General features: G+C 68.8%; 45 protein-coding genes and 1 tRNA gene. 24 read left to right on the top strand and 22 right to left on the bottom strand.

What is annotated here, in order from left to right; genetic code table 11:
* Nucleotides 1-2: 2 nt before the first annotated feature.
* Both BKH28_RS07510 and BKH28_RS07505 read left to right on the top strand, forming a co-directional pair.
* Entirely contained in the window at nt 3-1,652 is a 1,650-nt protein-coding gene (locus BKH28_RS07510; protein WP_256695531.1) for an alpha/beta hydrolase, read from the top strand.
* 87 nt (nt 1,653-1,739) lie between these two features.
* Nucleotides 1,740-3,347 (top strand): alpha/beta hydrolase, encoded by a 1,608-nt coding sequence (locus BKH28_RS07505; protein WP_075418209.1) that lies wholly within the window; start codon nt 1,740-1,742, stop codon nt 3,345-3,347.
* 137 nt (nt 3,348-3,484) lie between these two features.
* Here BKH28_RS07505 and BKH28_RS07500 read toward each other — a convergent pair whose 3' ends face one another.
* Together BKH28_RS07500 and BKH28_RS07495 are read right to left on the bottom strand one after the other, a co-directional pair.
* Complete coding sequence (locus tag BKH28_RS07500) at nt 3,485-4,483, bottom strand: asparaginase (protein WP_075418208.1); 999 nt, start codon at nt 4,481-4,483, stop codon at nt 3,485-3,487.
* A gap of 19 nt (nt 4,484-4,502) precedes the next feature.
* Complete coding sequence (locus BKH28_RS07495; RefSeq protein WP_075418207.1) at nt 4,503-6,050, bottom strand: amino acid permease; 1,548 nt, start codon at nt 6,048-6,050, stop codon at nt 4,503-4,505.
* A gap of 319 nt (nt 6,051-6,369) precedes the next feature.
* Here BKH28_RS07495 and BKH28_RS07490 point away from each other — a divergent pair.
* The 3 genes from BKH28_RS07490 to BKH28_RS07480 all read left to right on the top strand — a co-directional run bounded on the left by BKH28_RS07490 (nt 6,370) and on the right by BKH28_RS07480 (nt 8,466).
* Nucleotides 6,370-6,442 (top strand) — tRNA-Thr (locus BKH28_RS07490).
* 618 nt (nt 6,443-7,060) lie between these two features.
* On the top strand, nt 7,061-7,390 hold the full coding sequence (locus BKH28_RS07485; protein ID WP_009395062.1) for a histone-like nucleoid-structuring protein Lsr2: 330 nt from the start codon (nt 7,061-7,063) through the stop codon (nt 7,388-7,390).
* 338 nt (nt 7,391-7,728) lie between these two features.
* Nucleotides 7,729-8,466: a phosphoglyceromutase gene (locus BKH28_RS07480; protein ID WP_009746805.1), complete on the top strand. Its 738-nt coding sequence runs from the start codon at nt 7,729-7,731 to the stop codon at nt 8,464-8,466.
* 90 nt (nt 8,467-8,556) lie between these two features.
* Here the strand turns inward: BKH28_RS07480 and phoU are convergent, their stop codons facing one another.
* On the bottom strand, nt 8,557-9,237 hold the full coding sequence (gene phoU, locus BKH28_RS07475; protein WP_003787867.1) for a phosphate signaling complex protein PhoU: 681 nt from the start codon (nt 9,235-9,237) through the stop codon (nt 8,557-8,559).
* Between the two features lie 202 nt (nt 9,238-9,439).
* On the opposite strand from phoU, the gene BKH28_RS07470 reads away from it, so the two are divergent.
* The 5 genes from BKH28_RS07470 to BKH28_RS07450 all read left to right on the top strand — a co-directional run bounded on the left by BKH28_RS07470 (nt 9,440) and on the right by BKH28_RS07450 (nt 14,475).
* Entirely contained in the window at nt 9,440-10,630 is a 1,191-nt protein-coding gene (locus tag BKH28_RS07470; RefSeq protein WP_075418206.1) for a sensor histidine kinase, read from the top strand.
* A gap of 83 nt (nt 10,631-10,713) precedes the next feature.
* Entirely contained in the window at nt 10,714-11,445 is a 732-nt protein-coding gene (locus tag BKH28_RS07465; RefSeq protein WP_075418205.1) for a response regulator transcription factor, read from the top strand.
* 143 nt (nt 11,446-11,588) lie between these two features.
* Nucleotides 11,589-12,071 carry a CarD family transcriptional regulator gene (locus BKH28_RS07460; protein ID WP_003779424.1) on the top strand — a complete coding sequence of 161 codons (483 nt, stop codon included), beginning with the start codon at nt 11,589-11,591 and terminating at the stop codon, nt 12,069-12,071.
* A 51-nt stretch (nt 12,072-12,122) separates the two neighbouring features.
* Entirely contained in the window at nt 12,123-12,968 is an 846-nt protein-coding gene (locus tag BKH28_RS07455) for an IspD/TarI family cytidylyltransferase (protein ID WP_075418204.1), read from the top strand.
* Nucleotides 12,969-13,029: 61 nt separating this feature from the next.
* Nucleotides 13,030-14,475: an MFS transporter gene (locus BKH28_RS07450; RefSeq protein WP_075418203.1), complete on the top strand. Its 1,446-nt coding sequence runs from the start codon at nt 13,030-13,032 to the stop codon at nt 14,473-14,475.
* Nucleotides 14,476-14,566: 91 nt separating this feature from the next.
* Here the strand turns inward: BKH28_RS07450 and BKH28_RS07445 are convergent, their stop codons facing one another.
* The 6 genes from BKH28_RS07445 to BKH28_RS07420 form a co-directional block, all read right to left on the bottom strand.
* Nucleotides 14,567-14,986 (bottom strand): DUF2218 domain-containing protein, encoded by a 420-nt coding sequence (locus BKH28_RS07445; protein WP_075418202.1) that lies wholly within the window; start codon nt 14,984-14,986, stop codon nt 14,567-14,569.
* A 485-nt stretch (nt 14,987-15,471) separates the two neighbouring features.
* Complete coding sequence (locus BKH28_RS07440) at nt 15,472-16,311, bottom strand: class II aldolase/adducin family protein (RefSeq protein WP_075418201.1); 840 nt, start codon at nt 16,309-16,311, stop codon at nt 15,472-15,474.
* A gap of 59 nt (nt 16,312-16,370) precedes the next feature.
* On the bottom strand, nt 16,371-17,897 hold the full coding sequence (locus BKH28_RS07435; protein ID WP_075418200.1) for a rhamnulokinase: 1,527 nt from the start codon (nt 17,895-17,897) through the stop codon (nt 16,371-16,373).
* A 105-nt stretch (nt 17,898-18,002) separates the two neighbouring features.
* Nucleotides 18,003-19,187, bottom strand: a complete 1,185-nt coding sequence (gene rhaI / locus BKH28_RS07430) for an L-rhamnose isomerase (RefSeq protein WP_075418199.1) — start codon at nt 19,185-19,187, stop codon at nt 18,003-18,005.
* Between the two features lie 148 nt (nt 19,188-19,335).
* Nucleotides 19,336-20,619, bottom strand: a complete 1,284-nt coding sequence (locus BKH28_RS07425) for an MFS transporter (RefSeq protein WP_075418198.1) — start codon at nt 20,617-20,619, stop codon at nt 19,336-19,338.
* 42 nt (nt 20,620-20,661) lie between these two features.
* The gene (locus BKH28_RS07420; RefSeq protein WP_075418197.1) at nt 20,662-21,054 is read right to left on the bottom strand and encodes an L-rhamnose mutarotase; all 393 of its coding nucleotides are present in this window, start codon (nt 21,052-21,054) and stop codon (nt 20,662-20,664) included.
* A 249-nt stretch (nt 21,055-21,303) separates the two neighbouring features.
* Between BKH28_RS07420 and BKH28_RS07415 the strand changes: the two genes are divergently transcribed.
* Nucleotides 21,304-22,362, top strand: coding sequence for a LacI family DNA-binding transcriptional regulator (locus BKH28_RS07415; RefSeq protein WP_343283756.1), 1,059 nt, complete (start codon nt 21,304-21,306; stop codon nt 22,360-22,362).
* Nucleotides 22,363-22,433: 71 nt separating this feature from the next.
* On the opposite strand, the gene BKH28_RS07410 is transcribed toward BKH28_RS07415, so the two are convergent.
* Together BKH28_RS07410 and BKH28_RS07405 are read right to left on the bottom strand one after the other, a co-directional pair.
* The gene (locus BKH28_RS07410) at nt 22,434-22,763 is read right to left on the bottom strand and encodes a heavy metal-binding domain-containing protein (protein ID WP_075418196.1); all 330 of its coding nucleotides are present in this window, start codon (nt 22,761-22,763) and stop codon (nt 22,434-22,436) included.
* A 3-nt stretch (nt 22,764-22,766) separates the two neighbouring features.
* The gene (locus tag BKH28_RS07405) at nt 22,767-23,357 is read right to left on the bottom strand and encodes a SprT-like domain-containing protein (protein WP_075418195.1); all 591 of its coding nucleotides are present in this window, start codon (nt 23,355-23,357) and stop codon (nt 22,767-22,769) included.
* 253 nt (nt 23,358-23,610) lie between these two features.
* Here BKH28_RS07405 and BKH28_RS07400 point away from each other — a divergent pair, with 253 nt between their 5' ends.
* Together BKH28_RS07400 and BKH28_RS07390 are read left to right on the top strand one after the other, a co-directional pair.
* Nucleotides 23,611-24,627 carry a hemagglutinin gene (locus tag BKH28_RS07400; protein ID WP_256695530.1) on the top strand — a complete coding sequence of 339 codons (1,017 nt, stop codon included), beginning with the start codon at nt 23,611-23,613 and terminating at the stop codon, nt 24,625-24,627.
* A 424-nt stretch (nt 24,628-25,051) separates the two neighbouring features.
* Entirely contained in the window at nt 25,052-26,578 is a 1,527-nt protein-coding gene (locus BKH28_RS07390; RefSeq protein WP_075418194.1) for a phospholipase D-like domain-containing protein, read from the top strand.
* A gap of 194 nt (nt 26,579-26,772) precedes the next feature.
* Here BKH28_RS07390 and BKH28_RS07385 read toward each other — a convergent pair whose 3' ends face one another.
* The 5 genes from BKH28_RS07385 to BKH28_RS07365 all read right to left on the bottom strand — a co-directional run bounded on the left by BKH28_RS07385 (nt 26,773) and on the right by BKH28_RS07365 (nt 35,693).
* On the bottom strand, nt 26,773-27,711 hold the full coding sequence (locus BKH28_RS07385) for an ABC transporter permease subunit (RefSeq protein ID WP_081380083.1): 939 nt from the start codon (nt 27,709-27,711) through the stop codon (nt 26,773-26,775).
* 207 nt (nt 27,712-27,918) lie between these two features.
* Complete coding sequence (locus BKH28_RS07380) at nt 27,919-32,586, bottom strand: DUF3418 domain-containing protein (protein WP_075418193.1); 4,668 nt, start codon at nt 32,584-32,586, stop codon at nt 27,919-27,921.
* 87 nt (nt 32,587-32,673) lie between these two features.
* A complete protein-coding gene (locus tag BKH28_RS07375) occupies nt 32,674-33,495 on the bottom strand; it encodes an alpha/beta hydrolase family protein (protein ID WP_075418192.1) in 822 nt (273 codons plus the stop codon).
* 305 nt (nt 33,496-33,800) lie between these two features.
* Nucleotides 33,801-34,712: a copper homeostasis protein CutC gene (locus BKH28_RS07370; RefSeq protein WP_178388847.1), complete on the bottom strand. Its 912-nt coding sequence runs from the start codon at nt 34,710-34,712 to the stop codon at nt 33,801-33,803.
* A gap of 66 nt (nt 34,713-34,778) precedes the next feature.
* A complete protein-coding gene (locus BKH28_RS07365) occupies nt 34,779-35,693 on the bottom strand; it encodes a cation diffusion facilitator family transporter (RefSeq protein WP_075418191.1) in 915 nt (304 codons plus the stop codon).
* Between the two features lie 227 nt (nt 35,694-35,920).
* Here BKH28_RS07365 and BKH28_RS07360 point away from each other — a divergent pair, with 227 nt between their 5' ends.
* On the top strand, nt 35,921-36,700 hold the full coding sequence (locus BKH28_RS07360; RefSeq protein WP_075418212.1) for a trimeric intracellular cation channel family protein: 780 nt from the start codon (nt 35,921-35,923) through the stop codon (nt 36,698-36,700).
* Nucleotides 36,701-36,725: 25 nt separating this feature from the next.
* Here the strand turns inward: BKH28_RS07360 and BKH28_RS07355 are convergent, their stop codons facing one another.
* The 6 genes from BKH28_RS07355 to BKH28_RS07330 form a co-directional block, all read right to left on the bottom strand.
* The gene (locus tag BKH28_RS07355) at nt 36,726-37,043 is read right to left on the bottom strand and encodes a protoporphyrinogen oxidase (RefSeq protein ID WP_075418190.1); all 318 of its coding nucleotides are present in this window, start codon (nt 37,041-37,043) and stop codon (nt 36,726-36,728) included.
* A 157-nt stretch (nt 37,044-37,200) separates the two neighbouring features.
* The gene (locus tag BKH28_RS07350; RefSeq protein WP_075418189.1) at nt 37,201-37,536 is read right to left on the bottom strand and encodes a hypothetical protein; all 336 of its coding nucleotides are present in this window, start codon (nt 37,534-37,536) and stop codon (nt 37,201-37,203) included.
* 244 nt (nt 37,537-37,780) lie between these two features.
* Nucleotides 37,781-39,025: an App1 family protein gene (locus tag BKH28_RS07345; RefSeq protein WP_075418188.1), complete on the bottom strand. Its 1,245-nt coding sequence runs from the start codon at nt 39,023-39,025 to the stop codon at nt 37,781-37,783.
* A gap of 189 nt (nt 39,026-39,214) precedes the next feature.
* On the bottom strand, nt 39,215-40,573 hold the full coding sequence (locus BKH28_RS07340) for a glycosyltransferase 87 family protein (protein WP_081380081.1): 1,359 nt from the start codon (nt 40,571-40,573) through the stop codon (nt 39,215-39,217).
* 60 nt (nt 40,574-40,633) lie between these two features.
* On the bottom strand, nt 40,634-41,887 hold the full coding sequence (locus BKH28_RS07335) for an MFS transporter (protein WP_075418187.1): 1,254 nt from the start codon (nt 41,885-41,887) through the stop codon (nt 40,634-40,636).
* Nucleotides 41,888-41,974: 87 nt separating this feature from the next.
* A complete protein-coding gene (locus BKH28_RS07330) occupies nt 41,975-43,267 on the bottom strand; it encodes a hypothetical protein (RefSeq protein WP_075418186.1) in 1,293 nt (430 codons plus the stop codon).
* A gap of 412 nt (nt 43,268-43,679) precedes the next feature.
* On the opposite strand from BKH28_RS07330, the gene BKH28_RS07325 reads away from it, so the two are divergent.
* From BKH28_RS07325 to BKH28_RS07280, 10 genes are all read left to right on the top strand, one after another.
* The gene (locus tag BKH28_RS07325) at nt 43,680-44,546 is read left to right on the top strand and encodes a PP2C family protein-serine/threonine phosphatase (RefSeq protein ID WP_075418185.1); all 867 of its coding nucleotides are present in this window, start codon (nt 43,680-43,682) and stop codon (nt 44,544-44,546) included.
* Complete coding sequence (locus BKH28_RS07320) at nt 44,543-45,832, top strand: FHA domain-containing protein (protein WP_075418184.1); 1,290 nt, start codon at nt 44,543-44,545, stop codon at nt 45,830-45,832. Before BKH28_RS07325 ends, BKH28_RS07320 begins: the two co-directional genes overlap by 4 nt.
* A gap of 102 nt (nt 45,833-45,934) precedes the next feature.
* A complete protein-coding gene (locus tag BKH28_RS07315; RefSeq protein WP_075418183.1) occupies nt 45,935-46,768 on the top strand; it encodes a hypothetical protein in 834 nt (277 codons plus the stop codon).
* Between the two features lie 16 nt (nt 46,769-46,784).
* Nucleotides 46,785-47,714, top strand: coding sequence for an LmeA family phospholipid-binding protein (locus BKH28_RS07310; RefSeq protein WP_075418182.1), 930 nt, complete (start codon nt 46,785-46,787; stop codon nt 47,712-47,714).
* Between the two features lie 212 nt (nt 47,715-47,926).
* Nucleotides 47,927-49,249, top strand: coding sequence for an AAA family ATPase (locus BKH28_RS07305; protein ID WP_075418181.1), 1,323 nt, complete (start codon nt 47,927-47,929; stop codon nt 49,247-49,249).
* 23 nt (nt 49,250-49,272) lie between these two features.
* Nucleotides 49,273-50,277 carry a DUF58 domain-containing protein gene (locus BKH28_RS07300; protein WP_075418180.1) on the top strand — a complete coding sequence of 335 codons (1,005 nt, stop codon included), beginning with the start codon at nt 49,273-49,275 and terminating at the stop codon, nt 50,275-50,277.
* A gap of 3 nt (nt 50,278-50,280) precedes the next feature.
* Nucleotides 50,281-50,802 carry an alpha-amylase gene (locus tag BKH28_RS07295; protein ID WP_075418179.1) on the top strand — a complete coding sequence of 174 codons (522 nt, stop codon included), beginning with the start codon at nt 50,281-50,283 and terminating at the stop codon, nt 50,800-50,802.
* On the top strand, nt 50,796-51,893 hold the full coding sequence (locus BKH28_RS07290) for a vWA domain-containing protein (RefSeq protein ID WP_075418178.1): 1,098 nt from the start codon (nt 50,796-50,798) through the stop codon (nt 51,891-51,893). The genes BKH28_RS07295 and BKH28_RS07290 overlap by 7 nt, the downstream gene beginning before the upstream one ends.
* A complete protein-coding gene (locus BKH28_RS07285) occupies nt 51,890-52,993 on the top strand; it encodes a vWA domain-containing protein (RefSeq protein WP_075418177.1) in 1,104 nt (367 codons plus the stop codon). The genes BKH28_RS07290 and BKH28_RS07285 overlap by 4 nt, the downstream gene beginning before the upstream one ends.
* Nucleotides 52,993-53,790, top strand: a 798-nt coding sequence (locus BKH28_RS07280) for a hypothetical protein (protein ID WP_256695528.1), incomplete at its 3' end; no start/stop codon positions are given. The genes BKH28_RS07285 and BKH28_RS07280, both read left to right, overlap by 1 nt.

Below are 53,790 nucleotides of genomic sequence, written 5' to 3'. Positions count from 1 at the left end.
CTGTGGCGGGTGTGTGCCTGGGGGCGGGGGCCGTGGTTCCTGCCGCGGCGGTGCCTGCTGCGGGGCCGGCTCCGGTTGCCAAGGCGGCGGTTCCCCAGGGGCTGGAGTCCTTCTACGGTCAGAAGGTCGAGTGGTATGACTGCGCAGCCACCGGTGGGATGGAGAAGTCGGCTGACAAGACCGGTTTTCAGTGCGCCAAGGTCACAGTGCCGTTGGACTACTCCCAGCCGGATGGGCAGACCATTGAGATCGCGATGAAGAAGCACCTGGCCACCGGCTCGACGCGCCAGGGCACCCTCTTCGCCAATCCCGGCGGTCCCGGCTACTCCGGGGTGGACATGGTGGAGAACAACGAGACCCAGTTCTCGCCCACCGTCAACCAGGCCTACGACATCATCGGCTTCGACCCCCGCGGCGTCGGCTCCTCCACCGCCATCACCTGCGACGACGGCGCAGGTCAGCAGCCCGCCGGAGCCGCCCAGGGGGGCATGGGAGTCGACGACCCCCTGCCCGGTTCCCTCATCGCCGACGCCGTCGGAGACGACCCCACCCCCTTCCTGGACGCCCAGGATCCTGCCGCCGACGGCGGTGCGGAGGGCAACATCAGCTTCCCGACCCTGATCGACGAGATCACCAAGGACTTCAAGCAGGAGGAGGCCAACTGCGCCGCCCACACCAAGCCGGCCGGGCTGCTCGACCATGTGGACACCGTCTCGGTGGCCCGGGACCTCGATGTTCTGCGGGCGCTGTCCGGGGACCAGAAGCTCAACTACCTGGGCTTCTCCTACGGCACCTACCTGGGGGCCATCTACGCCGACCTGTTCCCGGCCAACACCGGTCGCATGGTCCTCGACGGCGCCGTCGACCCCACCCTGTCACTGGGTGGCCGGGCCGCCGGGCAGGCCAAGGGCTTCGAGACCTCGCTGCGCACCTACGTCGAGCAGTGCCAGTCCGGTCAGGCCGTCCAGGAGGGCCAAGGATGTCCGCTGACGGGTGACGCCGATGCCGGGGTGCAGCAGATCCGGGCTCTCATCACCTCGGCCGACCAGACGCCGCTGAAGACCGCGGACCCGAATGTCACCGTGGACGGCCGCACGATCCGCAGCGTTGTCCGCCGCTTCCTGTACTCCTCCGAGTACTGGCCGCTCCTCACCTACGCGCTCGACCAGGCCATCACCCAGAAGGACGGCTCCTACGTCCAGGTGCTCTACGGGAGGGCGACGGCCGGAAGCAGCACACCGACCTTCTACGCCGTCAACTGCCAGGACATCCCCGTCCAGGGCGACGTGACCAGCTGGGAGAAGGAGTACCGGCAGAACCTCCAGAGCTCGCCGACCTTCGGCGCCGCCTTGAGCAACCAGGATGCGCGATGCCGGGCCTGGGGGCACAACGGGACCCGCAAGCCCGCACCCATCCACGCCAAGGGGGCGGCCCCCATCCTGGTGGTGGGCACCACCGGTGACCCGGCCACGCCCTACGCCTGGTCCCAGGCGCTGGCCGATCAGCTCGAGTCCGGTCGGCTCCTCACCTGGGAGGGCAACGGCCACACCGCCTACGGGCGCTCGGGTCCATGCATTCACAACGCCGTCGACGCCTACCTCATCAGCGGGACCGTGCCCGAGCCGGGTCTGACCTGCAAGAACGGTCAGTGAGGCCGGCCCGTCCATGGCCCGGGCGCCTCGATGGGAACTTGTCCCCATTCCGCCTTCAGGAGGAGGCCCCCAGTGGTTCGGCAACATATGGTTCACGTCGTGACTACTGCGACTTCTCATCAGCCTCGTACCAAGCGTCTGGTCTCGGCGCTCGCTGCGCTTCTTGCGTGTGCGGGCCTGACCGCCTGCCAGGACGAAACCGACATCAAGGCCTCGCCGGCAACGGCGTCGGCCTCGGCAGCGGTCCCGGCCGGGCTGGAGAGCTTCTACAACCAGAAGGTCTCCTGGTACGCCTGTGCCAAGACGGGGATGGCTAAGGCGAAGTCGGGGCAGGACACCGGCTTCACCTGCGCCAAGGTCAAGGTGCCGTTGGACTACGACAACCCCGGCGGCAAGACGATTGAGATCGCAGTGAAGAAGCGGGCCGCCAGCGAGGACTCGGTCGGGTCGCTGTTCGTCAACCCGGGCGGGCCGGGAGGATCGGGCATCGAGCTGGTCGACGGCGTCGGTTCCTACTTCTCCAAGAACCTCACCAACTCCTATGACGTCGTCGGCTTCGACCCGCGGGGCGTGGGCGCCTCCACGGCCGTCGACTGCCTGACCGACGCCGAGCTCGACGCCGAACGGGCCGGGGCGAACGACCCGGCGACCCCCTCGGCCACGGCCACCCAGGAGCGGGCTCAGAAGATGAACGCCTCGTGCGAGTCGAAAACCAGCACCTCGGGACTCCTGGACCACATCGACACCATCAGTGCCGCCAAGGATCTCGACATCCTGCGTGCGGTCGACGGCCAGCAGGCGCTCACCTACCTGGGCTTCTCCTACGGCACCTACCTGGGGGCCACCTACGCCGAGCTGTTCCCGGCCAACACGGGGCGGCTGGTCCTCGACGGCGCCGTCGACCCCACCCTGGGTGCTGAGGAGCTGGCCATGGGCCAGGCCAAGGGCTTCGAGGCGTCTCTGCGGGCCTACGTGCAGAGCTGTCAGAGCTCCAAGGTGGGTTGCCCCCTGAGCGGGGACGTCGACTCCGGCGTCTCCCAGATCCGCGAGTTCCTCGAGTCCACGAAGACGGCGCCGCTCCCGACCTCCGACGACAAGCGGCCGTTGACCTACGACCTGGCTGTGTACGGGGTACTGGGATCGATGTACCAGACCCAGCTGTGGCCCACCCTCAACCTGGGACTGTCCCAGGCGATGGGCAAGATGGGGAAGCCGGACGGAAGCACGCTGCTGACCATCGCCGACACCATCTCCTCCCGCAAGGGCGACGGCAGCTACTCCAACAACGGAACTGAGGCCCTCATGGCGGTCAACTGCCTGGACTACCCGGTCCAGGGGGACAACGCCTCCTGGGAGGAGAATGCCAAGGCCGTCAAGGAGGCCTCACCCACCTTCAGCTCCCAGCTGCTCTACCCCGACGCCTACTGCCAGGGCTGGGGCCACACGTCGAGCCGCAAGCGCGAGAAGATCACGGCCTCCGGTGCCGCACCGATCCTCGTGGTGGGCACCACCGGTGACCCGGCCACGCCCTACGCCTGGTCCCAGGCGCTGGCCGATCAGCTCGAGTCCGGCCAGCTCCTGACCTGGAAGGGTGACGGCCACACCGCCTACGGGCGCTCCAACGACTGCGTCAAGAAGGCCGTGGACACCTACCTGCTCAACGGGACGATGCCGGACAAGGGACTCACCTGCTGACCATCGCGAGGGTGTCCGGCAGGCCCGGCTCCCGGAGGTCGTGAGAATCGGTCCCGGACGACGTTCAGGTCGTCCGGGACCGATTCTTCAGCAGGGCGGTGTAGCACCGGAGCTGCGGGGCTTCTGGCCCCTTCGGCTCACTCGCTCAGCTCGCCGGCGATGGAGCGTCCCATCCACCTGGCCAGATCGGCACCTGCCAGTCCCTGCGAGAGCAGGAACTGGACCTTGGCGTAGGTGGCCTCCAGGGTCATGTCGCGGCTGCCGACGGCGCCACTGCGAGCCAGCGCGTCACCGGCTTCATAGTGCCCCAGGAGGACCTCGGCCTCGTGGCACTGGGACGTGACGATGACGGCCGTCCCGGCGGCGATCACCCGCGCGACGACGTCGGTCAGCCCCGGCTCGAGGTACGGTACGTTGCCGACTCCGAATGCCCGCAGGATCACGGCCTCGGGCAGCGGCGTCAGCAGTGCCTCCAGACGCGCCGCAGTGATGCCCGGGACCAGGTCGACCACAACGACGTCGTGGCGGGAGTAGGGAGCGGCATCCCCCCAACCGGCCCCCGCCCGCGCGGTCTGAGCCCACTGCCACGGGGCGCCGGTGGTGGCCACAGGGGCCGCATTGGGGGACTCGAAGCCGGCGAAGGCCCACGAGGAGGACTTCGTCGCCCGATTGCCGGCCAGGAGCCGATTGCCGAAGAACAGTGTCACCCCGCCGATGCGCCCGGAGGTGGCGGCCTTGAGCGCCCCGGTGACATTCGCCGAGGCGTCGCTTCCCACCTCTCCGAGCGGGAGCTGGGAACCGGTGAGGACGACGGGAACGCACAGATCCGTCAGCGCATAGGACAGGGCGGCGCTGGTGTAGGCCATCGTGTCGGTCCCATGCAGGACCACGAAGGCGGCCTGTGGGTCGGCAGCGGCGTGGGCGCGCAGGTCATCCACGATCGCCTGCCAGGACAGAGGGGTGGCGTTCGAGGAGTCGATGAGCGGGTCCAGCGAGGTCACTGTCACCGAGTCCGCCAGGGGCGTGCCCGCCAGCAGTGAGTCGAGCCACCCCTCCAGATCCGCGCCGGGTACGAGGCCGTGAGGGGAGTCCACCATCCCGATGGTTCCTCCGGTGTAGGTGATGTGGACGTGCATGGGCTCAGCCTCCTGTCGGTCAGGCCTCGTGCGCCGAGGCGGACGCGGCCCCGTCCACCTCGTCGGCGAGGACCTCATCGAGCAGGTCGCCCCGGATACGTCCTCGCACCGCGTACCAGCCCGCCACCATCATGACAACGACAATGGTGAACAGGCCCAGGGTCCAACGTCCCGCCGGGTCGGCCACGTTCGAGGCGACGACGACGGTGAAGAAGGCCAGGGCCGCGTAGTTGCTCCAGGGGGCGAAGGGCATCCGGTAGGTCGGTCGTACCTCCTTGCCCTCCTGCACCCGGCGCAGGAAGGCGAGGTGGGTGACGAGGATGGCTCCCCAGGTTCCGGCGATGCCGATTCCGGCCAGGTTCATGACGATGTCGAAGGCGTCACCGGGCAGGTAGGCGTTGAGGATGACGCCGAGCAGCCCCAGGGAGGAGGTGATGATGATGCCTCCGGCGGGAACCTGGTGCTTGTTGAGTCCCGCCGCCACCCGAGGTGCTTCGCCGGCCACGGCCATGGAGCGCAGAGTGCGCCCGGTGGCGTACAGGCCGGCGTTGAGAGAGGACAGCGCGGCGGTGAGGACCACGACCTGAATGATGTCGCCGGCATAGGGCACGCCGATCCCGGAGAAGAAGGTGACGAAGGGCGACTCGGTCTTCGAATAGGACGTGTAGGGAAGGACCAGCGCCAGCAGCATGACCGAGCCGACGTAGAAGACGAAGATACGCAGGATCATTGAGTTGATCGCCTTGGGAAGGATTTTCTCCGCGTCCTTCGCCTCTCCGGCGGCCACTCCTACCATCTCCGTGCCGCCGAAGGCGAAGACCACACCGAGGGTCAGGGCGAAGACGATCGGGAATCCCTCCGGGAAGAAGCCTCCGTTTCCGAGGATGTTATGAGCCCCTGCGGTGATCGCCCCTCCATCTGAGTCTGTTCCGGTGTGAAGCCCGAGGAAAATGGCGACGATGGCCGCCACCATGAAGGACACGATGGCGGCGACCTTGATGAGTGCGAACCAGAACTCAGCCTCCCCGAACATCTTGACGTTAAGCATGTTGAGGATGAAGACCAGGATGAGTGCGATGAGCGCGAAGGCCCACTGCGGGACAACCTTCAGCACCGTCCAGTAGTGGAGGTAGAGGGCCACGGCCGTGATGTCGGCCATGACGGTGACCGACCAGTCCAGGAAGAAGAACCAGCCGGTGATGTAGGCGCCCTTCTCACCGAGGAACTCACGGGCGTAGGAGACGAATGCGCCGGAGGAGGGTCTGCGGATGGCGAGCTCGCCCAGAGCGCGCACCATGAGGAAGGCGAAGACTCCGCAGACGGCATAGGCGAACATCAGTCCCGCCCCGCCGTCCTTGAGTCGGCCGCCGGCACCCATGAAAAGGCCCGTGCCGATGGAGCCGCCAATGGCGATCATCTGGAGATGGCGATTCTTCAGAGCCTTGTTGTATCCGGCGTCGCCACGGTCCTGGATCTGGTCGTGCCGGGAAGTGCTGGAGGGCGAAGGTGAAGCACCCGCTTGTGGCGATGAAGAGGTGGGGGAGTGACTGGACGGAGACTCGCTCATGGGGATCCTTACGGAGAGGGAGACTGGTGAATGTGATGTGCGGAGAATACCGGGACCGGTCGGTTCGGATGGTACGAGGCGGCTTCTGAGACCGACCGCGCATCCTCTCCAGGATGCGCCCGGCCGCTGTCATGTTCCACTGCTGAGCCGGGGGAAACCGGGGATTTCTGGGGCTAGGGAGGAGCCTCTGTCTCCGGACGCGGCTGTGATGCGGCAAGGAGGACGGTTGACTGTGTCGAGGAACACGGCTCTCCTTGTGGCGCTGGATTGCGGTGGCGGCCGTAGGGCCGGTATGTTCGGCTCTGCTGCTTGTGCCAGCGCCGCCTTAGCTCAGTCGGCAGAGCGATTCACTCGTAATGAATAGGTCGTGGGTTCGATTCCCACAGGCGGCTCGTTCAGCCCCGGGAGGTAATGCCTCCCGGGGCTTTTGTGTCCCCTGCTCCTCACCTGTGGCCCCTCGATGTGCCTTCCGGCACATTCGGTGGCTCCGGCGGTTGTTCCGTGTGCGCGCTTTCCGGGATGGTCGTGTGGCTGAAATCCTTCGCCGTCGAGTGTTGGAGGTGGGTGATGGTTCGGTCCGGGGTGGATTCTCCCGGCTTCACATGAGGCGTCCGCAGAGCAAGAACCGCGGTGACATGGACATTCTCTTCCGGCTGAGAGAATCCCCTACTGCTGTCTGAGAGTCATCTGGGAGATGTGACGTCTCGGATTGACTGATCGTTGGATACCTCTAGCGGGTCGGGGGAGAGTGCGTGTCGTGTCCGGATTGTTCGACTGGGTCTCGTGAGGATCTCCAAAGGGTGCCTCAGTGCTTTCACAGTTTTCTTCTCGACCATCAAGGCGTCCGGGGTGGTATGACGCCACGCATCACCGTGTGATTAGCGGGCGGGTGGCCGGTAATGCGGGCGGCGAAAACTGTGTTGCATTGAGGGCGACTATTGTTTAATCTAACGTTGTCCGCAGCGGGATACATCCTTCAGACCCGCTCCCCCCAGTCAGAATGAGGAATCATGGCACAGAAGACTCAGGTCATCCTCGTCGACGATGTCGACGGGTCCGAGGCCAATCAGACCGTCACCTTCGCCCTTGATGGTGTCTCCTACGAGATCGACCTGAACGACGAGCACGCAGCCGCTCTTCGTGAGTCCCTTGAGGAATGGGTCGGAAAGGCGCGTCGCACCGGCGGCCGTCGTAGTTCCGGTCGTCGCCGTTCCAGCGGTCCTTCTGACACTCAGAAGATTCGCGAGTGGGCCCGTGAGCAGGGCCTTGAGGTTTCTGACCGCGGTCGCGTCTCCGCTGAGGTGCGCAAGGCCTACTACGAGGTCAACCCCGGCAACTGAGGGAACAAGGAGGCGCCGGGTTCACTTGAGCCGGCACCCCGCGTCGAGTCATTCTCGAGCTGATTGCCACCTCGCACCTCGACTCTGGTCATGCGCTCAGGCGCATCGCCAGGGCCGTTGTGTTTTCAATACGTGAATTCATCCCGTGACTGGGCGGTATCGCTGTGAGCGGTGCCGCCGAGCCGATGCGCCGGTACCCTTGACAGTCCGCATAGTGAATCCGGCGGGCTACCTGATGAGCTCAATGAGTGCGGGAGCGGGGGGGCGCTGCGCTCTCACCCACCGAGGTTGGCCTTCAGGGCCTCGCGCCATGCCTGTGATCCTGGCAGGATAGGCCCATGGCTTACACCCTCGTACTGCTCCGCCACGGCGAGAGCGAATGGAACGCGAAGAACCTCTTCACCGGCTGGGTCGATGTCCCGCTGTCAGACAAGGGCCGCGCCGAGGCCGTCCACGGCGGCGAGCTCCTCAAGGAGGCCGGTGTCCTCCCCGAGAAGCTCTTCACCTCGATGCTGCGCCGCGCCATCATGACCGCCAACCTCTCCCTGGACGCCGCCGACCGCCACTGGATCCCGGTGGAGCGAGACTGGCGCCTCAACGAGCGCCACTACGGCGCCCTGCAGGGCAAGAACAAGAAGGAGATCCGCGACGAGTACGGGGAGGAGCAGTTCATGCAGTGGCGCCGCTCCTACGACGTGCCGCCGCCGGCCATCGAGCCCGGCTCCGAGTTCTCCCAGGACACCGACCCCCGCTACGCCGGTGAGCCCATCCCCGCCACCGAGTGCCTCAAGGACGTCCTCGAGCGCCTCCTGCCCTACTGGGAGGGCACCATCGTCCCCGAGATCAAGACCGGCAAGACCGTCATGATCGCCGCCCACGGCAACTCGCTGCGCGCCATCGTCAAGCACCTCGACGACATCTCCGACGACGACATCGCCGGCGTCAACATCCCCACCGGGATCCCGCTGGTCTACGAGCTCGACGAGGAGACCCTCAAGCCGCTCAAGAAGGGCGGCCGCTACCTCGACCCCGAGGCCGAGGCCAAGATCGCGGCAGTGGCCAACCAGGGCAAGTGAGCCCCGGCGGCCTGCCGCATTCTGAATGACGCGGGCGGCGTCGGACCTGAAGGAAGGTCCGACGCCGCCCGTCTCGTCAGTCTCGGGTGCTCAGTGGAGCGCGTCGGCATCCTCGGCGTCGTGCGTCTCCGGCATGGAGGCGCCCGAGACGAGGTAGGCCACGCGGCTGGCCACCGACGTCGAGTGGTCGCCGAAGCGCTCCAGGAACCGGCCCATGAGGACGGCGTCGATGACCTGCTGGCGGCTCAGGTCGTGAGCCGGATCCAGGATCATCTGGAAGGAGCGGCGGTGCAGGGCGTCGAGCTCGGCGTCGTTGGTCTGAATGACGGAGGCCAGCTCCAGGTCCCGCGTCGAGATGAGGCGGGCGACGTCCTTGCCCGCGCGCACCGCCAGGTCCGCCATCTCCAGGATGAGGCCCAGGACCGGCTCGGGCAGCGGCGGCTCGGGGTAACGGCCGCGGGCGATGGCCGCCACATGGCGAGCCAGGTCGCCCTGGCGCTCCAGGGTCTGGGCCATGCGCAGTGCGGACAGGACGTTACGCAGGTCCCCGGCCACCGGCTGCTGACGGGCCAGCAGCATGACGCACAGGTCGTCGATGTCGCGCTGGAGGTCGTTGATGCGCTCGTCGGCGTCGATCACCTGCTCCGCGATGACGATGTCCCCCTGGCGCAGGGACTCCGCGGCCCGCTCGATCGCGGTGGCGACCTGGTTGGCCATGGACTCGAGGTCGGAGCCCAGCTGCTTGAGCTCCTGGTTGAAGATGGCGCGCATGAGGCTGCTCCTGTTCCGGGCGAGGGCCGATGGATCGGGCCGGTCGGCGATGTGGCTCGACGGCGCTGCTCGACGATCCCGCCGAGGCCGCCGCCAAGGATGTTGTCCCTAAGCACAGCAGCCCCACGACGCCGCCGCAAGCGGCACGCCCAGGGCCGGAGCCGGCCGGTAGGCGCCGTGGGGACTCAACTACCCTAGAAGCGTGGGCCTGACCGTCACCGTTCTCCTCCTCGCCGCCGCCGGCCTCATGTGCCTGGGGGTGGGGATCGGCATCGCGCTGTCCCGGCGTGAGCGCAGGGCGGCCACGAGCGCCGCCGACCTCGCCGGCCTGGCCGGGACCGACACGGCCGTCCCGGTGCTGGCGGCGCTGCGCTCGACAGTCGTCGTCCTCGATGACGACGACGAGGTCCTGCGCGCCTCGGCGTCGGCCTACACCTTCAACATCGTGCGCGACGACGCCGTCATCGAGCCGACCGTGGTGGCGATGGTGGGCCGCGTGCGGGTCTCGGGCCAGGCGCAGGACGCGGCCGTCACCGTCGCCCGGGGACGGGTGCCGGGCGCGGGCCAGTTCCACCTGCAGGTGCGGGTGGCCGGCATCGGCCAGGGGCGTGTCCTCATCCTCATCGAGGACCACACCGCCGCCCGCCGGGTGGAGGCCATGCGCCGCGACTTCGTCGCCAACGTCTCCCACGAGCTCAAGACCCCGGTCGGCGCGATCCAGCTGCTCGCCGAGACCGTTGAGGCCGGTGCCGACGACCCCGACTTCGTGCGCGACTACTCCGGGCGCATGCGCAAGGAGGCCCGGCGCCTGGGCGTCCTGGTCCAGGAGATCATCGAGCTCACCCGCCTCCAGGAGGGCGACGCCCTGGCAGAGCCCGAGGCCGTCGACATCGACGACGTCGTCACCGAGGCCGTGGACCGGGTGCGCGTCGAGGCCGACGGCCGCCAGATCACCCTTGTGGCCGGGGGGACCAAGGGGCTGCGGGTGCGCGGCGATGCCGCCCTCATCACCACCGCCGTGCGCAACCTGCTGGACAACGCCATCCGCTACTCCGAGCCGCGCACCCGGGTCTCGGTGGGCGTCTCGCTGGACGCGGAGGACCCCGACATCGTGCGCATCGCCGTGGTCGACCAGGGCATCGGCATCCCCAAGGAGGAGCAGGAGCGCGTCTTCGAACGCTTCTACCGGGTCGACAAGGCCCGCTCGCGGGCCACCGGCGGCACCGGCCTGGGCCTGAGCATCGTCAAGCACGTGGCCGCCGACCACGGCGGTACCGTCGAGCTGTGGTCCGCCCCGGGGCGCGGCTCCACCTTCACCCTCGTGCTGCCGCGCCTGCCCGAGGGCGAGCCCGCCGACGCCGCAGCGGGTGACTCCTCGGGGAGCGGGTCATGAGCCCGGCCGGGCACTCCGCAGCGTCGGGCACTGGGGCGGGTGCAGGGCCGGTCGCCCCCTCCGGTGCGTCGGCCACGTCGCCGATGATGCCGGTGAGCGGTCCGATTCGAATCCTCCTGGTCGAGGATGAGGAGAACTTCCGCGACCCGCTCGCCTTCGGCCTGCGGCGCGACGGCTTCGAGGTGGTCGAGGCCGAGGACGGTCAGCGCGCCGTCGAGATCTTCGAGGCCTCCCGGCGCCCCGGTGGTGTCGGCCCCATCGACCTGGTCCTGCTGGACCTCATGCTGCCGCGGTTGGACGGGACCGAGGTGTGCACGCGCATCCGGCGCACCTCCTCCGTGCCGGTCATCATGCTCACTGCCAAGGACACCGAGCTGGACAAGATCGTCGGCCTGGAGATCGGGGCCGACGACTACGTCACCAAGCCCTACTCCTACCGGGAGCTCCTGGCCAGGCTCAAGGCGGTTCTGCGCCGTAGCCGCGCCGCCACCCCCGAGTCCGAACCGGTTCTGGGCGCCGGCCCGGTGCGGATGGACGTCGAGCGGCACGAGGTCAGAGTCGACGGCGAGGTGGTCGCCATGCCGCTGCGGGAGTTCGAGCTCCTGGAGCTGTTTCTGCGAAACCCCGGCCGCGTGCTCACCCGCAGCCAGATCATTGAGCGTCTGTGGGGGCCCGATTACGGGGGCGACACGAAAACTCTGGACGTCCATGTCAAACGACTCCGGGGCAGGATTGAGTCGGACGCCTCCAAACCGGTTCTTATCACCACGGTCAGGGGACTCGGCTATCGCCTGGATGGGGACTCGGAGCACTGATCTGCGTGTGCGGGTGACACCGGAGTTTTCGACCCCGGTCCCAGGCCTCACCCGACGTGACCTCTGTGAGATACGTCCCCGATCTTTGCGCGGAATGACCTGATAAACTAGAGGTCCGCAAACCAGTCTGGAGAGTCATCCTTATGACCTATGAAGTCGGTGAGACTGTCGTCTACCCGCACCACGGAGCCGCCCGGATCATTGATATCCGGCAACGCAAGGTACGCGGTGAGGAGAAGACGTATCTGCAGCTCGAGGTGGCCCAGGGTGACCTGACCATCTTGGTTCCCGCCGAAAGCGTTGAGCTCATCGGTGTCCGTGACGTGGTTGACGAGACCGGTTTGGAAAAGGTCTTCGAGGTGCTGCGAGCGCCGCTGACCGAGGAGCCCACGAACTGGTCTCGCCGTTTCAAGGCCAATCAGGAGAAGATCGCCTCCGGGGATGTCATCAAGGTCGCGGAGGTCGTGCGCGACCTCTCCCGTCGTGACACGGACCGCGGTCTGTCCGCAGGCGAGAAGCGCATGCTCGCCAAGGCCCGACAGATTCTCGTCTCCGAGCTGGCTTTGGCCCAGAAGACTCCCGAGGAGGAGGCCGAGTCCCGCCTGGACGAGGTCCTCGCCTCCTAGGTCGCGCAGCGCTCGTGCTCAGGCCGTCGGGTACGCGGTAGCGTCCTGCTCGTGAGCACCAGCCCTTCATCGCAATCATCCGCCCCGCCCGATTCCGCTCCGGGTGGGGCGGTCGCTGTTCTCACTGCGGCGGGCTCCGGTTCTCGTCTGGGAGCCGGGGTCGCCAAGGCCCTCGTCCCGGTGGGTGGCGTCAGCCTTCTGCGGCGGGCGGCGGCAGGACTCATGGCCTCGGGCGTCGTCAGCCACATCGTCGTCACCGCCCCCGCCGAGGAGGTCGACCGTTTCCGCGTCGAGCTCGAGGGCCTGTCGGACGAATCAGCCGGGGCTGAGGCGGGCCGGTGCGGCGGTATCGAGGTCGTCGCCGGGTCGCCCCGTTCCAGGCAGGCCTCCGTGGCCCTGGGGCTCGCGGCGGCCCTGGCCGCCGTGCCGCAGGCCGACGTCGTCGTCGTCCACGACGCCGCGCGGGCGCTGACGCCGCCGGAGGTGACGCAGCGGGTGATCGCCGCCGTGCGAGCCGGACACGAGGCCGTGGTTCCGGCGCTGCCCGTGACCGACACCGTCAAGGAGGTCGAGGCCCGCCAGGAGGGGGAGCCCGAGCCCGTCGTCGGCACCCCCCGGCGGGACCGGCTCCGGGCGGTCCAGACCCCCCAGGCCTTCGCGACCTCCGTGCTCGTCGCGGCCCATCGTGCCGGGGCAGCGCGGGCCGGAGACGAGGCGCTCGCCGCCTCCGACGACGCGGGCCTCGTTGAGGCCAGTGGCGGCAGCGTCGTCGTCGTTCCCGGCGACGAGCGCGCCATGAAGGTGACCACGCCGATGGATCTGGCGCTGGCCGAGCTGCTCCTGGAGCAGCGGCCCGCTCAGAGGAGTCGCCCCGCCGAGGGGAACGGGGAGAACTGACTATCAGGTCTGTTCCCCTTTCGGTACCTTCACCGGCCCGGATGGTTCTATCGTCTCTTCCATGAGCACGACAGTGACTGCTCCGACGCAGGCCGGCTCCAGCACCCGGCTCCTGTCCTGGCCCGTCATCGCCTGGGGCCTGTGGGACTGGGGGTCGGCGGCCTTCAACGCGGTTATCACCACCTTCGTCTTCACCGTCTACCTGGTCAGTGACTCCTTCGGGGCCAAGGCGGACAACGAGTCGGCGCTGTCCATCGGCCTGGCCATCGCCGGTCTGTTCATCGCCCTGCTGGCGCCGGTGACCGGGCAGCGCTCTGACAGAGGCGGGCGAACCGTCTTCTGGCTCGGGGGCTACACCGCGGTGGTGGTAGTGGTCTCGGCTGCTCTGTTCCTGGTGCGACCTGAGCCCGGCTACCTGTGGCTCGGCATCGTCCTGCTGGGACTCGGCAACATCTTCTTCGAGCTGGCCTCGGTCAACTACAACGCCATCCTCAACCACCTGGCCTCCAAGGACCGCATCGGTGCCGTCAGTGGCCTGGGGTGGGGGATGGGCTACCTCGGCGGCATCGTCCTGCTGCTCATCCTCTACGTCGCCCTCGTGGGGCCGAGCCCCCTGATCTCCTTCGCCGCTGGAAGCGGGATGGGGGTGCGTGTCGCCATGCTGGTGGCGGCGGCCTGGTTCGGTGTGTCCGCCCTTCCCGTCCTCATCAACCGCTCCCGCAGCCTTGGGCGCTCCAGCGCCGAGGACGTCACGGAGGTCGGTGAGGGGATGGTGACTGCTGAACCGGGACGAGACCGGGCCGCCATGGAGGCTGAGCCGGAGGAGGCCGTCTCCCATCAGGGCAGGCACAAGGAGTCGATCCTGACGTCCTACAAGCTGCTGTGGCGCACCCTGCTCCAGCTGCACCACCTCCAGCCGCGCCTGCTGTGGTTCCTGCTGGCCGCCGCCGTCTTCCGGGACGGGCTGGCAGGGGTCTTCACCTACGGCGGCATCATCGCCCAGAACACCTTCGGCTTCTCATCGGGCGACGTCATCATCTTCGCCATCGTGGCCAACATCGTGGCCGGTATCGCCACCATCTGGGCCGGGCGGCTCGATGACCGCTTCGGCCCGCGCAACGTCATCATGGCCAGCCTCATCATCCTGGTGGTGGCCGGACTGCTGGTGTTCTTCCTGCACACCGCCGGGACCGTGGCCTTCTGGGTGCTGGGCCTGCTCCTGTCGGCCTGCGTGGGGCCGGCCCAGTCGGCCGCCCGGTCCTTCCTGGCCCGCCTCATCCCGGAGGGTCAGGAAGGAGAGATCTTCGGCCTCTACGCGACGACCGGGCGCGCGGTCTCCTTCATGGCGCCCGCGATGTACGGCATCTTCATCTACCTGGGGACGCGCATCGTCGGTCCGGGCGCGAACTACTGGGGGATCCTCGGGATCGTCGCCGTGCTGGCCACCGGTCTGCTCCTCATGCTGCGCGTGGGCAACCCCGTCGCCGACGAGGAGACGGCCGCGTAGGCAGCCGCCGTCGGGGTCGTACCTGAGGGCTCGCGTTCGAGGGTTATAGGGTGCGAACGCGCGACCTGCCCTACGAACGCGCGATGCTTCATCAGGATGAGGCCTGGCGGGCCTCGCGCTCGGCACGCATGCGTTCCAGATCCTCCGGAGTCAGCGGCCCCTGGGTGGTGCCCGGGGTCCCGTCCTGACGGATCCAGCTCACGACGAGGCCCTCCTTGGCGCCGAAACGGGCCAGGTGGATTCCGGTGACCTGCTCGAGGCGCTCGAGGTGCTCGTCGTCGGCGGCCAGGTCGAGTTGGAGGACGCCCTCATGACAGGAGAGCCCGACGACGCCGGTGGTCGTCCCCTCGCGGTCGAAGGTCAGGGAACCGGCCTGGGCGGCCTCATCCCACGAGCTGGTGATCTTGCGGCCCATGTGAGCGGCCAGCTGCTTGCCGTAGCGCGAAGGGCGGTCCGTGCTCACGCGAGCGGTGGAGCGGCGGGAGAAGACGGGCTGTGCTGAGTCGGTCATGCGTCCTATCCTGGCGTACCTCGTCCGCCGTGGTCTCTACGAATTCTCTGATAGCGCGAGGGTGGGACAGGAGAAGCCAGGGAGGGTGTGCCAGCGGGGCTGAGAAAGGACTCGGCCCGCGGTTCGGAAGTCCGAACCGCGGGCCCAAGCCTCGCGAGGTCCCACCTGCAACCCGGGGTCCCATGCACCCGAGGAGGAGGTTCCTCCTTCGCCGGAGCGGCGACGCCGGGCTCCCTATGACCCGACACCATCTCAGAGTCGCGATCTGTCACTGGGCTCCCCAACCCTCGAGACCGTCCCTGTCCGGCGGTGATGACTATGTAACGCCCTTACCCTGTGAAGACGAGGGACAGAATCCTGGGAAAAATCTGGGAAAATCGCGGTCGGGTCGTTTCAGTGAGTCAAGAGTCTTCCTAGTGGAGTGGGGCGCTCATCATCGCTCAGAAGTCATGAGACGCCACTGTGGTCAGATCGACGTGATGACGTCAGAGAAGGTCGGTCGGAACATTGAATGCTCTGGCAACCGCGCGCAGTTCATCGGTGGTAACCCCCTCACCGAGACCTCCCGTCATGAGGTTGCGGACCTCGTACATGGCGCCGGTCTCGGCATACTCCACCTTGTCGACGGCGGCCAAGGGGTCGGTATCGGAGCGCACCATGACCCCGTGCTTGGACCACATGACCATGACGTGATCGCGCAAGGCCTTCACAGTGCTTTCCATCAGCATCTGAGAGCCGGGGACCATGAAGTCGAGCACCTCAATGCCAGACGGCAGCTGAACGATCGTCTCCGGCTCCCACCGCAGGATGCGGCGGTTGAGCTCCTTGGTGCTACGGATATCTCTCATGTGGGACAGCTGGACCAGGTAAGGGGGCTGGGCGTGGATGACGGATTGAAAGCCCACGGCGCGCCGCTCAACCTGATCGTTATGGACGGCCAGATGGGAGTTGAACTCGCTCGTCGGCCTCAGGTACTCCCGCTTCGGGTGGGTGTACCAGGTACCGGTGGCTCCGCCATCGTCGATTACGAAAGCGGACACATTCGCCTCGGGCGCACCGGCAATGTCGCGTAGGCGGCATCCTGAGCCGGTGACGAAGACTGTCCGGCCGGCTAGCGCCGGAGCCGGCAGTGGCAGCTTCGTACCAGGATGTGCTTGTGGAAGGTGCTCGGCCAGACCCAGTTCGTCGGCGTCTGCGGTGACCGATACCGAGATATTGCCAGCACCTGCCTCAACGGCGTTCATATGATCCAGCCGGAGTCCGGCGGCCCCTATTCGCGCAAGGATCTTATCCAGAGTCAGGTGAGTGGTCTTCTGAGTAGTCATGGTTCTGTTGTCTCCAGTCGTGTGTTTTCTCGTGCGGAGGGATGCTGGTCGGGCGCGGATCAGCCGAAGAGATGACGTTCTACGTCATCCCAGTCGGAGGAGGCGTCGAGGTTGGGCGTGTACCGCGTCAGCCGACTTGAGCTACGGATCAGGCGCCGTAGGTCGCTCAGATCTCCGTCGATCACACCGGCTCCTCGAGCGGCGATGACAATGTTTCCCAGGGCCGTGCCCTCTGCAGGGCCGGCTAGCACGGGGAGCCCGGTTGCGTCGGCGGCAAGCTGACACAGAAGCCGGTTGCGGATACCACCGCCGATGATGTGCAGCACCTTCACATCTCGCCCCGAGAGCTCCACCGCCTGGCGCACCGCGCGGCGGTAGGCCAGGGCGAGGGAGTCATTGATGCAGCGGATGTACTCCCCGATATCTCGAGGACACGGCTGTCCGGTGGCGTGCGCGGCTTCATCAATGCGCGCCGCCATGTCGCCGGGACTGTAGAAGGAGGCATCATTGATATCGACGACGGTTCGTAACGGCTCGGCGTCTGCCGCGGCGGCGTCGGCCTCAGGCAGGGCGATCTCCATGCCCTGGCCGTGCCAGGTGCGAACGGCCTCGTTGAGAACCCAGAGCCCCATAATGTTCTTGAGATAGCGAACGGTGTGGTCGACACCGAGCTCATTGGTGAAGTTGGCAGCCCGAGAGGCCTCAGTGAGCACCGGCTCGTCAAGCTCCAGGCCGACCAACGACCAGGTTCCACAGGAGATGTAGGCGAAGTCGGAGTCCGTGGCCGGCACGGAGACGACTGCTGAGGCCGTGTCGTGGCTGCCGACAGCGATGACGGGAGTGGGCCTCCCGTCAGGGCCGACGATGTCCGCCGCCTCGGGCCGAACTGTTCCGATGACGGTTCCCGGCTCGATGATGTCAGGAAGGAGATCATCCAGGTCGAGACCGATCTCCGTGCGCAGGCGCTTCAGCAGGGGAAGGGACCAGGTCCTGCGGCATGCATCAACCAGTCCGGTGGTCGATGCATTGGTCACCTCGGCGATCCGCTTGCCGGTGAGGAAGCAGGCGAGAAGATCCGGCAGGAGCAGCAAGGTGTGGGTGTTGGTGCCGTCAGGCTCTCGAGGTAAGCCGTCGTCTCGTTCCTGGGCCATGAGCTGGAACAATGTGTTGAAGTCCTGCACCTGCAGCCCGTTGATGGCGTAGACCTCCTGCGCGGGGATCCTGGCGAAGACCTGTTCGGGAACCCCCTGGGTGCGTGCTGAGCGGTAGGCGTGGACCTGGGTGGACAACGCGCCGGAGGAATTGACCAGCCCGTAGTCCACCGCCCAGGTGTCGATGCCGATCGCGGAAAGAGGGCCGACACTGCGAACAGCGGTGAGCAGCCCCTGGCGTACCTCGTTCCACAGGTGGAGCACGTCCCAGAACAGACGCTCGCCGTCACTGGTAGGTACAGGGACGACGCTGTTCGAGAAACGGCGGATCTCGGTGAGGGAGAGGTGTCCGTCGGCGATGGTGCCGACCATGACGCGTCCGGAGGAGGCGCCGAGGTCCACCGCACCGATGTGGACGGGAGTGGCGTCGGGCATGAGAGAACCTTTCGGAGGTTGGTGTCAGGAGTGGATCCGGGAGGGCCTGGAACCGATCGGGCGGGGCAGGGGAGCCGCCTGCCCCGCTCCAGATCCGTCAGGGACTCAGGCCCCCCAACCCGCGGCGTTGCCTCCGACGCGCTCCGAGCGGATGCGTTCGAGGTACCCGGAATCGAGGAAGGCCCGCATCGGATCGGGTGCCAGTCCCTGGGACTCTCGCAGCTCGGCGAGCATCGGTCGCACGTCGGTGTTGAAGGCATCGATGAAGATGTCGTTGGCCTCCAGGACGTTGCCGGCCAGCTGAGCCGCCTTCAGGGCCTCCCGGTCCACCAGCAGCGCCTTGGCAGTGGCCTCCTGGACATTGGTCGCCGAACGGATCTCTCCGGGAATCTTCTCCTCCAGGTTGTGGCACTGATCGAGCATGAAGTTGACACCGGAGTCAGGTGCCAGCGCCCCGGCGGCGATGATCTCGTTCATGATGCGGAAGAGCTGATAGGGATCGGCCGCCCCAACAATGAGGTCGTCGTCGGCGTAGAAGCGTGAGTTGAAGTCGAAGGCTCCCAGACGTCCCAGGCGGACCAGCTGGGCGACGATGAACTCGATATTCGTTCCTGGTGCGTGGTGCCCGGTGTCCAGCACCACCTTGGCTCGCTCGCCGAGGGAAAGGCAGTGGACGAGGCTGGTCCCCCAGTCCGGCACGTCAGTGTGGTAGAAGGCGGGCTCGAAGAACTTGTACTCCAGGACAAGAAGCTGGTCGTCGTCGAGCGCCGCGTAGATCTCGGACAAGGAGTCGGCAAGTCGGTCCTGGCGCTCGCGGATGGAGTCCTGGCCGGGGTAGTTCGTTCCGTCCGGTAACCAGATCTTCAGTGCCGGGGCGCCGGTGGCCCGCATGATGTCAATGCACTCCAGGTGATGGGCGATCGCCTTGGCACGAACCCGCTCATCAGGATTGGTCAGACTGCCGAGCTTGTAGTCCTCGTCCTGGAACACGTTGGAGTTGATCGTCCCGATCCGAATACCGCGGTCCTCGGCGTGCCGGCGAAGGGCGTCGTAGTCGTCGGTCTTGTCCCACGGGATGTGAAGGGAGACTCGAGGGGTGATGCCGGTGAAGGCGTTGACCTGAGCGACGTCGTCGATCTTCTCGTACGGGTCACGGGGGACGCCTGCGGTGGTGAAGACGCGGAAACGAGTGCCTGAGTTGCCGAAGGCCCAGCTGGGCAGCTCGATTGTCTGGGTCTTCAGCAGGTTGAGTGTCTCCGGGGACAGGTCGGACAGGGTTGGGCTGGGCATAGCGGTTCTCCGTTCCTGTGGGTCTGATTCGTTGGGTTGTCAGTGTTTTGGGGCGAGAGAGCGTGGTTCTGAAGGCGGGTTCGTCCCAGGTGCAGCGGAGATGGTCGAGGCCCGGCTCTCATGAGGCCCGGCCTCGACCGGTCGGCGATCACGCGTTGATCACGCGCTCTCCGTAACGTTCGATCTCGATCTCCTCCAGGCTCTTTCCCTGGGTCCTGGGGGCGCCGATCGTTCCGACGGCGGTGGCGACCACCAGGAATCCGATGAGGATGACGCCGTCGATCAGCAGTCCGCCCGGGCGAGCGAGGATGACGGGGAAGATCAGGGAGATGAGACCGGAGGCCAGACGCACGACGAAGAAGACGATGCCCTGGGCCGCCGAGCGGTACGGGGTCGCGAACAGCTCGGGAGACCACACGGAGTAGAAGGCCTGCGCTGACGGACCTGCTGAGAGGCCCCAGATGATCGTGTAGCCGAAAGCGGTCCAGGCGGCGTCGGACGGGCCGAAGACCAGGATGATCCAGGACGCGATGGCGAGCAGTCCGCCTGCCAGATAGTGCCAGCGGTAGGGCATCCGGTCGACCAGACCCATGAAGATGAACGTGGAGACGATGACGAAGCCCCAGGAGAGCATGGAGAACAGGTCGGTCTGCAAAGTCTCGTAACCCATGGAGCTGAGGATCGTGGGCAGGAAGATCCCGTTCTGTGAGGCCGCCTGGTTCCAGCATGTGTAGATGACCGCGAGGAACACCAGGGCGGTGATGTTGACGCGACGGTTGAACAGCTTGCGGAAGGATGCCCACATCGAAGGGGGTTTGGCGTCCGCTCCACCCTTGGCGGCCTCCCAGGTCTCGGACTCCTCAAGGCCGCGCCGGATGTACCAGGTGGCCAGGGCGATGACGACAAGGTGGGCGAAGATGATGCGGCTGCCGAGCAGGCCCAACGGAGTCAGCGCCGCCGCCAGGCCGAAGCCGATGAACGGGCCGAAGGACCAGGCGAGCTGGGTGGCGCCGATGTGCCTGCCGCGCTGATTGGTGGGAGCGAACTCCGCGATATAGGTCCAGCCCGCGGGAACGGAGGCTCCCACTGCCAGGCCGATGATGATGAAGCCGGCGAAGAGCATGGCCAGGTTGGTCGTGAAGACGACGACGAGACCACCGAGGGCGTAGAGGAGCAGGTCGTAGGTGTAGATGAACTTACGTCCGTACTTGTCGCACAGAGGCCCGCCGATGAGGGCGCCGATGGCGGCGCCGAAGGCGTTGGCGCTGAAGGCAGCCAGAAGGCCGGCAATGGTGCCGTCGTCGTCGGGGAAGTACGCCTTGCCCCAGAAGCCGAGTGATGTTGCGATCGCGATGATGGAACCGGAGTCGATGTAGTTCGACATGGAGACGGCGGCAGTCGCCTTCCAGCCGGTTAGAGGGGTGCGAGCCATTCTCTCCTCCTTGAGAGATCTGTAGGTGGGCGGAACAGGGCCTTATGCGAGGTAGAAGTACTGGGCGAGGATCTCGGGCGTACCGCCGCTGGGCTGGACGAAGTACTGGGCCATCTCCGTCTGCCAGCGTGTATTGACGTCCTCGTCCTCCATCGCCCTCATTGCGGCGGCGGTGTCATCGGACTCGAAGTAGCCGACGACGAGGCCGTCCTCGGGTCGCAGGAACAAGGAGTACCGGCGCCAACCGGCGTTGCTCAGAGCGTCGCGCATGTCCTGCCAGACGTGCTGGTGAACCTCGATGTACTCGGTCAGACGTTCGGGACGTACCCGGAGGAGGAAGCAGCAGCGCTGCTGCGAGCGCTGTGCCGTGTGATCGAGAAGCGTCGTGAGCTGATCCCGGTCGGCTGATGCGGAGAGTGAGGTGGTCGTGGTCATCGAACATCCTTGTCCGTGAGGGGGAGCAGTAGGTGTGGGGCCGATTGAAATGAATCGTTTCAATCAATGTAGCATCGCTCACTTTAAGTGGCAACCTCTGTTGAGGCGGGTGTGCTTGATGGCCTCGGCACGTCGGTGCTGCGCGACCCAGGCCGATTTTCATGGGATGATGTCGCCCGGCTCCCGTAGTGCCGGGCGGCAGGGGGCGATGCCAAATGACTCAGAGCGCTGTCGCCATCGAGAGATGGGGTGGCTGTGCTCGCGCTTCCGCTCAACCTAAGGGGTGCTGTGGGTACAGGTGTGTCAGTGCGTCCTTCCGTGCGAGACGTCGCTGTCCGCGCAGGTGTGTCTGTGGGCACCGTCTCCCACGTGCTCAATCATCCTGAACGCGTCTCTGAGGTGACTCGCAAGCGTGTGGAGGGGGCTATCGCGTCTCTGGGGTTTGTGCGTTCAGAGACTGCGCGCCGCCTGCGTGATCGGGGGTCGAGCGTTGTGGGAGTTGTCGTCCATGATGTGTCCAACCCTTTTTTCACTGAAGCAGCCCGTGGAATTGAAGATCGCTTGCACGAGTCGGGGTGCGTACCGATGCTGTGCTCGTCGGATGCCGACTCTGCCCGCGAGCAGGAGATCCTGTCGCTACTGGTCGGCATGAGCTTACGAGGCGTCATCATCATGCCCTCGGCCACGACGCTGGACAGACTTGGAATGCTCGTGGAGCGCAGTATTCGGGTAGTTCTCATGGACCATCCACCCATTCCTGAAATGTCCACCGTTGTCGGAGATGATGTCGCGGGCGCTCGAGCTGCTATCTCTCACCTGCTGGAGATCGGCCATCGCAGAATCGGCTTCGTCAACGGTCCCCTCGTTATACGACAGGCGAAGGACCGGCACGACGGTGTCCTCAAGGAGCTCACGGCGAGAGGGCTCGATCCTGTAGAGGTTCTTCAGGATGTCGAGTCCAAGGTCGGCTCGAGAAGTTTCGACGCGGCTTCCGGGGCGGCGGGAGCGGCCAGGCTCCTGGATGCTCCGCTCCCGCCGTCGGCGATCTTCTGTGCCAATGACCAGATGGCGATCGGTGCCATGCGGGAGATACGTCGTCGCGGTCTATCGATTCCCGGCGACGTGGCCGTTGTCGGTTATGACGATATCTCGTTCGCAGCTGAGCTCATCACACCGCTGACCAGCGTGCATCAGCCGATGCGTGAAATGGGTGCCGCGGCCGCCGAACTGCTTCTCGCCGAGGATGGGCGGGCGTGCAGCGAGACCTTCATTCCGACGCTGGTGGTCCGGGAGTCAACGCTCGGGTGACTGGTCTGTTTCGTCACAGACGGGGCGTCCATTGCGCAGACTGATGCTGCTTAATCGTGCGAGGAGTGTGCTCAGGAAGCGGGGGAGAATCGTACGGCGGTACCTGAGGCGGTCACCATGAGCATGCCGTTGTCCGAGCCCAGCGTCTCGTAGTCGATGTCGACGCCGACGACGCCTTCGGCGCCGAGCTCTTGTGCGCGCTGCACCATTTCGGCTAAAGCGCTCTCTCGGGCCTGAACAAGCTCGGCCTCATAGGTCTGGGACCGACCGCCCACAAGGTTTCGGAACCCGGCCGCCATGTCCTTGAGGGCGTTGACTCCGGCGATGGTTTCGCCGCAGACGACTCGCAGGTACTGGGTCACGGGGTATCCCTCAACGGTGGGAGTGGTGGTGACGATCATGGGCTACTCCTCCTCTGGGATGTCTGGTGATGGTAGTGGGCAAGACGATAGCGTCCCGGAGGGGTCCGTGGACTCCTCCGCTGGTCGGATTCGAGCCAGTCTCAGCAGGCGGCTGTAGCGCTCGCTGATCCGCTCATGGGGGACGGGTTCTCCGTCGAGACTCCAGCACAGGAGGTGCTCCAGGCTGAATCGAGGGGCACAGCGCGAGCAGGAGACGGGTGAGGCCGGGCGGCGCATGCGGTCCACCTCATGACCTGCCGGGCACCGGCCCACCCAGCGGCCCCGGATCCTCGGAGCCTGGGCGTCAATGAGTCGTCGGCCCGTCGCCCCCAGCCGGGTCGCCTCGGCCGCCCAGACGGCATCGTGCCCGTGGTGGGGGCCTACGCGGGCGTGGGCGATCTCGTGCAGGATCGTCTCGCGGACCTGCGTCTCGTCGTACAGGCTCATGAGGTGCCGGCTGAGCGTGAGCCGCCGTCGCGCATGATCCGTCTGGCCGGCTCGACGACGAGCCCGGTCGAAGGCCAGGTCCCAGTCGCCGATGTCGGCCTTCTCCATGAGGGAACGCGCCAGGCTCAGGACATCGGGAAGATTCACGGACCCACGGTATTCGCCGGTGGTCGTACCCGGCCGACGACGGCCCTGTGGGGCGCATCGCCTCCCGACGGCTCCTGGTCTGCTGGTCGTCTCGGGAAGTCCGGGTCTCTTCGGGCGGTGCATCCTGTCGTGATGTGACACGATGTCGCCGATGTCCCACCATCCCTCCGGCCGACGTCCGCGGCCCCAACGAAGCACCGCCGGGTCTGGCTCGCCTCAGCCTGCACGAGCTCCGCGCAGCGCCCGCCCGACCGTGCAGCGTGGCGCCGACCGCGCTCGGCGGGACGGTGCGAGTCACCGTCCCGGGCAGGGGAAGGGGCGTCGAGGGGGTGGCGAGCGCTTCGGTCTCCGCCGTGCCGGCATCAGGCGGAGACGACGGCGCAAGGGCGGTTCTGCTCTCTCCTTCCTGAAGAGCCCGATCAGCGTCGTCCTCGCAGCCTTCCTGGTCACGCTCCTGGTGGGGGTGATCTCGCTGCGCGCGACCGGCTCCTCCCTCGGCGGGCTCACTCTGGGGTGGGGGCAGGCCTCTCACGATGGGACGGGTTCCGCTCCGGCACCTCTGGTGCCCGACGCCAGCGGCTTCAGCGCCGCACGCATCATCGATGATGAGGTCTTCTACGACTCCAAGGCCATGACGCGCGAGGAGGTCGCCGCTTTCGTCACCAGGGTCAACGCCGGCTGCCAGCCGGGCAGTGACGGCACCCAGTGCCTGGCCACCGCCACCTTCTCCGTGCAGGCCCGCCAGGCCAGCACCTTCTGCCCCGGAGACATCAAGGCCGCTTCCGGTGTCAGCGCGGCCGACGTCGTCTGGGAGGTCTCCCAGGCCTGTGACATCAATCCGCAGGTGCTCCTCGTCCTCATTCACAAGGAGCAGGGGCTGCTCACCGCCTCCGGCGCGAACCTGAGCGCTCGCGACTACGAGGCCGCGGCCGGCTACGCCTGCCCCGACCACGGGACCTGCGACCCCCAGTGGGCCGGCTTCCCCTCCCAGCTCTACGGGGCGGCCTCCCAGTTCCATCGCTATCGTCTCAACCCGGGCGGCTACGACGTGGTGGCGCAGCGACCGACACAGATCGCCTACTCGCCCGACGCGCAGTGCGGCGGCGCTGAGGTGACGGTGGCGAACCAGGCGACGGCAGGCCTGTACAACTACACGCCCTTCCAGCCCAATGAGGCCGCCGCACGTGGCGGGGACCAGTGCACCTCATGGGGGAACTGGAACTTCTACGGCTACTTCAAGACCCTGTTCGGAAGTCCGACGTCGGACTGACAGCGCCCTGTGGAGGACGGATTCCGTGGTATTCCAAGGGATTTGAGGGAGGGTGTCATCACTCTTGGAAGGCCGTGACCATATCGTCACCAAGCGTCACCATTTAGATGCGCGATTTCCAGCCTTCTCTCAGACAGCATCGGCAGAGTCATAGTTACCGCTGAACGGTGGCGACCGTGAGGTACTGGGGAGTACCACTGACCGGTCACCACTGAGTCTGGGCCACAGCCAAGGGAATGTGCTCGGACGTTTCGGTGAAGGAGGACCCGCTGCCGAATGGGAACCGGTAAGCGACCTCGTTGCGAAGGGCCCGACCCGGTGGTTCAACTGGGGCGGGCCTTCGCAGTGCCTGGGCGCAGGACCATTCGGTCTGCGCCCAGGCATGTTTGCGGGGACCTGTCGGCGGGCATGACATGATGCGAGCATGACGCTGCCGCCGGTACTGGCCACGACCTGGGTCGTCATCGAGTACCTCATCAAGATCGCCGCGCTGGGCACGGTTCCGGAGAACCGCCGCCCGTCGTCGTCGACCGCCTGGTTGCTGCTCATCTTCCTGCTGCCCTTCGTGGGGCTCCCGCTCTACCTGCTCATCGGCAGCCCGTGGGTGCACGGCACTCGTCGCCGTCAGCAGCACACCGTCAACGAGATCACTCTCGACTACACCCGCTCCATGCCCGACCTGCCCAAGGGCGCCCGGCCCTCGACCTATCTGGCCGGGGCGCTGCGCATGAATCGCCGGCTCACCGGTCTGCCCTGCGTCACCGGCGAGGTGGTGGCCGTTCACGCCGATCCCCGCAGCACCTATGAGGCCATGGCCCGCGCCATTGACGCCGCCACCGACCACGTCCACGTCGAGTTCTACATCATGAGCTGGGACGAGGTCACCGACGTCTTCTTCACCTCCCTGGAGCGCGCCGTGGCCCGAGGGGTCACGGTGCGTCTTCTCCTGGACCACCTGGGCAGCCGCAAGTACCCCGGTTGGAAGCAGTTCTGCCAGCGCATGACTGACGCCGGCATCCACTGGCGCCTCATGATGCCGCTGCTGCCGCTCAAGCGCCGCTGGCGCCGCCCGGACCTGCGCAACCACCGCAAGATCCTGGTCATCGATGGGGAGAGGGGCTTCATCGGCAGCCACAACGTCATCGACCCCACCTACCGGACCCGACGCAACGTGCGGGCCGGGCGCCGCTGGGAGGACCTGTCCGTGGAGGTCACCGGTGAGATCGTCCTGGAGGCCCAGGCCGTCTTCGCCATGGACTGGTTCTTCGAGGCCGGCGAGCAGCTCGAGGCATTCGACCTGGCGCTGGGGACGCCGGCCGAGACCCTGCCGGAGATGGCGGGGTTGCCGGGCATCCCGGTGGGCACGCCGGCCCCGAGGCCCGGGCGTCCGGGCGCCGTCGTCAACGCCATGCAGCTCATCCCCTCCGGGCCCGGATACCCCACCGAGCCGAACCTGCGGATGTTCCTGGCCCTCATCCACGGGGCCAAGCGGCGCGTGTCCATCACCAGCCCCTACTTCATCCCCGACGAGGCGCTGCTGTCGGCGATGACGTCGGCCGCCTACCGGGGGGTGGAGGTCGAGCTGTTCGTGGGCAAGGAGTCCGACCAGTTCATCGTCAGCCACGCCCAGCGCTCCTACTACTCGGCCCTCCTGGCGGCGGGGGTGCGGATCTACCTCTACCCCTCGCCGACTGTCCTGCACTCGAAGTACATGACGGTCGACGACGAGGTCGGGGTCATCGGGTCCTCCAACATGGACTTCCGCTCCTTCGCCCTCAACTACGAGGTCATGCTGCTGGCCTTCGGCGGGGACCTCGACGACCTGCTGCGCATCAACGATGCCGACTACCGGGGCATCTGCACCGAGCTGACCCCCGAGCTGTGGGCCACCGAGCCCTGGTACAACCGCTACGTGGACAACGTCTGCCGCCTCATGTCCGCCGTGCTGTAGCGGGGAGAGGATCGAGGCGACCGTCGCTGCCGGACCGGACGTTCCTGGATGCGCACGTACCGGGGCCACCGGCCGCAGCCCTGAACCGCCTGGGTTGATGAGCATGGATGTCGTCGGCCCCCGCACCTCAGTGGTGCGGGGGCCGACTGTGTGGAACCGGAGAAAGGGTCTGATGGGGCGCGTGAGCCGGTGGCTCAGGCGTCGCGGCGGGTGAAGATGACTCCGGCGATCACCAGCGGGACGATGGTCCAGGCTGCGAAGACGGCGATCGCCTGCCAGTGCTGGAGGAAGGTGGTGGTCCCGGCCTGTCCCCACTGGTGGGCCAGGCTGAAGGGGTCGGACACGGCGGTGGACAGGGTGTTCGGCAGGAGCCCCAGGACCTTGGTCGCCCACTGCCAGCGGCCGGCCATGAGCCCGAAGGGAATGGGGACGACGAACAGCAGTGAGACCACCACGGTGATGGCGCCCGCCGTCGAGCGAGTGAGGTAGCCGAGCCCCATGGCCATGAGCGCGATGACCGCGAAGGACAACCCCGTGCCCCAGAACAGCCCCAGGTAGTGGGCATCGGAGAGGGAACCGGCGTGGCCCTTCATGAACGGGTGGGAGATCGCGTAGGACAGCGCCACGCAGAGGACCCCGAGGACGAAGGAGAAGCCCGATACGACGAGCGCCTTCGCCGCGAAGAGGCGGCCGCGGCGAGGAACGGCCATCATCGAGGAGCGGATCTGCCCCGAGGCGTACTCACCGGTGACCACCAGGGCCCCCAGGACGGCGACGACGATCATGCCCATCACCGAGCCCGAGGCGATCATGGTCTTGGCCTCCTCGGCCCGATCGGGGGAGCCGGCGTAGCCCATGGCCATGCCCGCACCGAACAGGACAGTGATGACGATCGTGATGGCCGACGTGACCCAGGTGGAGGTCAGGGTGCGCAGCTTGATCCACTCGGCGCGCACCGCACCGATGAAGGACTGCCGACCGGCCACGCGGGGCCGACTCGGCCAGATGGCGGCCTCCAGGGCCCGCTGCTGCCCGGCGTGGGACGACTGGGAGGCGGGGGCGGCCTTCTTCAGGGCCTCGAAACGGTTGACGCCCATGGCTGGGCCGGTTGCGGCGTCGATGGTGGTGGTCATGGTGCGTCAGTCCTCGGGATACTCGTGGCCTTCGTTCTTCCTGAATGACTCCAGGCTAGGAGCGCCGGGCCCCGGTGAGATCGTCCCGGTGGGTGAACGCAGCAGGGGTGGTCTCCTCCCCCTGAGGGAGGAGGGGTCGTCTGCGGGGATGACGAGTCATCCCTCGGCCCCCGGGGCCTGGTGCCTCCGAGGAGAGGGGCGGGTCGGTCAGGTGATCTGGGCGCAGAGCTTGGTGATGCGCTGGAGGCTCACCTTGCGGCTCGTGCCCAGTGTCTGGGCGAACAGGCTCACCCTCAGCTCCTCCACCATCCAGCGGGCCTCTTCCAGGAGGGCCTCGCGCTGGGGGTCGGCCGGCAGCGAGGCAGCCTTGGTGCGGGCCTTGTCCACCACCTCCTGGGCCTGGGAGACCTGGAAGGCCAGGGCCGCGTCCTGGGAGGCGGCCGACGGCGATGAGGCCGCCTTCTCCACCCGCATCGCCAGGGCCCGCAGGTAGCGCTCCAGATGCGCCAGATGCTCCGGCGCAGTGGCGGTGATGAAACCGTCCGGAACCAGGGCGGCCGCATGCTCGCGCACCTCCTGGAGCGTGCCCAGCAGGGTCAGGGAGGTGTGCTCACCCACCACGCGGTCCACCTCCCGGGCCGCCTTGAGCGCCGCGGCCGCGTGTCGGGCCACCCGGTAGACCTCATCCTCGAGCTCATCGCGCATGACGTCGGCCAGTGAGGCGAAGACCTCCTGTCTGCGCACCTCGGCCAGTGGGCAGCCGGAGGCCGACGCCGCCCAGCGCCCGGCCACGATTCGAGCGGCGGCCGCCTGCACGTCCTCCACCAGCGCCTCGGTGCTCCGGTAGGGACTGGCCGCCAGGATGAGCGACTCCTGGGCGCTCCACCGGCTCGTCACCCGGGCCGGGGCCAGTGCTGTGCGCGCCAGGGCCAGCGCCGTGACCCCGGCGCCGTGGGCACTCACCTGGGCGGCGGCGTCGGGCAGGATCCTCAAGTCCGCGCTCCTGGCGGAGGCCGCCACCAGTGCCGGGTAACCGCGCACCACCAGGCCCGCCCGGCCCGCCGACTCCACCGAGGCCGGGATCGTCGAGGCGTCCGGGTCGCCCAGGCCCGGCACGCCACGGGGCCAGTCGGTCAGGCCCTGGCGCTCCTCCAGGCCGGCGCCGGCCCCGGAGGCCCCTGCGACCCCCGCGGTCACGGCGGCGCCGTCGGGATGCTGGGTGGCAGCCGGACGCCCGCCCTTCCCCTTGCGCCCCTTGCGGCCGGACCTTCCGCCCTGTGCGCCCTGGCGCTCCTGGGCCTCTGCCATCGCTTGGGCCAGTGCGCCGCGCACCGCCGAGCGCACAGCGGCCTCCGTCTTGCCCGACAACCGCTGCTGGAGCGAGACCAGGTCCCGGCTGCGGCCGATGACCCGGCCCCGGGCATCCAGGGCGGCGAAAGCCATCGCCAGGTGATCCGGCAGCCGCTCGGCGGCCTCGGCCCAGTCCGCCTCCGTGATCTCCACGCCCTTGAGCCGGAGCACCACCCGGCTGAAGGCATCCTCGAAGGGCACCTCCGGGCAGCTCGCACCCGGCGGCGTCGGGAACTCCTGCGCGATCTGCGCCCACACCTGGGCGCCCACGTCCGGGGCCGGCACCAGCTGGCGGCGCACTCGCTTGGGCAGCGCCCGGATCGTGGCCACGCACAGCTCGGCCCGCATCCCCGGCACCAGCCAGTCGAAGCCCTCCGGGGTCAGACGCCCCAGCACCTCCACCGGCACCTGGACACTGACCCCGTCCTCGGGGTGACCCGGCTCGAACACGTAGTCCAGGCCCAGGGTCAGGTCTCCCTGCACCCACGTGTCCGGGAAGCCGCTCGCGTCACCCCCACCGGGCAGCAGCAGCTCACGGGTGAAGTCCAGCAGGTCCGGGGCGGCGCGCCGCTGCTCCTTCCACCAGGCGTCGAAGGCCGCCGCGGAGGTCACCTCCTCGGGGACGCGGTCGTCGTAGAAGTCGAACAGGGCGGCGTCGTCGGCCAGCAGGCCGTGCTCGCGCCGACGCCGCTCCACGTCCTGAAGCTCCTCGATGAGGGCCCGGTTGCGCTCCACGAAGCCGTGGCGGGCGTGCCAGCCGCCCTCCACCAGGCCCGAGCGGATGAACATCTCCCGGGCCACCTGGCGGGCCGAGTCCGTCCCCACGCTCGCCAGCGTCGCCGGTCGGTCCGCCACCAGTGTCATCCCGTAGAGCAGCACCTTCTCGTGGACCATGGCCGCCCCCTGGCGGGTCGACCAGTAGGGCTCACCGAAGACGTGGCGGGTCAGACCCGCCCGGTCCGCCACCTGCTCGATCCACCGGGAGTCCACCTTGGCCACCGTGCGGGCGAAGAGCCGGGAGGTCTCCACCAGCTCGGCGGTCATCACCCAGTCGTAGGTCTTGCGGCGCAGACCCGAGCCCGGCCAGATCGTGAAGCGCGTCCCGCGCGCGCCGGCGTACTCCCGACGACGCTCGTCCCAGTTACCCACATTGGACAGCAGCCCCACCAGCAGCGAGCGGTGGATCGCGTCGGCGTCTGGCGTGTCCGCGCTGCGCCCCAGGGCCACGACGGCGGCCGCCACGCCCCCGTTGGCGATCTGGGCGGCGTGGCTGCCCGGCTCCAGGGCCTCGGTGGCCGCCCGTATCGAACGGGCCGTCGGCAGCTCCACCGGGGCGGCATCCAGGCCCAGCGGGCGGGTCAGCTGGCGCAGCTGGGCGTGGACGTCCTGCCACTCGCGCACCCGCAGGTAGTGCAGGAACTCGGCGCGGCACATGCGCCGGAAGGCCGAGCCGGACAGCTCGCGGCTCTGCGTGCGCAGGTAGCGCCACAGGTTGAGGTAGGTCAGGAAGTCACTCGTGGGGTCCGCGAAGCGCCGGTGCAGGGCGTCGGAGGCCTCCTGCTTGTCCGCCGGGCGCTCGCGCACGTCCTGGATGGACAGGGCCGCCACGATGACCATGACCTCCCCGACGCAGCCCAGCTCACCGGCCTCCAGGAGCATGCGCCCCAGGCGCGGGTCGATGGGCAGGCGCGCCAGGCGCCGCCCGATCTCCGTCAGGCGCGGTCCCCGGCGGCCCCGGTCGGGGGCGTCGCCGGACCGGGCGGAGGCGGCCCCGGCCGGCTCGATGGCGCCGATCTCCGTGAGCAGCTGCAGGCCGGAGCGGACCTGGCGGGAGTCCGGGGCGTCCAGGAAGGGGAAGTCCTCCACCGCCCCCAGCCCCAGGGCCGCCATCTGCAGAATGACGCTGGCCAGCGAGGTGCGCAGGATCTCCGGCTCGGTGTACTCCGGGCGCGCCTCGAAGTCGGCCTGCGAGTACAGGCGGATGGCGATGCCGTCGGCCACGCGCCCGCAGCGGCCCGCCCGCTGGTTGGCGCTGGCCCGGCTGACCGGCTCGATCGGCAGGCGCTGGACCTTGGTGCGATTGGAGTAGCGGGAGATGCGCGCCAGGCCCGGGTCGATGACGTAGCGGATCCCGGGAACCGTCAGGGAGGTCTCGGCCACATTCGTGGCCAGGACGATGCGGCGCACCTGGTGGGCCTCGAAGACCCGGTGCTGCTCGGCGGCGCTCAGGCGCGAGTACAGGGGCACGACCTCGATGGCGCCCGGCGTGCGCGAGCGGCCGTCGGGCGTGTAGCGCGCCCCCAGGTGGTCGATGAGGGCCGCCTCGGTGTCGCGGATGTCGCGCTCACCGGCCAGGAAGATGAGGATGTCGCCGCTGGGCTCGCCCAGGAGCTCGTCGACGGTGTCGAGGATGCCGGTCACCTGGTCCCTGGGCTCACTGGACTCGGCGGCCGCGGAGCCGGCCCGGCCCTTGCCGCGTACCCCCTGGTTGCGGGGCTCGAGCGACGTGGAGCCGGCACCGGAGCGGATGGCCTCACGGCGGGCCCGGGCCGCGGCGCGCACCTTCGGGTCGGGCGAGGTCAGGGCCTCCAGCTCGGCCTCGCTCAGCTCGCCGGGTCCTGCCGGGCCGGGCCTGGAACCGGCGGCGGGCCCGGCCGCCTCGCCGCCGGTGTCGTCGGAGGCGGCCGGGGCGTCGTCGGGAGCCAGGGGACGGTAGCGCACCTCAACGGGGTAGGTGCGTCCGGAGACCTCGATGACCGGGGCGGGAACGGTGAAGGGCCGCCCCCGGTCGCCGATCTGCTCGCGGCCGAAGTGCTCGGCGAAGCGCTCGGAGTCGATGGTGGCCGAGGTGATGATGACCTTGAGGTCGGGGCGCTGGGGCAGCAGGCGCGCCAGGTAGCCCAGGATGAAGTCGATGTTGAGGCTGCGCTCGTGGGCCTCGTCCACGATGATCGTGTCGTAGCGGCGCAGCTGGGGGTCGGACTGGATCTCCGCCAGCAGAATGCCGTCGGTCATGAGCTTGACCAGGGTGTTCTCGCCGACCTCCTCGGTGAAGCGCACCTGGTAGCCGACGACGCCGCCCGGCCCGATCGGGGTGCCCAGCTCGGAGGCGATGCGCTCGGCCACGCTGCGCGCGGCGATGCGCCGCGGCTGGGTGTGACCAATCATCCCGGTCACGCCCCGCCCCAGCTCCAGGCAGATCTTGGGCAGCTGGGTGGTCTTGCCGCTGCCGGTCTCGCCGGCGACGATGACGACCTGGTGCTCGGCGATGGCGGTGGCGATCTCCTCGCGGCGGGCGGAGACCGGCAGCTCCTCGGGGTAGACGATCGCCGGGACGGCGGCGGCGCGGGCGGCGAGCTGCTCGGGGGAGTAACCCTTCCAGGTGCTGCGACGCCGTCCTCCGGCCCGGCCCGGGCGCCGGCCCCGACGATTGCGGTCATGCGAGGCGCGCCGGCCCTGCTGGTTGTTGTGCCGGTCGGCCTGATCGCCGCTGTGACCCTGGTTGCGGTCCTCGCCCTGTTCCATAGGTGACCCATTGTCCCCTATGCGCGCGTCGTCGCCTCTCTCAGGTCGCTGACAGCGGAGGGGCGCAGCGGTCACGGCCCCTGATTCTCAGCGCAGGCGGCGCTGGGCCCACTCCAGGCTCAGGCGGGCGACCTCCTCCTGAGCCTGGTCCAGGGTCTCGGCGTGGACGTGGACCATCTGGCTGGAGTCGGGCAGCAGCGGGAAGCCCTTGGCGGTTGCCTCAGCGGTGTCGGGCAGCTCGTTGGACAGCACCCCGTGCACCATGAGCACCGGCCAGGGCAGGTCCGCCAGGGTGCGCTGCGGATCCTGCATGGAGAAGTCGGCCAACGTCTCCTTGGACAGGACGTTCCAGTCACGTGAGTTGGGATTGTCATCCACGAGGCGCGTCAGCCCGTGCTGGGCGAGCTCATCGAGCTGCTCGGGGGAGAAGATCTCCTCCCACAGAATCGACTGCGGCCCCACGATGGCGCCTACGAGCACCGCCGTGCGCACCTGCTCGGGCCGGGCCAGGAGAGCCGCCGTCGCCCCGAAACCGTTGGCGTGGATCATCTGCCGGGTGAAGCCCAGGCCGGCCAGCCAGCTGGAGGCCGCCCGCAGGTCCTCCGCCTCCCCGGCCAGCGTGATGACGTCGTCGTCGGACTCGCCCAGGCCGGAGAAGTCCAGGTTGAGCGTGGCCAGACCCGCCTCGCGGTAGCGGGCACCGATCCAGTCCAGGCGCCCGCCCTGACCATGACGGTCGGTGAGGAAGTCATGCGCCAGCAGGACCACTCCCTCAGGTCGTGCCTGCGGGGGTTCGGCGTCCTCCGACGTCGTGGAAACCTCCAGATCGATGGGGGCGGCTCCGGCGGGCAGCTGGAGGGTGCCGGCCAGGGTGATCCCGCGGGGGGTATCGATACGGACGTCGTTCATGGGGTCAACCTAAGACAGAAAATAGGGGTGAGCATGGGGGATGTGTAGGTAGTTGTCCCGATTGCGCTTCCAGCGTGATGGAAGCGTCGAGACCGCCGGACGCCGTGAGGTCTGTGGATATCTACGAACCGTGAGGATTCTCCGACAACGGGCGGAACCCGGACCGGAGCAATGCGACGAGGGGGACATGCGGGCGGGTGGGGGGCGACTGAGGCCGGGTGGACGCCCCGAATCGAATGGGGCACGCACCCGGCCTCAGCGTCGCCGTCGGGCGGGTGAGGGCAGGAGGGGGAGCCGCCGGCGAGCTACTCGGGAAGCGGCACCGCGCGGACCGTCTCGACGGCGCGGCGCACCAGGGCCTCATCGGTGCGCTGGGGCTCGTCAGGGCTCAGCCCCTCGCGGGGGCAGCGCATGTGGACCTCGCGCACACCCGTGGACTCCACCAGGTCGACCAGGCCGTCGGGGCGCACGGCCCCGGCCGCGACCACGGTCGGTCCACCACTGGCCACCAGCCCGGCGATCACCGAGGCGCCGGCGGCCGCGGTCTGGGCCGCCCCGCTGGTCAGGACGTAGCGCACGCCGAGTCCCTCGAGGTCCCCGTAGGCCTCGACGGTGTCGCGACAGTGGTCGAAGGCCCGGTGGAAGGTGACCGGGGCGCCGTTGGACATGTCGACCAGCAGTCGCACGAGGCCGCGGTCGACGGTGCCGTCGTCGGTCAGGGCGCCGACGACGAAGCCCAGGTCCACGGCCGGCGGCAGCGTTGCGCGCCCCCCGCCGGTGGCCTGGGGTCGGGTGAACTCGGCCATCTCCAGGGCGAGAGAGGCGATCCGCCGCACGTCGGCGATCATGGCCCGGCCCTCATCGGGGTTGTAGACGAAGGACCCGCCTCGGGGGCGGATGAGGATCCGCAGGCCGAAGGGGGCGGCGGCCTCGGGCTTGTCCGCCCAGTGGGCGCCGGCCTGGGCGCGGCGCTGCTCGACCTGCTCGGCGGCGGCGAAGATCGCGGCCTCGATGGTGCCGATCGAGGGAGTGGTGCCGGCGGCGGTGAGGTTCGCACCCAGCTCGGCCCGGTCGGCCCCGGCGCGGGCGGAGATCCTCACACCCTCAACGTCCTCGACGCAGGTCTCCAGGACGACGTGGTCCGGCCGGCGCCAACTGGGGGTGGGGGCGGTGATTGCGTGCTGGCGCAGCGACGGTGCTGAGCCGGTGAGCCTCATTGCATTCATGAGGCTGAGTCTGACATGTCGGGACGTTGATGAAAACCGAGTTGACGTCAGATGTCCTCAGATATCCTCGAGGTCCTCGTAGGACTTGGGATCCTCGATGGGCTCCAGGTGCGCCGAGATACGCAGGCTGGTGTCGGCCTCGATGAGCTCGTCGATGACCTGCTCGGTGAAGTCGTGCCCCTTCTTGACGCTCCAGGCCGCCGGAACCAGCACGTGCAGCTCCATGAACCGCCGGTTGCCGGCCTCGCGCACCCGCACCGCGTGGAAGTCGATCATGCCCGTCTGACGGTGGCGCGCCAGAACCTCCTCAACATTGCGAAGCACCTCGATGGACGGGGCGATATCCATGAGGCCGCCCACCGAGTCGCGGATGAGCGTGAATCCGGTCCACATGATGTTGAGCCCGGCCCCCAGGGCGACGACGGCGTCGAGCACGGCCGAGTCGAAGACGGCCACCAGCGCCACCCCGACCAGGACCGCGGCGGAGGTGACGACGTCGGTCGCCAGGTGCTTGGCATCGGCCACCAGGGTCATGGAGCGCTCGCGGCGCCCGGCCCGGTAGAGCACCCACGCCACCGCGCCGTTGAGGAGCGAGGCGATGACCGAGACCGCCAGCCCCACCCCCAGCTGCTCGGGCATCTGCGGGTCAATGAGGCGCCCGACGGCGGAGATGATGATGAAGGCGGCGGCCACGAAGATCATGACGCCCTCGACGACGGCCGAGAAGTACTCGGCCTTGGAGTGCCCGAACTGGTGGTCGGCGTCGGCGGGCTTGGCCGCGATCCTCAGCACGATGAGGGCGACGACGGCGGCGACGAGATTGACCACGGACTCCGCGGCGTCGGAGAGCAGACCCACCGAGCCGGTCAGCCAGGCCGCGCCGCCCTTGACCGCGATCGTGACGAGAGCGGCAGCGATGGACAGCCACGCGTAGCGGCTCAGGTCCTTAGGGGGCGAGTAGCGGGAGGACACGCCCCGATCATCGCGTGGGCCGGTACGCCCTGACCACCTGAGGTTTCGTATCGCCGCAACGCATGATCCGCGGCGGTGGGGTGCCGTACCCTCGCTCCGCAGTGGGCTAAGGTGCCTGATAACAGCGGGCTGCCAGGCCGACACCGGGGTTGACGGCGGGACGCAGCCATGACATGAGCGAAAGGCGGGCAAGCGGGGTGCTGGACGTCTCTTCCCTCACGCTTCACATGCCGGCGTCCCTCACCGACACCTTCCGGCTGCTGGACCTGTGCGGGGTCCTGCTCAACGGGATCCTGGGCGGGCTCATCGCCCGGCGCAAGAACTTCGATCTCGTGGGCTTCATCGTCCTGGCCATGCTCACGGCCACTGCCGGCGGCATCCTGCGCGACGTCATGATCCAGGCCGGTCCGCCCTTCGCCCTGACCGACCCCTACTACCTCTACACCGCCTGCCTGGGGGCGACGGTGGCCTGGTTCGTGCCGCTGACCTCGCGTCCCACCCGGCGTCTGCTCGTGGTGGCCGACGCCGTCATCCTGGGCTGCTGGGCCGCCACCGGGGCCTCGAAGGCCCTCACTCACGGGCTCGGAGTCATGCCGGCGCTCCTGCTGGGCTGCCTCACGGCGATCGGCGGCTCCATGATCCGCGATGTCGCGGTGGGGGAGACCCCGGCCGTCTTCGGCGGCAACAAGCTCTACGCGATCCCGGCGCTCATCGCCGCCGGCACCCAGGTCGTGGCCGTCAAGGCGGGGGTGGCCGACGCGCACGCCATGCTCGTGTCCACCGTGGTCGGCGCGGGCCTGTGCGTACTCGCCTACTGGCGCTCCTGGCAGCTGCCGGTCATCTCCGACAGGGAGCGGCGCCGGGCCGGGCGGCGCGACGTGACCGGCGCGCTGGTCGGCTGGCGCCGGGCGCTCATGATGGGGCCGCTCAAGGCCCCCTCCTGGCGCGGCCGCGGTGAGCGGGCGACGCAGGGGAGCGCCTCCTCGGAGCGGCCCGAGCAGGGCTAGGGGCCGTCTGCGGTCTCAGTCGACCTCAGGAGTTCTCACTGACCGGCCGCACGCTGGCCTGACCGGCGTCGACGGGCTGGGACTGGCCGTTGCCCTTGGCCGACGGCGCCCCGAAGAGCCTCTCCTTGACGGCGTCGGCGACCTTCTCGGTGACGGCCTCGCCCTGGGCGCGCACGGCCTGCTTGACGTGGCTGGAGGCGGCGTCGACCCGGGTGCGCACGAAGGGCCGCTCAGCGACCCTCGAGGCGGCGGTCTTGATGCGCTCGTACTGGGCGCGCCCCGCGCGGGTCCCGAGCACGTATCCCGCGCCGAGTCCGAGGATGAAGGGGATCTTGCCGGCCATATCGTCTCCTGAGCTTGAGGGAAGCACTGCTTGGTGCGCCATCACCATACCGGTCGTGGGTCGGGGTGACTGGCGTGAAGGGGCGCTGGTGGCCGCTTGATCGCCCACAGCGTCACATGTGGAGGCGCTGCGGACGCGCGACGGTTCTCCCCTGGGATCACACGGTCTTCTCCGAGGAGTCGCCGGTGGGGGGAATCGAACCCGTTGTGGGGTCCTGGGTGCTGGTGCCGTGGGTGCTCGGTTGGGAGCTGACCAGTCCGTCCGGTGTGACGGTGGTGATGTAGGAGCGTCCGCCCAGGATCACGCCGAGCGCCACCAGCAGTCCGGTGCCCATGAGGGTTGCCACCTGCAGCACGTTGAGGTCGGCCAGGATCGCATGGCGGCGCAGTGACGCGGCGGCTGAGGGGGCCGAGCTCTTGCGGGCCGTCAAGGAGTCCTCAGAGAGGCTCGTGGAGTCTGTTGAGTCCGTGGAGTTCATGGAGAAGGGGGACATGTGCTTCCTCCTGTTCGATGGGGATGGGAACGGGGACGTCCGCCCCGGTGAACCCAGGTAACTGCTGGGGCCTGTTGGGCTCGTAGGGTCGGCCTGTGGTGTCCCTGTGAAGAGAGGGGGTTACCCGCTGAGCCGCATGCTGCCGGGGATCGACGCAGGTGGAGGGGCCTGCGTGAGACATGCCGCATGGAGGGGAGTCGGCCGAGAATCGCCATCGCCCTCGGTGGTGGTCGCCGTGAGGCCGTCAACGGCGTGGCGATGCCTCCAGCAGCTCGCGGGGCAGGAGCCGGGCCAGCTCGTAGCCGTCGGTGCCCACGACGACGGGCACGTCGGCCTCGGCCAGGGTCCGGGCCTCGGGGCCGATGCCCATGGGGTGCGCGGTCAGCCCTCCGGCGAGCACCTGCTGGGTGGCGGTCAGGCGGCGGATGGCGACGGCGGCGATCCGGTCGGCGTGGTGACGGGCGGCCTCGCCGTAGATGTGCGGGTCGTGCTGGCCGTCGTCGCCGAAGAGGATCCAGGTGATCTGAGGCAGGTCGATCATGAGCCGGCGCAGCTCGGTGCGCTTGTGCTCGATGCCCGAGCGGAACCAGCCGGTGTTGGTCGGCCCCCAGTCGGTCATGAGTGCGGGCCCCGAGGGGAAGCCGTGGCGGGCGAAGAAGGAGCGCAGGGTGGGCACCACGTTCCATGCGCCGGTGGACAGGTACATCATCGGGGTGCCCGGGTGGGCCGCCTGGATGCGCGAGTAGAGCTCGGCCATCCCGGGGACCGGTTCGCGCGCCGAGGAGTACTTGACGAGCTGGTTCCAGGCGGCCACGAGCACGCGGGGGACGTGCGTGACCATGGCGGTGTCGTCGATGTCGGAGATGATGCCCAGGCGCGGCCCCTCGGGGATGATGAGGACCTTGGCGGCGACCGCATGCGCCCCCATCGCCTCGATCCTGGCCTCGTGCCAGCCGGGCTCCAGGCCGTGATCGCGTACGACGACGTCGATGTAGCCGCTGCGGTCGGCCCGGGTGCGCACACTGGCGCGGCCCACGTGGACCGTCACAGGCAGGAAGGCCACCGGCACCTCAATGAACAGGTGCCAGCCGCGCTGAGCATCGCTCAGCCCGGTCATGGCGAAGTTGCGGGCCTGGGCGGCGCTGATGGGAAGAGCGGCGGGCAGGGAGCGGAACAGCGGCCCCTCGGCCGGGGCGTCCTGGGGACGCATCACCATGCGGGCCAGGACCCGCGCCATGGGGGCGGGCTGAGGGGAGTCGGAGGTGGCGCCGCGGGACGATGAGGCGGGGCTCCTGTGGGTTCCAGTCCCGATGCGCTGGGCCTCCTTGACCTGGCGCTGCGGCGCCGTCGGGTCCGGCTGAGCCGGTGCGCTGGTGCCGTAGCCGTCGTAGGGAATGACGCGGGGACGCCAGCCCTGACGCTTGAGGACGGGGACGGTGTCGCGATGGAACTGGTCCTCGACGGCGCGGGCGATGTCGGAGAGGGGCACCCCTGGATCCTAGACGACGGGCCGATTTCACGGGGCCGATGTGAAGGCCTTCTGGGTCGGTGGGGGCGGCGATCCTGAGCGACGGAGCCCGCCCCGTGACCGGGCCGGCCTCGTGCGTTCGTCGGATGGTTCGCGCGTTGTACCCCGCCCCCTTGAACGGGCGACCCCAGGTACGACCGCAACCGCCTCTTAGTGGCGCAAAGCCTTCAGGCGCCGGCCGCTCGCCCACCACAGGACGGCTCCGCAGCCCAGTGCCCACCAGGTGTAGCTCGAGCCGACGGCCTTGGCCCAGGTGGGCCAGTTCTGCTCCACATGGTTCTGCTCGGGGAACCACCACTGCATCGCCAGGACGAAGACGAGGACTCCGGCGGCACCGGCGACGCCGAGCGCGGTCGAGCCCCAGCGCCAGGTCGCCGCCGCGACCGACATGAGCGCGGGCAGGCACCACACCCAGTGGTGCGACCAGGAGATGGGGGAGATGAGCAGACCGAGCACCATGACCACGCTGACCTGAAGGGACAGAACCAGGCCGTCGTCCTGCCCGACACCGCCGGCCGGGGCGTCGACTCCCCGCAACCGGTCCAGCCGGCGGCACAGGAACCAGGCCGCCGCCACGGCGAGCAGGGAGCAGGCCGCCCAGGTGAGGTTCCAGGCGGACTCCGGCAGTCCCCGGGCGATCGCGCCCTTGAGGTTCTGATTACCCGAGTAGTCGGCGAAACCGGCGCGTCCCGGATCCCACATGGCTGAGGTGAAGAACTCCCATGACTCAGCGGGGGCCGCCAGGCCGGCCAGAAGCGTCAGCCCGACGGCGCTGCCCGCCATGGTGGCCGCCGCCCTCCACTCCCGACGCACCAGGAGCACCAGGATCGCGACCGCCGGCGTCAGCTTGATCGCCGCGGCCAGGCCGCTGAGGGCTCCGCGCCAGCGCGAGTGCTCGGGGACCAGGAACAGGTCAACGGCCACCAGCGCCATGAGAATGGCGTTGACCTGTGCGTACTCCATGGTCTTGGGGAAGGGCTCCAGCGCGATCACCCCGATGAGTGCCAGCCACGGTGTCAGGGAGTGCGCCATCCAGGGCTCGACTCCCAGCCGCCGGAGAACCGCGTTGGTGGTCACGGCGGCGCACAGCGGCGTGGCCACCATGAGCACCACGGTGGCCGACTGGTACGACATCCAGGTCAGGGGCGTGAACACCCAGGCCGCCAGGGGCGTGTAGGTGAAGGGCCACAGGTGCTGAGGCGGGTTGGCGTACCAGCTGTAGAGGTCCCCGCCGTCGAGCCACTGACGGACGCCCTCGTAATAGACGAAGGAGTCCAGCTTGAAGAGCCACTGGCCAGTGTCATCCACCAGGGACCAGTAGGCGGGTATCAGGAGAGCCAGCCACCCCAGAATAGTGACGAAGGGCGCTGGCGTGACGGCGCCCGCGGCTGCGATCAGCCGCGGGGTCCTGGTGGCGGATGTCCCGCCCCGACGGTCCGGATGGTCCGCGGGGCCAGTGTCCGACTGGGAGGGAAGCGGGGCGTTTTGTGGATTTCCTGCGATGGGCATCGTGCTGAGTGTAGAAGAGCCACCAGGGGTGCCGGGAACCGAGTCGCCCGCCGAGGCGGCTCAGTGACCCCCCAGAGAACGGCTGGTCCGTGCCCGCCTGAGCGCGGGCAGCCCCAGAACGCCGACCATGACGGCGCCCCAGGCGAAGCCGGCCACCGCCAGGTACCCGGCGCGCGAGCCGCCGGCATCCGTGGCCTGCCCCGCCAGCAGGGACCCGACCGAGACCCCGATATTGAGCGCTGTGCTCACCCAGGCCAGGCCCTCGGTCAGCTGGGAGGGGGCCACCGTCACCTGCACGATGTTGTTGCCGCTGGTCAGGGTGGGGGCGATGGCCAGCCCCGTCAAGAGGGCCAGAACGGACAGCACCACCAGGCTCGGCGCGAAGCCGAAGGTCGAGGCGCCTACCGCGAGCCCCACCAGCCCGGCCATGAGCTGCTTCCACAGCGGCCACCCCCACGTGCGCGAGCCGTAGAGGAGAGCCGCCGCGAAGGAGCCCACGCCCCAGACGGCCAGGACGAGACCCGAGGCGGACTTGTGCCCGGCCTCGGTGGCGAAGGCCACCGCGGCGACGTCGTTGGCCCCGAACATGGCCCCCAGGATGAGGAAGACGATGGCGGTGGCCACCATGGCGCCGTAGCGCATCACCGGAGGATGCGCCGTGCCCTCCTGGGACTGCTCAGCGGCCTCAGCGGTGCGCCGCGGCCGTGGCGGGTGCGGCGCGGGCTCGGTGGCGCGCTGGCTGAGGAACCACAGCCCGCCGAACAGCTGCATCGCCACGCAGCTCACCCAGCCCGAGGTCACCGGCAGGAGCGGCGTCGTGCACAGGGCCGTGGCCAGTACCGGGCCGAGAATGAAGGCCACCTCGTCCAGGGCCGCCTCCAGGGAGAAGGCCGCGTGAACCTCCTCGGGGCGGGTGAGCATCGCCGTCCAGCGCGCCCGCACCAGTGAGCCCATGGAACCGGCCAACCCTCCCGCCAGGGCCGACAGAGCGGCCAGGAGTCCCAGGTTCGTGTGCATGGAGGCGGCGGCGACCAGCCCCACCAGGCTCAGGGATGACACGAGGATCGCAGGCAGCATGACCCGCGACTGGCCGTAGCGGTCGACGCACCGGGCAAGGATCGGCGCCCCGATAGCCATGGCCACGAAGTTCGCAGCGCTGACCAGGCCCGCGGCCGTGTAAGAGCCGTAGAGCTCCTCGACCGCCAGGATCGTGGCGATCCCCACCATGGACATGGGGAAACGCGCGATGAGCCCGGCACTGGTGAAGGAGCGGGCACCGGGGTGAATGAGAATCGTTCGGTAGGAGGTGGCCATGTCGGAAGCTGTGCGCTGCTGGAAGGTGGAAGGGAGAGGACAGGTCGGAGCCCCGGCGGGCGGGGCTCCGACCTCGAGTGAAACCGATCAGTTGTTGCCGTTGGTGGTGGAGACGACCTTCTCGCGGCTGAGAATGAAGCCCTGGCCGTTGACCTGGTTCCAGCACTGCATGCCGGAGCTGGTCGACTTGCAGGCGAAGGTGGAGTTCTTGGCGGAGGAGTCGTAGCTGAGGCTGACGCCCTTGGGGGTGAAGGTCGACCCGCAGCTCTGTCTGGACTTCCCATCCGTGCCGATCGTGACCGTCAGCGGCTTCGAGGACGGGCAGGAAGCGGTCGAGGCGTGCTCGTTGATGACGCAGGTGACGTCCTTATCCCCCAGGGTGCAGCTGATGTTGCCGCTGGGGGCGTCGAAGGCGGGCAGCTCCTGAGCATTGGGGGGTGCGGGCGCCTTGAGCGTGGGCGTCGCCGAGGCGCTCGGTGTGGCCGAGGCCTGGGAGGTGGCGGACTGGGAGGCCGAGGAGGCGCCGTCCTGGGCCGCGGCCTGGCCGCTGTCGGCAGGGGCCTCGGTGCTCGAGTCGGTGGCCGAGCCCTTACCGCTGCCGCCGGAGAGGTACCAGGTCGCCAGGAAGACCAGGACGGTGGCCACCAGGAGCGCCAGGATCAGCAGAATGCGGTTGGAGGTCAGAAAGGAGGAGGGGGGCTGAGAGTCGTCGTCCTCAGTGCCGACGCCGAAGACGCCGTCGTCGCTGGTCGCCGCGGGGGACTGCTGCACGGGAGCCGGAATGATCGTGCTCTGCGACTGGGAGACGTTCGCGGACTGCTGGAAGGTCTGCTGCAGGGCGGGCTGGGCCGGGCGGGCCGGCGACTGGGGGACGATCGTCTGGCCGGGGCGGAAGGTGGGGTCGGAGACGGTCGGGTCACCGTTGGCCAGGAAGCCGTCGACCTGCGTGTTCGCGCCGGCCGTGTTGAAGGTGCTCGGTGCGCTCGCGGCGCTCCTCGAGCTGGTGGCGGAGATCGCAGAGGCCCCGGAGGCCGCGCTGCCGGACTGGAGTGAACGGGGCAGGGTCACCTGAGTGGGGGCCTCGGAGGACCTGGCCGACGACGCGCTCGGCTGGGCGCCGGGGGGCGAGACCACCGCCAGCTGTGGCGACGTCTGTGACGACTGCGCTGCCTGGGGCTGGTTGTTGCGAGAGGCCAGGGCCGCGTCGACCGCGGGGTCGCCCAGGGTTCCCAGCCACTCCAGGAGGGCGGGATAGGTGCGTGGGTTGGCGGCGATGTAGGGGCGCAGGCCGGGATAGTTCTGCGCCAGCTGGTGGAGGGTCTCCAACTCTGCGTTGGGATCCTGCGCTCGCGCGACAAGCTCGTCCTTGGCCTGAGACATGCTGGGTCCTTCGAGGGTCGGGAAACGACGTCGTTCCAGGTTGTGACCGGCACCTGGGGTCGTCGTGGGTCGGGTCTCGGGCCGCCCGTGGTACCGAGTCTGGGAACGCGGTACCACGTCAGCGGCTTATGGGTCGGTCAGCCGGCCACGCTGGAAGACTACCTGAGGACACCGTCGTTCCGACTGCCTGACGGGTCACGGCCGCAGCTTGTCAGTGTCGGTCGACCGCGGACGGTCGCCGATGACGGCTGTGGTGGGGGCCCGGTTGGTGGGCGGACCGGGAACCGGCGCTGTTCGCCTTCGGCTCGGTGTGGGCTCCCGCATGGTGAAATGCGGGCGGTGGTGCGGTGGTTCCGGACCGGGTGCTGGGGTTTACTAGGGGAGTGCAAGCGACGCAAGGGAAAGGGAGACGATGAGCGAGCACGTTCGTGCTGACGCCGATGCCATCGTGATCCGCAGTGAAGACGGTGTCAGGGCCTCGGAGGTCGTTGTCGGTGCGGCCACTGACGTGGGGCGCCTGCGGACGATCAACGAGGACGGTTACCTCGCCATCGCTCCGGCCTTCGTCGTCGTCGACGGCATGGGTGGGCATGCCGCCGGCCGTATGGCCACGCAGGTGGCCCTCGACTCCCTCTACTCACTGGCCGGGGCGACGGTCACCGACGTCGACACGGTGGTCCGCGCGGTGAAGGCCGCCCAGGAGGCGATCGTCGCCATCCCGTCCCACGCCGCCTACCTGCCCGGTGCGACGATCGCCGGCGTCATCCTGGCCTGGATGGAGGACGAGCAGGGGGTGAGGCGTCCGACCTGGGTCATCTTCAACATCGGGGACGCCCGGGTCTACCTGCTGCGCGACGACATGCTCTCCCAGGTCACCCGTGACCACTCCCGGGTCCAGATCCTCATTGAGACCGGTGAGCTCACGCCCGAGCAGGCGCGCCGCGACCCCCGCCGCAACGTCGTCACCCGGGCTCTGGGCGGGGGCATCGCCGACTCCGCCGTCCCGGATCTCTACAGCGTTCCGGTATCTGCCGGAGACCGGCTCCTGATCTGCTCCGACGGCCTCAGTGACGAGCTCGACGACGAGGCCATCGCCACCGTGCTGGCGGCCGGTTACACGGCGCAGCGCACGGCCGAGCTCCTCGTGGCCGCCTCCCTGGAAGGCGGAGGGCATGACAACACCACCGCCGTCGTCGTCGACTCCCTCCAGGTGCCGACCTGTCTGCCGGAGGCTCCCGCAGCCGCCCCCGGCGGTGTGAGCGCACAGGGGGCTCAGTGACGGCCTCCCCGATCCCCTCCCCGTCCCTGCCGGGTGAGCGCGTTCCGCTGCCCGAGGGGCTGACGCGCCTGTCGGACGGAGCTCTGCGGGTCGACGGTGTTGACGGGGTCGCCGTCATCAACCCGGCCACCGGCTCTGATTCCTGTGCCGTCTCTGTTGAGACGGGGCTCCGGGTTCTTCAGGCCCTGGGAGGCACCTACCTGCCGACGGTGGGGCCGACGGCGTCGGAGGCCCCGACCGCGCAGTCCCCGCAGACTGCGGGGACCTCGCAGGTCGCGGCGCCACGGAGCTCGGATCCGAGGTCCACGGCGCCGGGCTCCACCGGTATCGTCCCGGCGGAGCCCAGCGACGAGACCACGCTGCTCACGCCGATCACCCCGGTCGCCCAGTCGCCGCAGGAGGAGGTCCAGGAACCCCTGGAGACACCGTCTCCCGCGAAGGCCGACAGCCCCGCGGACTCGGCTCCCGAGCTGCTGGAGACCGGCGTCTGGGAGGACCCCGACGACTCCTTCGAGTCTCCGGACCAGCAGGGCTCGGACGCCACTGCGGAGGGCTCCGACACCGGTGACATGAGCACGTTCCCGGACTACCCCGAGCCGGAGCCCGGATCGGGGCGTCGGCGCCGGGGCTCCCACCGCGCCCCCACGGCCCCCTCGGCGAGCTCGGGCGGCAGCCCGACGGCCAACACCCCCACCGCGCCGGACAACTCCAAGAGCAAGCAGCCCCAGCCCGTACGGGCGCCCCAGCCGCTGGAGGCCCTGCCCAACACGGAGGTCGTCTCCGCCTCCGAGGCCGCTCTCATCGCAGCGCCGCCCGTGCGGGCCTCGATCTGCCCCCAGGGGCATGCCAACCCGCCCGAGATCCTGGAGTGCCTGATCTGCCGCCAGCCCCTGACGGGAGTGTTCTCCTATGTGCGCCGGCCGGCTCTGGCCACACTGACCCTGTCGACCGGTGCCGCCGTCGAGGTGGCCGGAGACGTCGTTGTCGGACGCGCCCCCCAGGTGCAGACCGGGGGCGACCCGCACATCGTGGCCCTGGTCGCGGTGCCCAGCCCGCAGCACATGGTGTCGCGCTCCCACCTCCTGCTGACGATCTCGGGGTGGAGCATCCTGGCCCAGGATCTCAACTCATCCAACGGCACGGTCCTGGCGCGCCCCGGTGCGACGCCGGTCCTGCTGGGGTCGGGAATGCCGACGCCGGTCTTCATGGGGGACCTGATGGATGTCGGCGACGGGGTGACGCTCCGTATTGATCCGCCGTCATGGCTGAGGTTCCGTAGTGGCTGAGGTCACGGTCCGTGTGGCACTGCTTCGCCGGTGCGGATCCGGGTTCTCAGCAAGACTGGACCCGGGTGCCGATCATGAACCGGGACTGTGGAAGGAGAATTCATGAGCGACCTGACGTGGACGGAGATGCCAGAGGTCAATCCGGAGCAGCCCGATGAGCTCGTCCTGGACTTCTCCGGTGAGATCTACCGGGTCGCCCCGGCCGACACCTTCGTCATCGGTCGAGGCGGAGACCTCGACATCGACGACAACCCCTACCTCCACCGCCGCTTCCTGGTCTTCGCCCACGCCGAGAACCTCTGGTGGATCGCCAACGAGGGGTCGCGGTTGTCGGCCACCCTGACCGACGGCGAGGGGCTGGTCCAGTCGCGGCTGGCTCCGGGAGCCCGCATGCCGCTGGTCTTCCCGAGGGTCATCCTCACCTTCTCCGCCGGCCCGACCACCTACGAGATCAACCTCATCACCTCCGGGGAGGACCGTTTCTCCGGGATCGACGGCGTGCGTCAGTCCTCGGGACAGACCACCATCGGGGTGACCCCGATGACCCGCTCCCAGCTGCTGCTCGTCCTGGCGCTGTCCGAGCCGGTGCTCAAACGGGCCGGGACCGGGGCCGCCGAGATCCCCTCCTCCGCAGCGGCCGCGGCGCGCCTGGGCTGGCCGCTGACCAAGTTCAACCGCAAGCTCGACAACGTCTGCGAGAAGCTCGATCGGGTGGGGGTGCGCGGGCTGCGCGGCGGCCGCGTGGCCGGAGCCGCCTCCAACCGGCGTACCGCCCTGGTGGAGCACGCCGTGTCCACCCTCATGGTCACCGCCGAGGACCTCTACATGCTCGATGAGGAGCTGGCCGCCAACCAGGCCCCCGCCGACCAGACGGCCGAGCGCTCGGTGAGCACCGCCCCGGTGGCCCAGAGCTCGCCGTCGGCGCCGAGGCGATGACGTGACGCGAGGAGAGATGAACGACCGGAGTAACACCGACTCGCCCGAGGAGCCGGAGGAGGCCGCTGAGTACATCGCTGAGGAGACCTCCCCTGACAGGACGTTCCTCGACGAGGTTCTCGTGGGTGGCCCCGAGGAGGACGACTTCTCGGAGGAGGACTCCTCTGAGGACTACCGCCCCCGTCCTGCCCGACGACGTCGCGTGCGACGATGGCTGGCGGTCCTGGTGGTGCTCGTCGTCATCGTGAGCGCCGGGGCCGTCGGGACGGAGTACCTCGTGCGCGGGCAGGTCGACGCCGCGGTGCGCTCCGCCCTGCCGGGGCTCAGCCCGGACGCCCGGATCACCACCAGGGGAATCGTTCTGCGTCAGATCGTCGGCGGCTCGCTGGACAGTCTGAGCGTTGACTCCCCGAGCCTGAAGATCACCTCCAAGGGCCAGGGCGGCACCTCGGTCACGCTCAGTGACGTCGACGTCGATCTCAGCCGCATCAGCCTGCACAAGCCCTACCCGACTGACACGGTGACGGCGTCGGGCACCATCAGCTGGGAGCAGGTGGCCGCGCTCGCCGCCGTGTCGCACCCGAAGCTGCAGGGCGTCACCCTTCAGGCCAAGCGCACCGGGACGAGCACTCAGGATCCGGGGGTCATCCAGGCCTCGATGTCCCTGCTCGGTCTGGGCGGTGAGGCTGAGATCGTTCCGTCGTTGGGCGCCGACGGCAGCCTGGTCCTGACCGTCACCTCCACCCGGATGGGTGGGGAGAACGCCGGCGTTGACGTCGCCACGGATGACAGCAGCATGCTCAGCTACATCGGGCTGGACTCCCGGCAGATCACGATCCCCGCGAGCTCCCTGCCGCCGGGGCTGCGTCCGACCAGCGCCATCGTCACCAATGACGGGCTCCGCCTGAGCATGGCCGGGAACCGGGTGAACCTCGGCCAGCTCTGATCCCGGGGTCCGGCCCCATGACGATTCGTCTCACATTTCCTTCAAAGCGGTGCGAGTTCGGTGAAAAGTGGGCTCCTGCCGGGGCTGTGGGGAGGACTTCCTCTCTGCTCGTACCCCAGGTGGCCCCGGCTCGTATAGCCTGCCGATGCGTCGCCTATCCAGGCGCGAGCACGTGGCGCGAGGAATCAAGCCAGAACTGAGCGAGGAGAACCATGAGCATGCAGCCCGAGCACCGTGCCCAACCCGGCAGTCAGCCGGGCGGCTGGGGCAGTGGCCAGCCGGCCGGGCAACCGGCGGCCCGTCAGGCCGGTCAGCCCGTCGGGTCCTCCGTGGGGCAGGGGGTCCCGGCCTCGGGCCAGCAGCCGCCCTCGTTCCCGCCTCAGATCGACCCGAAGAGCTCGGGGGCCCCCACCGTGCCGCCCGCATCATCCAGGGTGACGGTTCCCGGCTATCCCTCGGGACCGGCGGCGCCGGCGGAGGAGAAGGTCGACACCGGTCCTCTGCCCTCCCGTGAGACGCTGCGCCGCGAGGCCCAGGCCGCCTCCAGCCGCCGCGGCGCCGGGGACGCCGACGTCGAACGCGCCGCTGAGCTGCTGACGTCCGTGGCCAACATCTTCTCCCAGCGTGTCGTCGGTCAGGAGCAGCTGCGCACGGCCCTGGTGACCGCCCTCATGTCCAGCGGCCACATCCTGCTGGAGTCGGTGCCCGGTCTGGCCAAGACCACCGCCGCCCAGACGCTGGCCTCCGCCGTCTCCGGCTCCTTCCGGCGCATCCAGTGCACTCCTGACCTCATGCCCAACGACATCGTGGGCACCCAGATCCTCAACTCCTCCACCGGCGAGATGACCACCCAGCTGGGGCCGGTCCACGCCAACATCGTCCTGCTCGACGAGATCAACCGCTCCAGCGCCAAGACCCAGTCGGCCATGCTCGAGGCCATGCAGGAGCGTCAGACCTCCATCGGTGGAGTCGTCTACCCGCTGCCCCACCCCTTCATGGTCCTGGCCACCCAGAACCCCATCGAGGAGGAGGGCACCTACGTCCTGCCCGAGGCGCAGATGGACCGCTTCCTCATGAAGGAGGTGCTCACCTACCCCAGGCCCTCGGAGGAGGCCGACGTCCTGGACCGCATCTCCAACGGCACCTTCGACCAGCCCGTCACCGGACGGCCCATCTCCACCGACGACGTCGAGTGGCTTCAGCGCACCGCCGAGCGGGTCTACGTCGACCCCGTCATCAAGCAGTACATCGTCGCCCTCATCAACACCTCCCGCGGCGGAGGCCCGCGGCCCGTGCCCGGCCTGGACCGGCAGGTGCGTGTGGGGGCCTCCCCCCGTGGAGGCATCGCGCTCATGAAGGTGGCCCAGGCCGTCGCCCTCCAGGAGGGGCGCACCTACGTCATTCCCGACGACGTCCGCCTGCTTCGCCACGGGGTGCTGCGCCACCGCCTGGTGCTCACCTATGACGCCCTGGCCGACGGGGTCGCGCCCGAGGCGATCATCGACGCCATCTTCGCGGCCGTCCCCACGCCCTGAGCCCGGTGGGGACCAGCTGCACGATGAGCACGGAGGTACATGGCGCTCCCGGGGCGCCCGAGTCCGATTCCGGCGACGGCCGGCGCGGTTCACGGATCGAGCGTCTGCGCGCGGCGCTGAGCCTGCCGACCCTGCGTCGCGCCACGGGGCTGCTCGACGGGCGCCACAAGTCGGTGTTCGTCGGGCGCGGGCAGGACTTCGACGATATGTCCTTCTACCGACCCGGCGACGACATCTCCGACATCGACTGGAAGTCCTCGGCCCGCCTGGGGCAGCCGGTCATCAAGCGCTACCAGCGTGAGTCCATGATGCCCATGGTGCTGGCTGTGGACACCGGCCGGACCATGGCGGCGATGACCCCCTCAGGGGAGGACAAGCGCGACCTGGCCCTGGGGGTCGCGGAGGTCTTCGCCTACCTGGCTCGGATGCGGGGGGACTCGGTGGCGCTCGTGGCCGGTGACGCCGGCCGGACGATCTCGCGCCCGGCCCGTTCCGGGGCCAAGCACGTCGAGACCCTGCTGGCGTTGCTGGCCCGCACCTACGAGGACCTCGACGTCCCCGTCGAGGGGGCTCCTCCCGGTGTCTTCGAGCTGGCCCCCGGGGCGCCTCCTTCCAGCCTTCCGCGCCTCATGGAGCGGGTGAGCACCTGGCACCGTCGACGCAGCCTGGTCATTCTCATCACCGACACCGCCCACCCCGGCCCCGATGCCGCGACCTGGTTGCGGCGCCTGTCGATCCAGCACGAGATGATCGTCGTCCAGATCGAGGACGACGACCCGCTGCGCCCGGACGGCGGCCGCGGGCGGGATGTCGACCTGCCCTTCGAGATCCCCGCCTTCCTGCGCTCCGACAAGTACCTGGCCGCCCAGGCGGCCGTGGTGCGCGAGCAGTGGCGCGCCACCGTCGAGCAGGTGCTCGACGCCCGGCACCTGGAGTACGGCGTCGTCTCCTCCGAGGAGACGCTCATCGACTCCATCGCCGAGCTCCTCCAGCGTGAGCGCGCCGCCGTGGCCAGAGGGAGGCGGTGACCCATGCAGATCATGCCCCCGGTTCTCATGCCGATATGGATGGTCATCGTCGTGGTCGTCCTCCTCCTCCTGGTGACCGCCTGGCTGCTGCGGACCTTCCTGGTGACTCGTCGCGACACCTCCCAGCAGGTCGGAGACATCCCCATGGCGCCGCGTGAGCGCCGCCAGTGGGGTGAGCGTCTCGGCGAGATCTCCCAGCGCTGGGATGCCGGTGAGCTGGACCTGCGTGAGCTGCACCTGGAGCTGGCGGCGCTGCTGCGCGGCTTCGCCGAGGCCCGCAGTGGTGAGGAGATCACCACCGCCACGGTCTCGGAGATCCTCGACATGGCCGCAACCGCCGGGCCGCGTTCGGTGGAGGAGCGTCGGCGCAGCGTGCGCGCGGCAGGACGTCCCCTGGACGCCAACCCGCTGGGGCACGTCGGCGAGCTGCTCGCCGTGTGGGAGCAGCCCTCTTTCGACCGTGAGCCGCAGGCCGCCGCTCAGGAGGCCCTCACCCACGCCAGGGAGGTGGTCACCCAGTGGTGATGCTCTGGTTGTTCATCGTTCTCGTCGTCATCGCCGTGGCGGCGGTCATCGCGGTCCTCGTCATCGACCGCCGCTCCGGCACGGGCCCCAAGCGGTTCCAGCCGCCCTGGAGACGCCGGGGGGCGGAACAGGTTGGCGAGCCTCCGCGTCGCCTGGCCAACTCGGCGAGCCTGTTCCAGCTGCCGGCGGTGCGCCAACGCATCCGGGCTCAGCGCTGGCTGCACGCGCTCCTGGCGGTGATGCTGGTCTCGGCCCTGCTGAGCGCCGCCGCCATCGCCGGTCGGCCCGTGCGGGTCTCCCAGCGCTCCGACGCCCTGGCCAACCGTGACATCGTCCTGTGCCTGGACGTGTCGACGTCGATGGTCAGGATCGACTCCTCGGTCCTGACGACCTTCTCCGAGATCCTGGAGGACTTCGACGGCGAGCGGGTGGGGCTCGTGGCCTGGAACTCGGCCGCGCAGACCATCGTCCCGCTCACGGACGACTACGAGCTGCTGCGTGAGCAGCTGCAGGAGCTGGGCGACGTGCTGGACATCAACCCGAAGAATGTCACCCTGAAGCAGCAGCGCGACTACGAGAGGGCCTTCGGCGGCACGTTGACCACCGGCGTCAACGGCTCCTCCCTGGCCGGTGACGGGCTCGCCTCCTGCGCCCAGGCCTTCGACAACCAGGGGCTGGATCGCTCCCGCTCCATCATCCTGGCCACCGACAACCAGGTCATCGACCCCGACAAGGAGCAGATCTACCCCCTGCCCGATGCCGTCAAGCTCCTGAACGAGCGCAAGATCCGCCTGTTCTCCATCTACGGCGCCGACGATGAGCAGGACTACCAGAACCTGCTCGACAAGACTCCCGAGGAGTCCCGTGAGGAGCTCAAGACCGTCACTGAGGGGCAGGGCAAGGGACGCTTCTACGACGTCGAGGACTCCGGCACCGGGGGAGAGATCGTCAAGGAGCTGGAGAAGACCGAGGTCTCCGCGCTCGGAGGCCGGAAGCAGACCCGTCGCACCGACACCCCGCAGCGGCTCGTCATCACGCTCTCACTGGTGCTTCTGGGCTACCTGGGACTGACCACCTGGAGGCGAGCATGAAGCCGGTTCCGATCATCGGGGACTTCGCGTTCATCCCGGTCACCTGGTGGATCCTCGTCCTGCTCGTGGCGGCCGCCCTGGCGGGGCTGCTCGCCATCTCCCGACGACGCCTGGTCCGTGACGACGCCGAGCCGTCCGCCCGCCGGGCCTGGTGGAGGCGCCTGGCCATCGTCGTCGTCATCGTGCTGGCGCTGGCGGGGCCGGCGATCCGCGGCAGCGAGGCCATCAGCGTCTCCAACGTGGAGATCTACATGGTGGTGGACCGCACCGGGTCCATGGCCGCGGAGGACTACCAGGGCAAAGGACCCGAAGGCATCGACCAGTCGGCCTCCACCAGGCTCGACGGCGTGCGGGCGGACATGCGCGCCATCCGCGAGGCCTTCCCGGACTCCAGGTTCTCCATCATCGCCCTAGACAACACCGCGGCCAGGGAGCTGCCGCTGACCCACGACACCAACGCCGTCGACGCCTGGATCGGCTCCTTCAAGCAGGAGGTCACGGGCCACGCCACCGGCTCCTCGCTGGAGGTGGCGCTTCCGCTGCTGGGGGAGTCGCTGGCGCAGTCGCGCCAGTCCGACCCCAAGGACATCCGCCTCGTCTACATCTTCTCCGACGGCGAGGCCACTGATGAGGGGCGCGGCGCTCTGGCGGCCGACAGCGCCGGCATCTCCTGGCAGTCACTGGCCGGCGTCGTCGACGGCGGCGCGGTGCTGGGCTACGGCTCCACCGAGGGCGGGAAGATGCGCAGCTACGACGGCTCGCCGTCCACCGGCGAGCACACCCAGTCCGACTACATCACCGACGGCCAGGGCGGGCAGCCCGGGGTGTCGAAGATCGACGCCGACGAGCTCCAGAGCGTGGCCAAGGACATGGGACTGCCCTACTTCCACCGCACCGGCGGGTCGGGTGATGACCCGACGAGCAAGTTCACCAACCTCGACATCGAGGCCGTCTCCTCCGACGGGCGGACCAAGACCAACAGCCGGGTGTACCTGACCTGGCCCCTGGGACTCATCGCCTTCGGTCTGCTGCTGTGGGAGATCATCGATCTCATGCGAGCCGACCGTCGCCTGCGTCTTCTCATGGGAAGGGGAAGATGATGACGATAGGAAACAGCCCCGGTGAGGTCCCCGGGCAGGGGCGGAGCGGGATGCAGCCCGGCGCCGCCGACGGTGCGCAGGGTGCGCCAGGAGTCGACGGCGTCCCCTCGGAGCAGGAGGTCGACTACCTGCGGGAGTCGGACTCGAATGACGGGGCCTCCTCACCGGACCCCTCGGCTCCGGAGGATCCCCTGCGGCGAGAGGCGCGCCTCAAACGGCGCCGTCGGCTCCTGGCGATCGGTGGGGTGCCCGCCGCGCTGGCCACCATCGTCTCCCTGTGGCTCGGGTCGATCTTCCTCATCTCCCTGGCCGGAAACCGTGCCGCTGCAGCCGGCCACTACGACACGGCACTGTCGCGCTACCGGACGGTCGCCACGATCAACCCCTGGCTGGAGCAGTGGCGCGTCCACTTCAACCTGGGAACCGGTCAGCTCGCCGCGAAGGACCCGACCTCCGCGGTCACCACCCTCAACCAGGCTCTCAGTGAGGCCCCCAAGGCCGAGGTCGACTCGAAGACCAAGACGAAGGAGGCCGGCTCCCCGGAATGCATGGTGCGCACCAACCTGTACGTCGCCCACGTCACACTGGCGGCCCAGGCTCAGGAGAGTGGAAGCTCCTCGGCGGTGACCGAGCACATCGAGGCGGCCAAGAAGGCGGCCGACGCCTGCGAGGTGCCGCCCCCGCCCCAGCAGAATCCCTCCCCGAGTCCGACACCCTCGGCCACGCCCAGCAGCAACCCGAGCTCGAACCCGTCGTCGCAGCCCAGCAGTGACCCCAGCTCGAGCCCGTCGTCGCAG

Source organism: Actinomyces oris (assembly GCF_001937665.1).
Lineage (GTDB): Bacteria > Actinomycetota > Actinomycetes > Actinomycetales > Actinomycetaceae > Actinomyces > Actinomyces stomatis.
The sequence above is the reverse complement of the archived record's forward strand: the minus strand, read 5'-3'. Positions and strand labels throughout refer to the sequence as shown.

Excerpts from the sequence above, each read along its gene's own strand:
- rhaI (WP_075418199.1), bottom strand. The coding sequence starts at position 19,187 with ATGCCCAGCCCAACCCTGTCCGACCTGTCCCCGGAGACACTCAACCTG.
- BKH28_RS07445 (WP_075418202.1), bottom strand. The coding sequence starts at position 14,986 with ATGACCGACTCAGCACAGCCCGTCTTCTCCCGCCGCTCCACCGCTCGC.
- BKH28_RS07330 (WP_075418186.1), bottom strand. The coding sequence starts at position 43,267 with ATGTCTCAGGCCAAGGACGAGCTTGTCGCGCGAGCGCAGGATCCCAAC.
- BKH28_RS07305 (WP_075418181.1), top strand. The coding sequence starts at position 47,927 with ATGAGCATGCAGCCCGAGCACCGTGCCCAACCCGGCAGTCAGCCGGGC.
- BKH28_RS07300 (WP_075418180.1), top strand. The coding sequence starts at position 49,273 with ATGAGCACGGAGGTACATGGCGCTCCCGGGGCGCCCGAGTCCGATTCC.
- BKH28_RS07285 (WP_075418177.1), top strand. The coding sequence starts at position 51,890 with ATGAAGCCGGTTCCGATCATCGGGGACTTCGCGTTCATCCCGGTCACC.
- BKH28_RS07360 (WP_075418212.1), top strand. The coding sequence starts at position 35,921 with ATGCCGGCGTCCCTCACCGACACCTTCCGGCTGCTGGACCTGTGCGGG.
- BKH28_RS07355 (WP_075418190.1), bottom strand. The coding sequence starts at position 37,043 with ATGGCCGGCAAGATCCCCTTCATCCTCGGACTCGGCGCGGGATACGTG.
- phoU (WP_003787867.1), bottom strand. The coding sequence starts at position 9,237 with ATGCGCGCCATCTTCAACCAGGAGCTCAAGCAGCTGGGCTCCGACCTC.
- BKH28_RS07375 (WP_075418192.1), bottom strand. The coding sequence starts at position 33,495 with ATGAACGACGTCCGTATCGATACCCCCCGCGGGATCACCCTGGCCGGC.
- BKH28_RS07370 (WP_178388847.1), bottom strand. The coding sequence starts at position 34,712 with ATGAGGCTCACCGGCTCAGCACCGTCGCTGCGCCAGCACGCAATCACC.
- BKH28_RS07505 (WP_075418209.1), top strand. The coding sequence starts at position 1,740 with ATGGTTCACGTCGTGACTACTGCGACTTCTCATCAGCCTCGTACCAAG.
- BKH28_RS07340 (WP_081380081.1), bottom strand. The coding sequence starts at position 40,573 with ATGCCCATCGCAGGAAATCCACAAAACGCCCCGCTTCCCTCCCAGTCG.
- BKH28_RS07390 (WP_075418194.1), top strand. The coding sequence starts at position 25,052 with ATGACGCTGCCGCCGGTACTGGCCACGACCTGGGTCGTCATCGAGTAC.
- BKH28_RS07495 (WP_075418207.1), bottom strand. The coding sequence starts at position 6,050 with ATGAGCGAGTCTCCGTCCAGTCACTCCCCCACCTCTTCATCGCCACAA.
- BKH28_RS07325 (WP_075418185.1), top strand. The coding sequence starts at position 43,680 with ATGAGCGAGCACGTTCGTGCTGACGCCGATGCCATCGTGATCCGCAGT.
- BKH28_RS07295 (WP_075418179.1), top strand. The coding sequence starts at position 50,281 with ATGCAGATCATGCCCCCGGTTCTCATGCCGATATGGATGGTCATCGTC.
- BKH28_RS07500 (WP_075418208.1), bottom strand. The coding sequence starts at position 4,483 with ATGCACGTCCACATCACCTACACCGGAGGAACCATCGGGATGGTGGAC.
- BKH28_RS07465 (WP_075418205.1), top strand. The coding sequence starts at position 10,714 with ATGATGCCGGTGAGCGGTCCGATTCGAATCCTCCTGGTCGAGGATGAG.
- BKH28_RS07435 (WP_075418200.1), bottom strand. The coding sequence starts at position 17,897 with ATGCCCGACGCCACTCCCGTCCACATCGGTGCGGTGGACCTCGGCGCC.
- BKH28_RS07310 (WP_075418182.1), top strand. The coding sequence starts at position 46,785 with ATGAACGACCGGAGTAACACCGACTCGCCCGAGGAGCCGGAGGAGGCC.
- BKH28_RS07385 (WP_081380083.1), bottom strand. The coding sequence starts at position 27,711 with ATGACCACCACCATCGACGCCGCAACCGGCCCAGCCATGGGCGTCAAC.
- BKH28_RS07380 (WP_075418193.1), bottom strand. The coding sequence starts at position 32,586 with ATGGAACAGGGCGAGGACCGCAACCAGGGTCACAGCGGCGATCAGGCC.
- BKH28_RS07350 (WP_075418189.1), bottom strand. The coding sequence starts at position 37,536 with ATGTCCCCCTTCTCCATGAACTCCACGGACTCAACAGACTCCACGAGC.
- BKH28_RS07485 (WP_009395062.1), top strand. The coding sequence starts at position 7,061 with ATGGCACAGAAGACTCAGGTCATCCTCGTCGACGATGTCGACGGGTCC.
- BKH28_RS07420 (WP_075418197.1), bottom strand. The coding sequence starts at position 21,054 with ATGACCACGACCACCTCACTCTCCGCATCAGCCGACCGGGATCAGCTC.
- BKH28_RS07410 (WP_075418196.1), bottom strand. The coding sequence starts at position 22,763 with ATGATCGTCACCACCACTCCCACCGTTGAGGGATACCCCGTGACCCAG.
- BKH28_RS07315 (WP_075418183.1), top strand. The coding sequence starts at position 45,935 with ATGAGCGACCTGACGTGGACGGAGATGCCAGAGGTCAATCCGGAGCAG.
- BKH28_RS07425 (WP_075418198.1), bottom strand. The coding sequence starts at position 20,619 with ATGGCTCGCACCCCTCTAACCGGCTGGAAGGCGACTGCCGCCGTCTCC.
- BKH28_RS07480 (WP_009746805.1), top strand. The coding sequence starts at position 7,729 with ATGGCTTACACCCTCGTACTGCTCCGCCACGGCGAGAGCGAATGGAAC.
- BKH28_RS07450 (WP_075418203.1), top strand. The coding sequence starts at position 13,030 with ATGAGCACGACAGTGACTGCTCCGACGCAGGCCGGCTCCAGCACCCGG.
- BKH28_RS07335 (WP_075418187.1), bottom strand. The coding sequence starts at position 41,887 with ATGGCCACCTCCTACCGAACGATTCTCATTCACCCCGGTGCCCGCTCC.
- BKH28_RS07460 (WP_003779424.1), top strand. The coding sequence starts at position 11,589 with ATGACCTATGAAGTCGGTGAGACTGTCGTCTACCCGCACCACGGAGCC.
- BKH28_RS07440 (WP_075418201.1), bottom strand. The coding sequence starts at position 16,311 with ATGACTACTCAGAAGACCACTCACCTGACTCTGGATAAGATCCTTGCG.